Here is a 56,154-nt window from a genome sequence, read left to right as displayed (position 1 = left end):
GCCGCGTTGCAGCTGGCGAACCTGATCTTCGGTGGCTACTTCTCCTCCCGCTGGGTGGAGAACATCCGCGAGGACAAGGGCTACACCTACGGGCCGCACTCGCTGGTCGAGCACTCGGTGGCCGGGTCGGTGCTGGTCGCCGGCGCCGACGTGGCCACCGAGGTGACCGCGCCGGCGCTGGTGGAGACGCTGTACGAGCTGGGCCGGCTGGCCACCGTGCCGCCGAAGCCGGAGGAACTGGAGCAGGCCCGCCAGTACGCGCTCGGCACGCTCCAGCTCGGCATGTCCACCCAGGCCGGGCTCGCGTCGCTGACCAGCGCGTACGCCGGCAACGGGCTCCGGCTGGACTTCCTCGCCGAGCACGCCGCCCGGCTGGCCGCCGCGACGGTGGACGACGTGGCCGAGGCGGGGGCCCGCTATCTGGCCCCGGCCCGGGCGGTCACCGTGGTGCTCGGTGACGCCGCCCGGGTGGCGGACTCGCTGGCCGTGCTGGGGCCGGTGCGGACGGAAACACCGTGACGGCCGGTCGGACGTCCCGGTGGGCGGGCGGTGACCGATGACCGGCGAGTCCGCGCCGCCGCTGGCCCGGTCCACGCTGGACCGGGCCGCCCACCTGCGGACCGATCCGACCTGGCTGGCCGAGGCCTGGGAACGGGCGCGGGTGCTGGTGCTGGACTCGGCCGACGAGGGACGGGCGCTCGTCCGGGGCGTGGCCGCCCCGCCCGAGCTGGTCCTCGTCGGTCCCGGTGAGCTGCCCGAGGTGCCCCGCTCGGTACCGATGTTCCTCGGCGTCGAGCCGGACGGGGTGCCGGTCTTCGCGGTGGACGGGGCGCTGCCGGAGCTGCCCGGCACCCGTCGGGCCCACCTGCGCGAGGTCGGCCACCTCATGAGCGACCGCGACGCCGGCGTGTTCACTACCGCGTTGGCCCTGCTCAACTGGCACCTCCGGCACGAATACTCGGCCCGCACCGGGCACCCGACCCGGATCGACGAGGCGGGTTGGTCGCGGATCGATCCCGACGGCGACCGGGCCTGGCCGCGTACCGACCCCGCCATGATCGTGCTGGTGCACGACGGGGTGGACGGCCCGGACGGCCGGTGTCTGCTCGGCAACAACGCGGCCTGGCCGAGCACCCCCGGGCTGCGCCGCTACTCCTGCCTGGCCGGCTATGTCGAGCCCGGCGAGTCGGCCGAGGCCGCCGTTCTGCGCGAGGTCCGCGAGGAGGTCGGCGTCGAGGTCGCGGAGATCGGGTACGTGGCCAGCCAGTCCTGGCCGTTCCCCGGCTCGCTGATGCTCGGCTTCCTCGCCCGGGCCGACGCCGACGCGCCGATCCGGGTCGACCCGGCCGAGATCGCGCACGCCCGCTGGTTCAGCCGCCGGGAGATCGGCGCGGCGTTGGCCGACGAGCCGGTGACGGTGGACGGCGGGGACCGCCTGCTCCTGCCCCCGCCGTCGTCGATCGCGCTCTTCCTGGTGCACCGCTGGCTCGACGGCCACTGCTGACCCGCCCGGTCCGAGGTGCACGGTCCGTGACCGGCCCACCCGAAGAGTGGGGTTGAGTGCGATATACCGCTGGGTCATAAATATGACTCAGCGGTATATCGCACTCGGCGAGGGTGACTGGGGCGGCGAGCGCGACAGGGCGGACCCGCCGCCCGCGCGCCGCGGCGGTCCTTCCCGGGCCCTGCCGGGCCGAGTGGGGCCTGGCCGAGGCGGGTGGGGCCGGGCTGCGGGGGGTGGACACGGTCCCGGCCCGGACCGTCGTTGCCGCGGCGGTCGCGGGCCGGGAACACGGGCCGTCGTGGCCGGGTGAGGCGTGGAGCGCGGCGGGGGAGCCGGTCCGGCCACGACGGACGTCAGCGGCCGGTCATCCGCCGTCCCAGCGGTAGGGGTGGCCGGGCGCGGTCTCCTCGACGGGCAGCACCTTGACCCGGTGCCGGCCGGCGCGTACCGCACCGACGGCGGACAGGGCGCGGGCGAGCAGGAGGGCGGCGTCCCGGTCCTCCGCGTGCACGACCTGACGGCGGGCCTCCGGCGCGCTCGTCTCGTCCCGCAGGCGGCCCCCGCCCGCCCAGGCGGCGGCGATGTCGGCGTCGGCGGCGCTACGGATCTCGGTGCGGACGATCAGGAACCGCATGGTGTCCCCCGGAGAGCGGACGGACGCGCTGGAACTTCCACGTCACTCCCGCGTCATGTTACGCCCGCATGTCGTCCCAGCAAGTGAAACCGGCCGGCTCGACCGATCGGGGGACCCCAGGTCAGCACGGTTGTCGGGGATGGACACGCGAGGGGCCGCCGGCGTGCCGCCGACGGCCCCCGGGCACTCGCCGGATCAGTTCAGGTCGAACCGGCCGTTCTTCGCCCCGGCGATGAAGCCGAGCCAACCGGCCCGGTTGAACAGCAGCACCGGCCCGCTCGGGTCCTTGCTGTCCCGCAGCGCCACGGTGGCCGGCCCGGTGCCGAGCGGCGCGACCTCCACGCAGTTCGAGGTCTGGCTGCGGGTGCTCTTGCGCCAGGCGGCGCCGGCGAGCTGCCCCGAGAGGGAGGTCGTGCTGGTGCGGATCTCGTTCATGGTCCTGCTCCTGATGTGGTGCTCCGATGGGAACGAGCGACGCCGGAGCGCGGGCGGTGTCCGTGGGGGATCACCGCTCCGTGGTGAGGCGCCCCGAGTCCCGGCGACGCTGGGTCGGCGCCGTTGCCGGCCCGTACGCCACCGTGGACTCGACTGCCGTGCCGGTCAGCCGTCCCGTCGCCTCGATCAACCAGGAGAGGGTGTCCGATGCGGAGAGTGCCGACGTGCATAGCCACTCGAACACCACTTTATAGCGATTTAGGGTGTTTACCTCGGTCGACATGACGTCGGTGAACCCACCTTCGATGGCCAATGTCTCCGGATCGAGGGGATCGGCGAACCGGTAGACCGAGAAGGCGGTCGGCGGAAGGTACCAATCGCCCACCCGCGTGTCCCGCAGCAGCAGCCGCAGCGTCACGTTCGGCAGCAGGGCCATCTCGCACAGGTGGACGAGCTGCTCGTGCAGCACCTCGGGCGGCCCCGCCCGCCGGCCGAGCGCGGCCTCCTCCAGCACCGCCGTGTAGCGGGGCACGTCGGGGGAGCGGGTCAGCAACGACTGGCGGGACTGCCTGGCGCGTACCTCGGTCTCCGGGTCCTCGGTCTCCGGGTCGCCGGCCTCGGCGGCCACCTGGGCCGCGGACATGATCCGGTGCCGGGCGTAGCCCGGGGTCTGCAGCAGCCCCGGCACCAGCACCGGGTTGTACTCCGAGATCTCCGCACAGCCGGCCTCCAGCTCGGCGAAGGCGCGTTGCTGCTGGGTCATCACCGGGAAGTTGCGCAGCCAGCCCCGCATGTCGCCGGCCTCGTGGGTGATCCCGGTCAGCTCCGCGCGCAGCTCCTCGTCGGCGCCGTAGAGCGTCAGCAGGACGTCGACGTCGTCCGGGTCGGGCCGGCTCCGGCCGTTCTCCAGCCGGGACAACTTGGATGCGGAAGCCCAGCCGATCCGCTCGATGACCTGGTCACCGGTGAGACCGGCCTGTTCGCGGAGCCGACGCAGCTCGGTGCCGAGTCGTCGACGGCGCAGAATCGGGCCTGGTGCGGCAGGAGGCACGGCGTCCTCTTTCCCGTGGACCGTCGCAGGACGCGACGGTAACTGTATGAAATTCGCCCCCCACGGTCAGTATGGACGGCGCGACCGGTGTCGGAGGTTCCGGCGAGGGCGTGTCACGAGACAAAAAGAGGACCGTGGAGAGCGCCTTCACCGGCGCCCGCCCCCGACGCGCCCGAAGTGGCGCACCCCCGCCGGAGGGAACCGATGCGCACCGTCCTGCGCCGCCCCGACTTCCGCCTCCTGTTCGCCGCGCTGGTGGCGAGCATGGCGGCGGAGTCGATCCTGCTGCTCGCACTGGCCGTCTGGGTGAAGGACCTGACCGGTTCGGACAGCATGGCCGGAGCGACCATCTTCGCGGTCATCGCGCCGATGGCGCTGGCCCCGCTGGTCGGCTGGGTGGTCGACCGCTACCGCCGGCGGCCGTTCTTCATCGCCGCCAACCTGGTCGCCGCCGTGCTGCTCGGCCCGCTGCTCACCGTGCGGGACCGGACCGACGTCTGGGTGATCTACGTGGTCGCGGCGCTCTACGGCCTGTCCTACATCACCCTGACCGCCGTGCTCAACGCGCTGATCCGGCAGCTGGTGCCGGCCGAGTTGCTGCCCGACGCGAACGGCGCGTTGCAGACGGTCCGGCAGGGGCTGCGGTTGATCGGCCCGCTCGCCGGGGCCGGCGTGTACGCCGCCGTCGGTGGCTGGCTGCTGGTCACCCTGGCGATGACCGGGTTCCTGGTCGCCGCGGCGGTGGTCGTCCGGCTCCGGGTGGAGGAGAGCGGGCCGCCGCGACCGGTCCTTCGCGGCCCCGCCGAGCTGGGCGCGGGGCTGCGCCACCTGGCCGGCGAGGCCGCGCTGCGCCGGGCGCTGCTCGGGTACGGGCTGGGTTCGCTGGTGATGGGCTTCACCGAGTCGCTGATCTTCGCGTACGTCGACCTGGGTCTGGGCCGCGACGCCGCGTTCGTCGGCGTGCTGGTCATGGTGCAGGGCGTGGGCGGCCTGGTCGGCGGCCTGTTCTCGGCCGCGGTGGTGCGCCGGTTCGGCGAGGTCGGCGCGCTGGCCGCCGGGGTGACGTTCTTCGGCCCGGCCGCGCTGGCGCTCGCGTACCCCCGGCTCTGGCTCGGGGTGGTGGCGCTGCTGCTGGCCGGCGTCTCGCTGCCGCTGACCATGGTGGGGTTGCACACGCTGGTCCAGCGGCGGACGCCGCCGGCGCTGCTGGGCCGGGTGACCGCCGCCTCGGAGGCGCTGGTCAGCGGGCCGCAGGCGGCCTCCATCGGCACCGGCGCGTTGCTCGTCGGCGTGTTCGACTACCGGCTGCTGTTCGCCCTGGTGGGGGCGGTCACCACGGCCGCCGGCCTCTACCTGTGGCGGGGCCGCGGCCTCACCCCGCCGGCCGCGGGCGCGGCGCGTGTGCCGACCCCGCGCCGGCCGCTCGACGACGAGATGCTGGCCACCGCCCGCCGACGCCGGGCCCCCTGAACGGCGACGAGCGGCCGTACCCGGAACCGGGTACGGCCGCTCGCGCGGCGCGGGCAGGTCAGCCGGGCAGGCTGGCCAGGTGCTGCTTGACCTGGTTGATCGAGGGGTTGGTCAGGGCGCTGCCGTCGTCGAAGCGCAGGGTCGGCACGGTCTGGTTGCCGCCGTTGACGCCCATCACGAACTCCGCGGCCGCGGTGTCCTGCTCGATGTCGACCACCTCGTACGCGATGCCCTCCCGGTCGAGCTGCGACTTCAGCCGGTGGCAGTAGCCGCACCACGGGGTGGAATACATCGTCAACATGGTCTGGTCCTCCAAGGGGTGGCTCGCGCCCGGTCCGATCAGGCCAGGCTAACCGCTGCAACGTCACACGATGCTGGGATGATTCCCTGCTGTGGGCGTTCACTCAGCGGCGGAACGGGTGCTGGCCGGTCTGGATCCGGAGCAGCGGTCCGCGGTGACCGCCCCGGCCGGCCCGGTCTGCATCCTGGCCGGCGCCGGGACCGGCAAGACCCGGGCGGTGACCTCGCGGATCGCCCACCGGGCGCTGACCGGCGACATCGCCGGCCGGCACGTGCTGGCGGTCACGTTCACCGCCCGCGCCGCGGCCGAGATGCGCAGCCGTCTCACCGTGCTCGGGGTGCAGGGTGTGCAGGCGCGTACCTTCCACGCCGCGGCGCTGCGGCAGGTCCGCTACTTCGCGCCCCGGCTGCTCGCCGGCCGGGCCATGCCGGAGCTGCTGGACAGCAAGGTGCGGGTGGTCACCCTGGCCGCCGCCAAGGTGGGCCTGCGCGCCGACCGGGCCGCCGCGCGGGACCTCGCCGGCGAGATCGAGTGGGCGAAGTCGTCACTGGTCGAGCCCGGGGAGTACGTGGTGGCCGCGGCCAAGGCGCTGCGCGAGACGCCGTACGAGCCGGCCCGGGTGGCCGAGGTGTTCGACGCGTACGAGCGGCTCAAGCGCGGCAACGGGGTGATCGACTTCGAGGACATGCTGCGCGCCGCGGTGTGGGGCATCGAGGAGCACCCGGACGTCGCCGAGCAGGTGCGCAACCAGTACCGGCACTTCGTCGTCGACGAGTACCAGGACGTCAACCCGCTCCAGCAGCGGCTGCTGGAGGCCTGGCTCGGCGGTCGCGACGACCTGACCGTGGTCGGCGACGCCAGCCAGACCATCTACTCGTTCACCGGCGCGACCTCGTCGTACCTGGTCGACTTCCCGCGCCACCACCGGGGCGCGACGGTGGTCCGGCTGGTCCGCGACTACCGCTCGACCCCGCAGGTGGTGGGCCTGGCCAACGCGGTGATCTCGCAGGCCCGGGGCGCCGAGGCGCGGCTGCGGCTGGAGCTGCACGGCCAGCGCCCGCCCGGCCCGGAACCGGAGCTGCGGATCTTCACCGACGAGCCGGCCGAGGCCAACGCGGTGGCGGCCCGCTGCCGGGCGCTCGTCGCCGGTGGCACCCCGGCCCGGGAGATCGCGGTGCTGTTCCGCACCAACGCGCAGTCCGAGGCGTACGAGAAGGCGCTCACCGAGGCCGAGGTGCCCTACGTGCTCCAGGGCGCGGAGCGGTTCTTCGAGCGGCCCGAGGTGCGGCAGGCGATGATCGCGCTGCGCGCCGCCACCCGGTCGGTCCCCGGCGAGACGCCGCTGCGGGCGGCCGTCGTGGAAGGGCTCGCCGCGGTCGGCTGGGCGCCGGACGCGCCGCCGGCCGGCGGCGTCGCGCGGGAACGCTGGGAGGCGCTCGCCGCGCTGGTCCAGCTCGCCGAGGAGTACGCGGCCACGCCCGACCTGCTGCCGATCGGCGAGGCCGCGGCGGTGGAACGGCAGCGTGGCCTGGCCGACTTCACCGAGGAACTCGCCCGGCGGGCCGCCCAGCAGCACGTGCCCACCGTGGAGGGGGTCACGCTGGCCTCGCTGCACTCGGCCAAGGGCCTGGAGTGGGACGCCGTGTTCCTGGTCGGGCTCGCCGAGGGCACGCTGCCCACCACCTACGCGAAGACCCCGGAGCAGGTCGAGGAGGAGCGGCGGCTGCTCTACGTGGGGATCACCCGGGCCCGGGAGTGGCTCTGGCTGTCGTACGCGACGGCGCGCTCGCCCGGCGGCCGGGCGCGGCGTCCGTCCCGCTTCCTGCCCCAGCTGGACCGCTCGGGCGGCGGCGAGCGGGCCGGCGCCGTGCCGGCCCGGCGGGCCGAACGGCGGCGGCCCCAGGTGGTCTCGTGCCGGATCTGCGGCGCCACGCTGCTCGCCGGCGCGGACCGGAAGCTGGGGCGCTGCCCCACCTGCCCGTCCGACCTGGACGAGGAGCTGTACGAGCGGTTGCGCGAGTGGCGGCAGCGGGTGGCCGGCGCGCAGAAGGTGCCGGCGTACGTGGTGTTCACCGACGCCACGCTCACCGCGTTGGCGGAGCGGAAGCCGGCCCGCACCGAGGACCTGGTCGCGATCGCCGGGATCGGGCCCCGAAAAGTGGGCCTTTACGGGGATACGGTGCTGGCCCTGGTGGCCGGCGCGGCGGTCGACGACGTCTGCCCGCAGAAAACTTTCGAAATCTAGCCGTAAATCGTTTGCCCTCGCCCGCGGGCGAGGAATAGCCTCAGGACACACCTCGCGAGCAGCGCCGTTCTGGCTGCTCAAGGGGGATGAGTCCATGGTCGGCACGAGGAAAGTCAGGGAGGTGGCACCAATGGAGATCTACACCTACGAGCGTCCGGCGGCGATGCCAGCTGCCGGCGTTCCGCTGTCGGCCGTGCGGGTGGCCCTCGCCGCCCGACCGTCGGCTCCGCAGGTGCACCAGGTCCGGGTTCAGGCCGAGCTGAACCTGACCGTCGCGCCGATCACCGGAGTCGAGGGGACCAGTGGCTTCACGGGCATGGACATCGATGGCGGCAAGAAGCGCACGGATGTCCGCGGCGTTCCACCTCGAGGTAGACCGGTCTGATCCACAGACCACCGGCTCACCTCGAGGCCGCGGAACCCGCACACCGGGATCCGCGGCCTCAGTTTTTTGCCCGTCGACGTACGTCGGAAATGCGATCCACGAGATCGAAGTGAGAGAGAGGTGACCGGAGGATGAGTCTGGCGTTGGCCCCACTCGACGTGAGCGTCGAGGTGGAGGCGAACCTGCCCTGCCGGAAGTTCGACCCCGACCTGTGGTTCTCCGACTCGCCCGCCGAGCTCGAGCTGGCCAAGTCGCTCTGCGGGGACTGCCCGCTGCGCGTCGAGTGCCTGGCCGGGGCGGTGGAGCGGGCCGAGCCCTGGGGCGTCTGGGGCGGCGAGATCTTCGAGCGCGGCGCGGTCGTCCCGCGCAAGCGGCCCCGTGGCCGGCCGCGCAAGGAGGACCTCGCCCGTGACGCCCAGCTCCGGGTCGAGGCGGAGGCGCGACTGGCGGCCAGTGGGCTGACCGAGTCGCGTAGCGCCGTCCGACTGGCAGCCTGACACACCTGCGTTCCGAAACCGACCGATGCCGGTGTCCCTCCACCGGCCGACCTGAGAGAGAAAACCGATGCTGCACCTGCCGAACGGAACCGAGATGCAACTACTCCACGAAGCGTTGTCCCGGGCTCGAATGCGCCGGCCTCAGGCCGGTCGCACCACCACGAGCACTGAGGCAGCCCGTTCCGCCCGTACCGTCGCCATGCGGGGTCGTAGCCAGTCGGCACGCGACCTGGGCGTTCTCTAGTACCACCACGATGACGAAAGGGGCGGTGACCGCGATGGTCACCGCCCCTTCGGCGTGCCCGCGTCAGGCCACCGGCGCGAAGCCGGGCAGCCAACGCTCCAGGATCGACCGGTAGGACGCCTTCGCCTCCAGCTGGCACAGCACCCCGATCGAGCCCAGCGTGACCCGGTGGATCATCAGGTAGGACGGCGGCAGGTTGAGCTGCCGACTGAGCTGGTAGGCGGGGGAGCGAGGGCTGGCCAGCCGGGCCGCCTCGGCGCGCAGCCAGGCGCGGCTGAAGCGGAACTCGTCGGCGGCGATCGGCTCCAGCATCGGACGGAGGAAGTCGAGCACCCCCTGGGCGTCGATCGGCTCGGTCCGGCTGACGAAGCCCTCGGCGCGCAGCCCGTCCACCACGCCCTCGGCGTCGCCGCGCAGCGCGAGCGCGGCGATCCGGCCGATCGGCTCGGGCGTGCCCTCCGGCATCCGGGCCACCGCGCCGAAGTCGATCACGCCGAGCCGGCCGTCCGGCAGCAGCCGGAAGTTGCCCGGGTGCGGGTCGGCGTGCAGCAACCCGGCCCGCTCCGGCGCGGAGAGGTGCAGCTCGGCCATCAGCCGCCCGGCCTCGTCGCGCTGCTCCTCGGTGCCCTCCCGGATGATGTGGGACAGCGGGATGCCCTCGACCCACTCGGTGATCAGCACCCGGGGCGCGGCGTCGAGCACCTCCGGGATGTAGATGTCCGGGTCGTCCGCGTACGCGGCGGCGAAGGCGCGCTGCGACTCGGCCTCCAGCTCGTAGTCCAGCTCCTCGGTGATCCGCTCGCGCAACTCGGCCAGGAGCGGCTTGACGTCCAGCCCCGGCTGGATGGCCCGGAACATCCCGCCCAGTCGGGAGAGCTGCTTGAGGTCGGCGAGCAGGGCCTCGCCGGCGCCCGGGTACTGGATCTTCACGGCCACGTCCCGGTGTCGGGGGCCGCCGTTCGGCCCGTACCCCGGGTCGCGCCAGACCGCGCGGTGCACCTGGCCGATGCTGGCCGCGGCGGCCGGGGTGTCGTCGAAGGAGACGAACCGGTCCCGCCAGTCCGGCCCGAGCTGCTCGGCGAGCACCTTGTGCACGGTCGCCACGGGCAGCGGCGGGGCGGCCTCCTGGAGCTTGGTGAGCGCCTGTCGGTAGGGGGCGGCGACCTCCTCGGGCAGTGCGGCCTCGAAGACCGACAGGGCCTGGCCGAACTTCATCGCGCCGCCCTTGAGCTGTCCGAGGACGCTGAACAACTGCTCGGCCGTGCGCTGCTGGATCTCGGCGGAGATGACGTCGGACGCGAGCCCGGTGACCCGCTTGCCCATGCCCAGGACGGTTCGACCGGCGAATCCGAGCGGCAGGGCGGCGAGTTTGGCGGTGCGGGACACGGCCCGGCGCGGGATGTCGGTCACCCGGCCATTGTTACCGACGCGAGGGGCTCGCTGCTGCCGTGCGGCCGGGAGCGGACGCGGCCGACCGGATCGGGCGACGCCCGGAGCAACCGCAGGAGGGGTGCGGCGACCACCGGCGGTGTCGGAGACGGCCGGCCCCCCGGATCTCCACCGCGCCGCCGAGCGTCTCCGGCGTGCCCCCGTCGAGCTGGGCCAGTGCCTCGGCCGCCGCCACGGCCACCGCGGCGAGCCGGGTGGTCGCCGTGCAGGCCCGCTCGTCCCGGTCGGCCGCGAGCTGGGCGGCGAGCGCCGGCCAGTCCGGGTCGCGGTCGGCGCGGTGCAGGTCGAGGCAGCGCAGGCAGGGACCGGCCGGCGGCCGGATCAGGGGCCCGACCACGGGTACGCCGCCACGCAGGTCGAGCAGGAGGTGGGGTTGGCGGCGGCGGGCGTAACCGGTGGCGAGCGCGTCGGCCGGGCGGTCGACTCCGAGCTGCACCACCAGGTCGGCCCGGGCCGAGCGCAGCGGGTGGCAGTTCGTGCCCGGCGCGCAGCGCCCCAGCGCCGCGCGTAGCGCCGGGGCCAGCGGCCGACCCAGCTCCGCCGCGGTCAGGCCGGTCCCGACCAGGTCACCGGCGCGTACCGGGCCGGTCAGATCGGGTACGACGTGCCCGATCCCGGCCTGGGCCAGCGCGACGGCGACCGCCGCGCCGAGCCGGCCGGCGCCGGTGACCAGCACCCGGGCGGCGCGACGCCGGCGCAGCAGCGCGGCCGGTGTGCCGGGCAGGTCGGGCGTGGCCAGGGCGAGGGCGTCGGCCTCCGTGCCGAGCCGGGCCCGGACCGGCCCGGACAGGCCCCGTGGGACCAGGCTCTGCGCCGGTACGACGAGCCCGGCGGCCCGCAGCGCGTCGAGCAGAGCGCGTGCCTCGCCGGCCGGCACCCGGGCGGCGGTGGCGGCGACCAGCACCGCCCGCTCGCTGCGGGTGCCGTCGAGCAGGTCGAGCAGGTGCACGGTGGCCGGGGTGGTCACCTCCAGCAGCACCGCCGGGCCGGGCTCCACGCCGAGCTGGAGCGTGTGCCGGTCCCGCCAGAGGCGGGTCAGACCGGGCAGCAGGGTCGGGCGGCTGATCGGATTCGGTTCGGTCACGCCACGAACAGTGACCGCGTCCGCGCGCTCCGTCGTTCGTTGTCCACAGGTGCGGCACGCCCTGGCCAGCGTTGTCCACAAGAGGTCGCCGGTTTTCCACAACTGGCCGGTAACCGTGTCGGATAGGCGACGGGGGAGGGGCGGCCCGACGGCCACCCCTCCCCCGTGCGACCCGGACGGGTCAGACCTTGGCCTTGCCCAGGATGCGGTTCACTGTTGTGCCGCACACCGGGCACTTGCCCTTGGCCATGTTCATGCCGGTCTTCGAGACCTCCACGTGCCCCTCGAAGTCCCGCTTCTCCTTGCACTTCACGCAGTAACCGTTGTAGGTCTGGGCCTGGTCGGCCACGGTAGCCTCCTCGTCTCGTCCGCCGGAGGTGCCCGGCGGGTCTCCCTGCGGCGGGGCCACCTGTGGCTCCGGCGCCGGGGGTTCTCCGCGGTCAGTCACCTGACCGCTGGTTGGCGGACCCTACCCAGGTCTGGGCAGTTCCATGTCAGCTGCACGCCGACTCTGTGAGCAAGTCGACGGCAAGAGTGTGCACGCCGGGTAACGTCTGATAAGTCAGTTTCGCGGGGACACGCCGGTTAAATGCGCTCAGATCCCCTTCGCGTGGCCCCCACCGCCGACGACCCGTGGTAGACCACCTAACGTGGTGGACGGCCGTCAGGTGATGGTCAACTTCCCCCGCAAAGAATTTTTTCAGGACTCCTGACAATCAACCGCCATTTTCCGGGCGCGTGTCGTCGTGTTGACTCTTGCGGAGTCCTGGTCAGTACGCATTAGCTTTCCCTCGTGACAGTCAACCGAGGCTGCGCGGGTCGGTAATGGCCGGGACGCGGAAGCCCGTCGTCGAGGTGCGGCGCAGCCAGCGTCGGCGGCGCACGGTGTCCGCGTACCGGGACGGGGAGCGCGTCGTCGTGCTCATCCCGGACCAGTTCTCCCGGGCCGAGGAGAGCGAGTGGGTCGACCGGATGCTGGCCCGGCTCGCCGCCCGCGAGGGCCGGCTGGCCCGCTCGGACGCCGAACTGCTCGCCCGCGCCACCCGCCTGATCGGGCTCTACCTGCCGGAGCACATGTCGGCCGCCGCGCCGGCGAGCGTGCGGTGGGTGACCAACCAGAACGGCCGCTGGGGCTCCTGCACCCCCGCCGACCGCACCATCCGGATCTCCCACCGCATCCAGGACATGCCCGACTGGGTGATCGACTACGTGCTCCTGCACGAGTTGGCGCATCTGATCGTGCCGAGCCACAACGCCGAGTTCTGGTCCCTGGTCGCCCGCTATCCGCGCTCCGAGCGCGCCCGCGGCTACCTGGAGGGCGTAGCCGCCACCGCCGCCGTCCCCTGACCAGCCCCACCGCCTTTCCGTGGTCGATCATGAAGTTGGCGGCGACAATCGGTCCGATTTGTCGCGGCTAACTTCATGATCGACGCTGCCGGTCGGGGCTCGGGCGGGCTGGGGGTGGGCGCTAGGGTCGGCGGATGGTGCGACGTGTGGTGGTGGCGTTGCTCGGCCCGGTCAGTTGGTCGCCGCCGGGGATCGAGCCGGCGCGGTGGCGGACCGCCCTGGCCGAGGACGTGGTGGACCTGCTCGCCACGCTCAACGAGGTGGAGACCGCGGTGGCGGTGACCCCGGAGGACCGCTGGCTCGCCGCCGCCGTGGTGTGGCCCGGCACCCCCGTGTACGAGGTGCCCGAACCGACGCCGAACGCGGTGTTCGCGGCCCTCACCGGCGACGACTGGCCGGCCTTCGACCAGGTGGCCGTGGTGGCCGCCGACGCCCCGGACGTGCCCGGGCTGACGCTGGGCAAGCTGCTGCGGCCGCTGTCCTCCCGGCCGGTGGCGGTGGCCCCGGTGGACGGGGGCGGTCCGGGGCTGCTGGGGGTGGCGGCGCGGCTGCCCGTACCGGCGTGGTTGCCGGCGGTGCACCTCGACACGACCGCCCCGGCCGAGGTGCGACGGGCGGCCCCGAGCCCCGGGGACGTGGCGGTCGGTGCCGGTTGGCGCCGGCTGCGCGGACCCGCCGACCTGGCCACGCTCGACCTGGCCGTCGAGGGCTGGGAGGCCACCCGCGCCCTGCTGTCCGCCCGCCCCGCCTGACCCACCGCCTGCGCCGTCCCGCCCGTCGCACGCGTCGATCTTGGACTTGTGGCACCTGGCAAAAGGCGTTACCCGGGCATCTTGGCCGCCGCAACTCCAAGATCGATGGGCCAGGGCCAGGGCCAGGGCGGGCTGGGCGGCGGGGTGGGGACGCGGACGGGGCCCGCACGGTGATCCGTGCGGGCCCCGTCGCGTACGTGTCAGTGCTTGTCGTCGTCCTCGCCGGTGGGCTTCTCCTCCGGCGCGCCCGGCGCGGTGAAGTCGAAGTTTGCCAGCTCGTCGTCGAGATCGGTGCTCGTCCCGGCGAACGCCTCCGGGGCGGCGAAGTCGTCGTCCGAGGGGAGCAGGTCGGGGTGGCCCCAGACCGCGTCCCGGCCGGCGATGCCGCGGTGCTCGGTCAGCGCCGCCCAGAGCACCGTCGCCTCACGCAGCCGGCGCGGCCGCAGTTCGAGGCCGACCAGCGCAGCGAACGTCTGCTCGGCCGGACCACCGGCGGCGCGGCGGCGGCGGAACGCCTCGCCGAGGCGTACGACGTTGGGCAGGCGGTCACCGGCGGCACTGTCCACGACGTGGCACACCCAGCCCTCGACCAGGGCGAGCACGGTCTCCAGCCGGGCCAGCGACGCCTTCTGCGCCGGCGTGTCCTCCGGGGTGAAGATGCCCTCCAGCGCGATCGCCTGCATCGACTCCGGGTCGGTCGGGTCGACCCGGCCCATCGCCTCCTCGATTGCCTCCCGGTTGACCCGGATGCCGGCGGCGTAGTTCTCCACCGCCGTCAGCACGTGCCCGCGCAGCCACGGCACGTGCTGGAAGAGGCGCTGGTGGGCGGCCTCGCGCAGGGCCACGTAGAGGCGTACCTCGTCCTCGGGCAGCTCCAGGCCCTCGCCGTACGCCTTGATGTTGGCCGGGACGAGCGCGGCGGTGCCGGCGGGGCCCAGCGGCAGGCCGATGTCACCGGCGGAGAGCACCTCGGCGGCGAGCGAGCCGAGCGCCTGGCCGAGCTGACCGCCGAAGAGGGCGCCGCCGAGCGTGGCGACCATCGACTGCATCGGGCCGAGCTGCGCCCGCGCCTCCGGCGGCACCAGGTCGCCCATCGCGCCGACCATCCGGCTGGCCACCGGGTCGCAGAGCTTGCGCCACACGTCGAGCGTTTTGAAGATCCACTCGTTGCGGTTCCAGGCGACCGAGGTGCGGATGCCGGAGGGCCACGAGGCCGCCGGTTCCAGCCAGAGGTCGGCGATGCGCAGCGCCTCCTCCACCGCGTTGCGCTCGAACGGCGAGACCGCCGGGTCGCCGGCGGCGGCGAGCTGACTCGCGGCCACCTGCCGGGCCAGGTCCCAGTTGACCGGCCCGCTGCCCGGCGCGGACAGCAGGTGCTGCAACTGCGACATGAACTGCTGCATCTGCGCGGGATCGTTGGGGTCTGGTGGTTGACCACCCGGGAGCGCGAAACCGAACGGAATATCAGGCACGACGTCTACGGTACGCGGGCCGCGCCGCAGGTCGTGCCCGTCGGCGTTGCGCTGAGGGCGAAGTCCACCGGTCACCGCGCCGGACGGCGCGGGACGGATCGGTACGCTCTGGCGCATGAGACGTCGCGGCGTGACCGTCCTGCTCGGTGCCCTGCTCACCGCCCTGCTCAGCGTCGGCGTGCTGAGCGTCCCCCTGCCGTACGTGGTGCTCGGCCCCGGTCCGACGGTCAACACGCTCGGCAGTGAGAACGGCAAGGAGATCATCCAGGTCAGCGGCCGCGCGACGTCGACCTCGGCCGGCCAGCTCCGGCTCACCACGGTCGGCGTGCAGCCCACCGTGCGGCTCCGGTCGGCGCTGGCCGGCTGGTTCTCCTCCGACGAGGCGGTGGTGCCGCGCGAGCTGGTCTACCCGCCGGGCGAGTCGCAGGAGGAGGTCGAGAAGCGCAACGCGGAGGACTTCCAGAACTCGCAGACCAGCGCCGAGACGGCGGCCCTGCGGGAGCTGGGCTACCCGATCAAGGTGCTGGTCAAGGCGGTCACCCCGGGCGGGCCGTCGGTGGACGTGCTCCGGCCGGACGACGTGCTGACCTCGGTCGACGGCGCGCCGGTGACCAGCGCGGCCAAGCTCACCGAGCTGATCCGGGCCAAGCCGGCCGGCACCGCGTTGACGATCGGCTACACCCGCGACGGCGCGCCGGGGACGGCCAGGGTGACCAGTCGCGAGCAGGACGGCCGCCCGCGCATCGGGGTGGAGATCGACCAGCAGCAGCCGCACCCGTTCACCCTCAAGATCGACCTCGGGGACATCGGCGGCCCGAGCGCCGGGCTGATGTTCACCCTGGGCATCATCGACAAGCTGGAGCCGGCCGACCTGACCGGCGGCCAGGTCATCGCGGGCACCGGCACCATCGACGACGAGGGCCGGGTCGGCCCGATCGGTGGCATCGCCCAGAAGCTGGTCGGCGCCAAGGACGCCGGCGCGAAGGTATTCCTGGTGCCGGCCGACAACTGCGCCGAGGCGGTCCGCAACCCGCAGCCCGACCTGCCGCTGCTGAAGGTGGCGACGGTGGACGACGCGCTGACGGCACTGGAGAAGCTGCGCGCCGGAGGCCAGCCGACCCGCTGCTGAACCGGGCCGCCGACGGCCCCGGGCGATCGTGACGTGACCTTGACCCGACGTGTACAGGAACACCCCGTACTCTGGGGTGCCTGGTCGGAGCCGATCACATCGAGCGTGCGGAGCCAACAGTGGTCATGCGTAGCAGTCCCCTGCCGAGGATGAGCCGGCGCGGACGCGTCACCATCGGGGTCCTGGTCGGGGTGTTCGTGCTGTTCACCCTGCTCGGTTGGGGGGTCAACGCCTGGACCGACTGGCTGTGGTTCGACGAGGTCCGCTACACCCAGGTCTTCACCGGCGTGCTCGCCACCCGGCTGCTGCTGTTCCTGGTGGTCGGCGTCGGCATGGCGCTGCTCGTCGCCGGCAACCTCTGGCTGGCCTACCGGCTGCGGCCCCGGATGCGCCCGCACTCCGCCGAGCAGGCCACGCTGGAGCGCTACCGGATGCTGCTCAGTCCCCGGCTGGGCACCTGGATCGCGCTGGCCTCCGCCGTGATCGGGCTCTTCGCCGGGCTCTCCGCGCAGAGCCGGTGGACCCAGTGGCTGCTGTTCCGCAACGGTGGCGACTTCGGCGTGAAGGATCCGGAGTTCGGCGTCGACGTCGGCTTCTACGTCTTCCAGCTCCCGTTCTGGCGCTACCTGCTCGGCGTCGGCTTCACCGCGGTGGTGCTGGCCCTGCTCGGCGCGCTGGCCGTGCACTACGTGTTCGGCGGGGTGCGGCTGCAGGGTGTCGGCGACCGGATGACCAACGCCGCCCGCGCCCACCTCAGCTCGCTGGTCGCCGTCTTCGTCCTGCTCAAGGCCGTCGCGTACGTGCTGGACCGGCGGGCGATGCTGCTGGAGTACAACGAGGGCGCGAAGCTCTACGGCGCCGGCTACGCCGACGTGAACGCGTTGCTGCCGGCGAAGGAGATCCTCGCCTGGATCTCCGTCCTGGTGGCCGTCGCGATCATCGTGTTCTCCAACGCGGTGATGCGGAACCTGGTCTGGCCGGGCATCTCGCTGGCCCTGCTCGGGGTCTCCGCGGTGGCGATCGGCGGCATCTACCCGTGGGCGGTGCAGACGTTCGAGGTGAAGCCGAGCGCCCGCGACAAGGAGGCGCCGTACATCGAACGCAGCATCAAGGCGACCCGCGCCGCGTTCGGTCTCGAGGTCACGAAGACGACGCCGTACGCGGCGAGCAACCTCGTGCCACCCGCCAGCCTGGCCACCGACACCTCGGTCGTCCCGAACGTCCGGCTGCTCGACCCGCAGCTGGTCTCCGAGACCTACACCCAGCTCCAGCAGGTCCGTGGCTTCTACGACTTCGGCTCGAAGCTGGACATCGACCGCTACGCGGTGAAGGACAAGACCTCCGACTACGTGGTCGGCGTCCGCGAGATCAACTACGGCGAGCTGACCGACCAGCAGAACAACTGGATCAACCGGCACACCGTCTACACCCACGGGTACGGCCTGGTGGCCGCCCCGGCGAACCAGGTGGTCTGCGGCGGTCAGCCGTACTTCGTCTCCGGGTTCCTCGGCGAAAAGGCGCAGGAGGCGTGCTCCTCGCCGACCGAGGAGATCACGGCCCAGCAGCCGCGGATCTACTACGGCGAGCGGATGGAGGCCGACGACTACGCGATCGTCGGGCAGACCGGGGACCGCAACGTCGAGTTCGACCGGCCCACCTCCACCGGTGGCGAGCAGTACTACACCTACACCGGTGAGGGTGGCGTCAAGGTCGGCTCGTTCCCCCGGCGGCTGCTCTACGCGATCAAGGAGCAGGAGTCGAACTTCCTGCTCTCCGAGGCGGTCAACGAGAACTCGAAGCTGCTCTACGTGCGCAACCCGCGCGACCGGGTGGAGAAGGTCGCGCCGTTCCTCACGCTCGACGGCGACCCGTACCCGGCCTCGGTGAACGGCCGCGTCCTGTGGATCATCGACGGCTACACCACGGCGGCGACCTACCCGTATGCCGAGCGGGTCAACCTCCAGGCGGAGACCGCCGACGAGCTGACCGGCCGGGGCACGTTCCAGCTCGCCCGGGAGAACGTCAACTACATCCGCAACTCGGTGAAGGCGACGGTCGACGCGTACGACGGCACGGTCAAGCTCTACTCGTACGACGACACCGACCCGGTGCTGAAGGCGTGGAACAAGGCGTTCGGGGGTGACCTCGTGCTGCCCAAGGGCGACATCCCGCCGGAGCTGGCCGAGCACTTCCGCTACCCGGCCGACCTGTTCAAGGTGCAGCGCAACCTGCTCACCAAGTTCCACGTCACCGACCCCGGCGACTTCTACTCCGGCCAGGACTTCTGGCAGGTGCCGAACGTGCCGGACGCGCCGGACAGCGGGCAGAAGCAGCCGCCCTACTATCTGTTCACCCAGTTCCCCGGGCAGGACGGGCCCCGCTTCCAGTTGACCTCCGCGGTCACGCCGAACGGGCGGCAGAACCTCGCCGCGCTGGTCTCCGGCTCGTACGTGGACGGGCAGCCGCGCCTGGAGGTGCTGGAGCTGCCGGACCAGACCCGGATCTCCGGGCCGACGCAGGTCCACCAGCAGATGACCAACAACGGCGACATCCGGCAGCAGCTCAACCTGCTCTCCTCCAACCAGGCCCAGGTGCAGTACGGCAACCTGCTGTCGCTGCCGTTCGCCGACGGGATGCTCTACGTTGAGCCGGTCTATGTGAAGAGCAGCAGCCAGGACGCGTACCCGCTGTTGCAGAAGGTGCTGCTCTCCTACGGCGACGGCGGCTCCTACGTGGTGCTCGCCAACAACCTCGGCGACGGCATCAAGCAACTCGTCGAGCAGGGCAAACGCGCCCAGACCGGCACGCCGCCACCGCCGGGCGACGACGAGAACACGCCTCCGCCGCCGCCCGGGGGCACGAACACCCCGCCGCCGCTCACCGGTGAGCTGGCCCAGGCCGCCAGCCAGGTGCAGGCCGCGATCGCCGAGGTCAAGGCCGCGCAGACGTCCGGCGACTTCGAGCGGTACGGGCGGGCGCTCAAGGCGCTCGACGAGGCGATGGCCGCCTTCCAGCGGGCCCAGGCGGCGGCGAACGGGTCGGCCGGCCCGGCGCCCTCGGGTAGCGCCTCGCCGTCGGCCCCGGCCTCACCCGCCCCCTCACCCAGCGGCTGACGCCGAACGACACCACGAGCCCGTGGTCCGGGACCCGCAGCGGTCACCGGAGCACGGGCTCGTGTCGTACACCCGACGTTCCGGCCGCAACCCGGCACCCCGCTCCGCCGTCAACAGAGCAGGTGGACGTGAGGGGAGGCGGGAGGGCAGATGCGTGACGCGAACAGCTTCGACGACTTCTACCGCAGCACGTCGGGGCGGGCGCTCCGGTACGGCCACGCGGTGGCCGACGACCCCGCCGAGGCCCAGGACCTGGTGCAGGAGGCGTACGCCCGGGCCTGGCGGCAGTGGGCGAAGCTCGCCGGCCATCCCGCGCCGGAGGCGTGGCTGCGGCTGGTGATCAGCCGGCTCGCGACCGACCGGTTCCGGCGGTTGCGCGGTTGGCGACTGGCGGTCAGCCGCACCGGCCCGCCCGACGACGTCGGACCACCGGGCGAGGACACCGTCCTGCTGGTGGCGGCGCTGCGGCGGCTGCCCGTCCGGCACCGGCAGGCGCTCGCCCTGCACTACCTGTTCGACCTGCCGGTGGAGGAGATCGCCCGGGAGGCGGGCGTCCCCGCCGGCACCGTGAAGTCCTGGCTGTCCCGCGGACGGGCCCGGCTGGCCGAGCTGCTGCCCGGTGTCGCCGCCGAGGAGCTGGAGGTCAACGATGTCGCGTGAACTGCACCGCTACTACCGGGCCCTGGCCGACGACACCGACGAGCGGGTGCTGCCGTCGCCGGACCGGCTGCGCCGGGGCGCCGACCGTCGGGCCCGGCACCGGGCCGCGCTCGCGTCGCTGGCGGTCGCCGGTCTGGTCGCCGCCACGGTCGCCGGCAGCCAACTGGTACTCGCCGCCGGGCCGGAACCGGTCGTGCCGCCGCCCGCGGGGACGCCGGCGCCCACCCTGCCGCCCACCACCGCCGGGCTGGCCGAGAAGCCCTCGCCCGCCCCGCCGACCCCCTCCGGCACCCGTACCCCCGGTGGTCGGAGCCCGGCCGCACCGTCGAGCGCCGGACGTCCGACGGCGGGGGCCCCGACCACCATCCCCGACCGGGCGTTCTTCGCCCTGCCCGCCGCCAACGACGCCGGTACGGGCAACCAGTTCGGCCCGGGAGCGGTGCTGCCGGTGCTCTGCGGATCGAGCCCCGGCACCGAGTGGGTCGTCGCGTCGCGGGCCCGGACGCTGCCGTACCGCCGGGCCGGCGCGCCGACCGACGCCGTGCCCTCCGGCAGCTACCGGCACAGCATCACGATCTACCGGGCCGGGCGCGCCGGCGAGGCGCTGGCCGAACTGCGGGTGGCCGTCCGGGCCTGCCCCGCCCAGCCGGACCCCGACGCGCCGTCGACGACCGTGCGCCAGCGCCTGCTGCCCGACTCCGGGTACGGCGACGAGTCGGTGCTGTTCGAGACGCGCCGGCCCTACCTGGACGCCAACGGCGAGCCGAGCGGCGGCGACGAGGTGCACCTGGTGCGCGCGGTACGTTCCGGTGACGTGGTGACGGTGCTGTGGGAACAGGGCTGGGAGAGCACCTCGACCGAGCGTGCCCAGTTCGACGCGGACAGCCGGCGGGCGGTCGACGCGGTCCGGCGGTGGCTGGACTGAGCACCCGTTTTGCGCCTCCCCGGGTCGGTGCGCTACGGTTGTCGAGCCGACGCGGGGTGGAGCAGCTCGGTAGCTCGCTGGGCTCATAACCCAGAGGTCGCAGGTTCAAATCCTGTCCCCGCTACTCGTGACGAAGGGCCCCGGAATCCGTTCCGGGGCCCTTCGCCGTTTCCGCTGCCGCACCCCGGCGACGGGATCGGGGACCCGGCTGATCTCCACGATTCCCGTGCGATAAGCTGTACGAGCCGACGCGGGGTGGAGCAGCTCGGTAGCTCGCTGGGCTCATAACCCAGAGGTCGCAGGTTCAAATCCTGTCCCCGCTACTCGTGACGAAGGGCCCCGGAGTTCGCTCCGGGGCCCTTCGCCCTTTCCGGATCCCTCCGCCGCGTCCGACGTGCCCCGGTTGCGTACCTCGGCGAGGATGGGGGAATGGCTGGATGGAACAGATGGTGGGGCCGCCTCGGCGCGGTCCTCGGAACGGTCGCGCTCTCGGTCTTCGTACCGGTCGCGGCCTGGGCGTCGACCGGCACCGGTGAACTCGTGGTGGAGGCCGCACGACGGCGGTCCCGGGGCGGCTTCGGCTTCCTCGGCCTGCTCTGCTGCCTCGTGGTGGTCGGCGGGATCGTGCTGCTGGTGGTGCTGTTGACGCGGAACCGGCGGAACCGCCCGCCGCGCTGACGACCCCCGGGGCTCCGCCCGCCGCGCCGAAGCGCGGCGGGCGGCGGTCACTCGGCCAGGGCGGCGTTCGCCCGGGCCATGAACCGGGAGGTCGCGGAGCGGGCGCCGGTCCGCTTGCCCCGGATGCTCTCGGCCGCCTCGATGAGCAACGTCCGCACCTTGGCGTGCCCCTTCGGCGGCGGCGCGGGCGCCGGGCCGGCCAGCTCGTCCAGCTCCACGCCCAGGCTCGTCACCCGCTTCTCGGCCCGGTCGGTCACGCCCGCGGCCACGTACGTGCGGACCTGGGTGCTGGGGTTCACGCCCCGCTCCACGCCGAGGATCCGGCCGGCCGCCACGTTGGTGGTGAGGAAGTTGAGCACGTCCACCACCACACCCGGGTGCCGGGTGCCGCGGAAGCCGGCCCAGTACATCGACGCCCGGGGCCACTGCGCGGCCGGCGTGCCGGGGAAGGCGACCGCGCCCAGCTCGTCCTCGGTGAGGCGTTGCAACTCCGGTAGCTGGTGGGACCAGGCGAAAGAGGCCGCGGTGTGGCCGGTGACCACGAGCTGGCGGTTCAGCTCGCCGGTGTCCGCCTGCTCCACGAGCGCGGCGCTCGGGGTGGCCCGGTCGAAGCGGGCGACCTCCCAGAACTCGAACCAGGAGAGCAGCTCCGCCGAGCTGAAGCCGAGCTGCCGCCCCTGGTACAGCTCGCTGCCCTGGCCGCGCAGCCAGAGCCAGAGCGCCCGGTAGTCGCCGGAGGCGTCCATTGAGCCGGCCACCCGGTTGCCGGACGACCGGGTGACCCGGGCGGCCCAGCGGGCGTACTCCTTCCAGGACATGCCGGTGCGCGGCTCGGGCTGGTCCAGCGAGCGCAGCAGGTCGCGGTTGTAGACCAGCGCCGCGTTGGTCTGGGCGGCGGGCACCGCCACGGTCCGCTCGTCCACCCGGCCGTAGCGGGCCAACTGCTCCGGCAGGTCGCGCAGGTCGAGCCGGCCGTCGTCGGCGTACGCGGTGAGGTCGAGCAGAATGTCGCGGCGGGTGTACTCGGTGAGCAGCGTGTCGTCGATCTGGAACAGGTCCGGCACGTTGCCGCCGGTGCCCTGGGTGGCGAGCCGGTCGTAGTAGCCGGCCAGCCCCTGCCAGGTGATCCGGAAGCTGACCCGGGGGTTCTGCTGGGTGTAGAGGCGCAACGCCTGCTCGGTGGCCTGGGCCCGGCGGCTGCCGCCCCACCAGAACACCGACAGCTCGATCGGGCCGTCCTCGGCGGCCGCCTCCTCCTCCGGGGCGCATCCGGCCAGTCCGCCGGCGAGCAGCGGCAGCCCGGTGAGCGCGCCGAGGAACCGTCGCCGGTCGAGGCCGGGACGGGGGACGGACCGTTCAGCGCGCACGGTTCTCTCCGAAACTGGGGTGGACCGATCATTCCACCGGCCCCGGGCCGGGGTGTCAACGCCGGGCGGGACGGCCGGTGGGCGCGCCGGGCGGGCGGTCGGGCCCATGGTGTACTAGCGCCGTGGAACTTCTGCACTCGGGCAAGGTCCGGGACGTCTACGCCGACGGCGCGGACCTGATCCTGGTCGCCTCCGACCGCATCTCCATCTACGACGTGGCGCTGCCGACCCCCGTGCCGGACAAGGGCAGACTGCTCACCGCGCTCTCGCTGTGGTGGTTCGAGCAGTTGTCGGACCTGGTGCCGAACCACGTCATCTCGGCCACCGACGTGCCGGCGGAGTTCGCCGGCCGGGCGATCCGGTGCCGCCGGCTGGAGATGGTGCCGGTCGAGTGCGTGGCCCGGGGCTTCCTGACCGGCGGTGGCTTCGCCGAGTACCAGCGCACCGGCTCGGTCTCCGGCGTGGCGCTGCCCCGGGGCCTGGTGGAGGCGTCGATCCTGCCCGAGCCGATCTTCACCCCGTCGACCAAGGCACCCATGGGCGAGCACGACGAGCCGATCACCTACGACCAGGTGGTCGACAAGGTGGGGCCGGAGACCGCCGAGCGGCTGCGGCAGATCACCCTGGACGTCTACCGGCGGGGTGCGGAGATCGCCGCGGACCGGGGCATCCTGATCGCCGACACCAAGCTGGAGCTGGGCTGGGCGCCGGACGGCACGCTGATGCTCGCCGACGAGCTGCTCACCTCCGACTCGTCCCGGTTCTGGCCGGCCGAGTCCTACCAGCCGGGCCGGGCCCAGTTCTCCTTCGACAAGCAGTACGTGCGGGACTGGGCCACCGGCAGCGGCTGGGACAAGCAGCCGCCGGCGCCGGAGGTGCCGGCGGAGGTCGTCGAGGCGACCCGGGCCCGCTACGTCGAGGTGTACGAGAAGCTCACCGGAAACCGCTGGGAGTGACGTGGCGACGCGACTTGTACAGATCAACATGAAGGCCCGGGACGAGGTCGCGCTCGGCGCGTTCTGGGCGAAGGTTCTCGGCTGGGAGACCTCCAGCGAGGAACCTGGCGTGATCAACCTCGAACCGCCGGGCGTCCCGTACCCCGATCCCTCCGCCCTCTTCATCGACCTCGTGGTCTCCGCGGAACCCAAGACGGCGAAGAACCGGGTGCACGTCGACCTGGCCACCACCTCGCCGGACCACCAGGCGGAGCTGGTCGCGCGGCTGACGGGCCTCGGCGCGACAGCCGTCGACATCGGCCAGGGCGACGTCCCGTGGACGGTCATGGCCGACCCGGAGGGCAACGAGTTCTGCGTGCTGGAGCCGCGCGAGGTCTACCGGGACACCGGGCCGATCGCCGCGGTGGTGGTCGACTGCGCGGACCCACGGGAGATGGCGCGGTTCTGGGGCGAGGCGACGGACTGGACCCGGCACGAGGTCACCGACCGGTACGCCTCGCTGCGTTCCGCCGCCGGCGTCGGCCCCTACCTGGAGTTCGTCCGCAGCACCGACGCGAAGCCCGGATGGAACCGCGTCCACCTCGACGTCCGCCCGTACGCCGGAGACGACCTGGCGGCCGAGGCGGACCGGCTGCGCACGCTCGGCGCCACCGCCCCCGACCTGGGCGGCGTCGAGGTCCCCTGGCGGGTCATGGCCGACCCCGAGGGCAACGAATTCTGCATCCTCACCCCCCGCTGACCCGCCCCCGCTGACGCCCGCGATCTTGCACTTTCGGCCCGCATTCTGTCCGGAACGGCCCGAATGTCGGGGCAGCAAGTGCAAGATCGCGAAGGCTGGGGTCAGTCTTCCCAGTTCAGGGTGCGTTGGACGGCCTTGTGCCACTGGTGCAGCTCGTGGTCGCGGTGCGTCGGGTCCATGGTCGGTTCCCACTGGGCGTCGGAGCGCCACTTGTCCCGCAGCGTGGGCAGGTCGGGCCAGAAGCCGACCGCCAGGCCGGCGGCGTACGCGGCGCCGAGGCACGTCGTCTCGGTGATCCGGGACCGCACCACCGGCACGTCCAGCACGTCGGCGAGGAACTGCATCAGCAGTTCGTTGCCGGTCATCCCGCCGTCCACCCGCAGCCGGCGCAGCGCCACGTCGGAGTCGGCGTTCATCGCGTCGACCACCTCGCGGGTCTGGAAGGCGGACGCCTCCAGCACCGCGCGGGCCAGGTGCCCCTTGGTGATGTAGCCGGTCAGGCCGGCGATCACGCCCCGGGCGTCGCTGCGCCAGTGCGGGGCGAACAGGCCGGAGAACGCCGGCACCACGTAGCAGCCGCCGTTGTCGTCGACGGTTCGGGCCAGCTCCTCGACCTGCGGGGCGGTGGAGATCAGGCCGAGGTTGTCGCGCAGCCACTGCACCAGCGAGCCGGTGACCGCGATCGCGCCCTCCAGCGCGTACACGGCCGGCTGGCCCTCGATCCGGTAGGCCACGGTGGTGAGCAGGCCGTGCCGCGACGGCACCGGGCTGGCGCCGGTGTTGAGCAGCAGGAAACTGCCGGTGCCGTAGGTGCACTTGGCCTCGCCGGGCTGGAAGCAGGTCTGCCCGAACAGCGCGGCCTGCTGGTCGCCGAGCGCGCTGGCCACCGGCACCCCGGCGAGGACTCCGTCGGCGGTGCCGTAGACCTCGGCCGAGCAGCGGATCTCGGGCAGCATCGCGGCCGGGATGCGCAGCGCGTCGAGCAGCTCCGGGGCCCAGTCGAGGGTCTCCAGGTCCATCAGCAGGGTGCGGCTGGCGTTGGTGACGTCGGTGACGTGCCGCCCGGTCAGCTTCCAGATGATCCAGCTGTCCATCGTGCCGAACAGCACCTCGCCCCGCTCGGCCCGCTCGCGCAGCCCGTCGACGTGGTCGAGCAGCCACCGCAGCTTCGGGCCGGCGAAGTAGGTCGCCAGGGTCAGACCGGTGCGGGCGCGCAGTCGCTCCTCGTCGTACGCCTCGGCCAGCTCGCGCAGCAACGGGCCGGTGCGGGTGTCCTGCCAGACGATCGCGTTGGCCACCGGCCGACCGGTGGCCCGGTCCCAGACCACTGTGGTCTCGCGCTGGTTGGTGATGCCCACCGCGGCCAGATGCTCCGGACCGATGTCGGCGCTCGCGAGTGCCTCACGCACCACGTGCTCGACGTTGGTCCAGATCTCCTCCGCGTCGTGCTCGACCCAGCCGGGCCGCGGGAAGACCTGCCGGTGTTCGCGTTGGGCCACCGCGACGATCTCGCCGTCGGCGTCGAAGACGATGCACCGCGAGGAGGTGGTGCCCTGGTCGATGGCGGCGACGAACTCTCCGGTCACCGCAGCACCGTACCCGCCGGGAGTGTCCACCGTCTCCCCTCGATCGACCCGTACGATCAGCAGACGTGCGTGACATTGCCGTGTTCAGCGGGACCGCCCATCCGGACCTCGCCGCCGAGATCTGCGCCCACCTCGACGTTCCGCTGCACCCGGTGCGGGTGTCCCGGTTCGCCAACGACTGCCTCGAGGTGCAGTTGCAGGCCAACTGCCGGGAGCGCGACGTCTTCCTCATCCAGCCGCTGGTGCCGCCGGTGCAGGAGCACCTGGTCGAGCTGCTGCTCATGATCGACGCCGCCCGGGGCGCGTCGGCCGGCCGGATCACCGTGGTGCTGCCGCACTACGCGTACGCCCGGTCGGACAAGAAGGACGCCCCGCGCATCTCCATCGGCGGGCGGCTCGTGGCCGACCTGCTCACCTCCGCCGGCGCCCACCGGGTGCTGGCCATGACGCTGCACTCGCCCCAGGTGCACGGTTTCTTCAGCGTCCCGGTGGACCACCTGCACGCGCTGCGCGAGCTGGCCGCTCACTTCAAGGGGTACGACCTGAGCAACGCGGTGGTCGTCTCGCCGGACCTCGGCAACGCCAAGGAGGCCGCCGCGTTCGCCCGGATGCTGGGCACCCCGGTCGCGGCCGGCGCCAAGCAGCGCTTCAGCGACGACCGGGTGCAGATCAGCACGATCATCGGTGACGTGGCGGACCGGGACGTGATCGTGCTCGACGACGAGATCGCCAAGGGCAGCACGGTGATCGAGTTGATCTCGCACCTGCGTGAGCGGCAGGTCCGGTCGATCCGGCTGGCCTGCACGCACGGTCTGTTCTCCAGCGGGGCGCTGGAGCGGCTGAGCGCCCAGGACGGTGTGCTGGAGATCGTCTGCACCAACACGGTGCCGATCCCCGCGGAGAAGCGGGTGCCGAAGCTGGAGGTGCTCTCCGTGGCGCCGGCCCTGGCCGAGGCGATGCGTCGGATCCACAACGGCGAGTCGGTGAGCGCCCTCTTCGGCTGAGCGGGCGGCCCGGTGGCCGGTCAGCCGTCCAGCGGACGGTCGGCGGGCTGCCGGGCGGCCAGGGCCGCGGTGATCCGGACGACGGTGCCGGCCTCGCCGGTCTCCACCTCCATCGAGTCACTCAGCTCCCGGGCCAGCCACAGCCCCCATCCGCCGGCGGTGTCCGGCGCCGGCCGGTCGCGGTCGCGCAACCGTCGCTCGCTGATCCCCTGGCCGTGGTCGGCCACCTCGCAGACCAGGTCGCCGCCCCGGCGCCAGAGTCGCAGCCGGCCCTGCCCGCCGCCGTGCCGAACCGCGTTGGTGATCAGCTCGTTGACCGCCAGCACGAAGTCGTCGAGTCGCTGGCCGGCCAGCCCCGTCGCGTGCGCGCAGGAGGTGACCGAGTGCCGAAGCTCGGTCACCTGGGCCTGGTCGAAGGCCTCGGCGATGAGGAGGGAAGGTTCGATGGGCACAACCGTACGCTGTGCGGGGGATTCTCCGTCCGTCATGACCCCGTCCCAGCGCTGCTTCTCGACGACTTTCGCGGCATTTCCACCGTACGTCAGGGTTTCTCGGCCCGCACCAGGCGGCCCGCCGGTGACGGGCTGTGGCATGGTGACGCCCATGCCGTCGTCCTCCGGCCTGGAAGGCCCGTTCTGGCGGTCCATCGCGGTGTTCCGCTTCGCCTCGCTGGCGTACGTCGGCCTGCTCGTGCTGCGCGACGCCACCCGGTACGCGCACCCGGTCGCCGCGGGCGCCGTCCTGCTGGCGATGCTGGCCTGGACCGGTGTGACGGCGGCCGGTTACGGACGCCCGGGCGGACGGCGCTGGCCGCTGCTCCTGGCCGACCTCGGCGTGGTGTTCGCGATCATCCTGGCCACGCCCTGGGTGGTGGGCCGCGCGGCGCTCGCCGCCGGCGTGCCCACGCTGACCGTCGCCTGGCTGGCCGGTCCGGTGCTGGCCTGGGCGGTCTCCGGCGGCCGGCGGCGCGGGGTGGTGGCCGCGCTGGTGCTCGGCGGCGCTGACCTGGCCACCCGGGACCGGATCAGCCCGTCCGCGCTGACCGGCGCGATCCTGATGCTGTTGGCCGGTGTCGTGGTCGGGCACGTGGCCCGGCTGGCCGTCGAGGCGGAGGCCCGGTTGCAGCGGGCGGTGGAGCTGGAGGCGGCGACCCGCGAGCGGGAACGGCTGGCCCGGGACATCCACGACTCGGTGCTCCAGGTGCTCGCGCTGGTCCGGCGGCGCGGCGCGGACCTGGACGGCGAGGCGGCCGAGCTGGCCCGGCTGGCCGGTGAGCAGGAGGCCGCGTTGCGGGCGCTGATCGGCCGGGCGGGCGTCGCGCCGGACCGGGACACCGACGAGCGGGACCTGCGGGATCTGCTCGACCGGTACGCCTCGGCCACGGTCCAGGTGGCCGCCCCGGCGACCCCGGTGCCGCTGCCGGCGCGGACGGCCGGGGAGCTGGCCGCGGCGGTCGGCGCGGCGCTGGACAACGTGGCCCGGCACGCCGGCGGGCGGGCCTGGGTGCTGATCGAGGACGAGGAGGAGACGGTGACCGTCTCGGTACGCGACGAGGGGCCGGGCATCCCGGACGGACGGCTGGCGGAGGCCGCCACGCAGGGGCGGCTCGGGGTGGCCCAGTCCATCCGGGGCCGGGTGGCCGATCTGGGCGGTGAGGTGCGGATCGTCTCCGCGCCGGGCGCCGGGACCGAGTTCGAGCTGATCGTGCCGAGGAGCCGTCGGTGAGCATCCGGGTGATGGTGGTCGACGACCACCCGATGTGGCGGGAAGGGGTGGCCCGCGACCTCACCGAGGCCGGTCACCAGGTGGTGGCGACCAGCGGTGAGGGACGGCAGGCGGTCCGGGTGGCTGCGGCGGCCCGGCCCGACCTGGTCGTGCTCGACCTGCAACTGCCGGACGTCTCCGGCGTGGAGGTGATCCACGGGCTGCGCGCCGCCCTGCCCGACGTGCGGGTGCTCATGCTGTCGGCCAGCGGCGAGCCGCAGAGCGTGCTGGACGCGGTCAAGGCCGGGGCCACCGGCTACCTGGTGAAGTCGGCCGCCCCGGCCGAGTTCCTCGACGCGGTGCGCCGCGCCGCGGCCGGGGAGCCGGTGTTCACGCCCGGCCTGGCCGGGCTGGTGCTGGGGGAGTACCGGCGGCTCGCGGCCGCGCCGCCGACCCCGCACGACGACGCACCCCGGCTCACCGAACGGGAGACCGAGGTGCTGCGTCTGGTCGCCAAGGGGCTGTCCTACAAGCAGATCGCCGAGCGGCTCGGGGTGTCCCACCGAACGGTGCAGAACCACGTGCAGAACACCCTGGGCAAGCTCCAGCTGCACAACCGGGTCGAGCTGACCCGGTACGCCATCGAGCGGGGCCTGGACGGCTGAGAGCTCAGCGCGCCTCGGGCGGCCGGGTCTCGTGGATCGCCAGCTCCTCCGCGGTGGCGCCGCCGCCGGCCGCGCCGGCGTCGTAGGCGACGTTGTCGGTCTCCTGGTCGGTGCGCGCGCCCTCGTCCGGCTCGACCAGCCGGCCCACCTGGTGGTCGGCGACGGTGCCGAGCTGGCCGTGGTCGTAGACCGAGACCGGGGAGTTCGGGTCGGAGACCGGCCCCGGGTCGATCACGTCCGCGTCGAGCTGGGCCTGCGCCGCGGCCTCCTCGCTGTCCGCCTCGGCGGCGATGTCCGGGTCGACCGGGCCGGCGAGCGGGTCGTCGGCGGGCCGCTCGTACTGCTCGCGGTCGAGCTTGTAGTCCAGCGACTCGCCGTCGAGCTGCTCCTCCGCCGTGGTGCCGAACCGGTCCACCGCGACCGGCGTGCGGTCACCCGGGATCTGGGCCGGCTCGGGACCGTCCGCCTCGCGCCCGGTCAGGACGTCGTCGTTGGCGGTCGAGTCGTCGTCGGCGGTGTCGGGCAGGCCCTGCGCCTCGGGGTCGGACACGGGGGTGGGGTACTCGTCGTCGCGCATGGAGGTGAACTACCCACTGCGTTGACCGCATTAACCGCGACCGAGCGGGTGGATCGGGAGCAAGAGGGCGAAATCCCGCCTCAGTTGCGGAAGGCCGCCTCGTCCTCGGCGTGGAGCACGCACCACACCACCTTGCCGTCGGGCAGCGGGGTGCTGCCCCAGCGCCGGGCCACCACGTCGATCAGCAGCAGCCCCCGGCCGCCCACCGAGTCGACCGGGGCCGGCCCCGCGTACGTCGGACGCCCGGCGGCATGGTCCCGTACCGCCACGTGCAGGGCGCCGCCCCGGGGCGCCAGCCGGAGCGTCATCGGCGTCGCCGCGTGCGCCACCACGTTGTTGACCATCTCGGTGACCGCGATGCAGGCCGGCTCGGCCAGCTCCGGCAGTCCCCAGCGGGCACAGCCGTCGGTGACCAGCGCGCGGGCCTCGCGCGCGGCCTCCACCACCGGGAGCAGCTCGACGTCGAGCAGCGCGGGCGGCGCGTCCGCCGGTCGGGGCACCGGCCGGTCGCCGGAAACGAACAGCAGGTCGGTGGCGGGCCAGTCGGCAACCGCGCGGCCGACCTCGTCGAGCGCCTCGCGCGCCTGCGGGTCGGGGATCCGGACCCCGGACAGGTCGACCACCATCGGCCCCGGCCGGGCCCAGAGTCGGCCGAGCAGCGCGCCCCGCACGGCGTCGAACCCGGCCCGGTCGAGCACACCGGTCAGCCGGACCGTCGCGGAGGATTCGGCGGTCTCGACCAGGCAACGTGCGTCCGTCGGCATGATCGTCCCATTGTGCACGTCGGCCTCCCTCCGCGCATCGGTCCGGTCGACGGGACTCATGAGCGACCGCCCCGGGACCGTCGGCCGATCGCCGCGACGGTGCCGACCGCCGTGCCGGCCGCCGCCAGCCCGAACGCCGCGGTCAGCCGCAGGAGTTGGCCGCGCCGACCCGACCAGCCGTCGGTCCGCTCGGCCGCCGCGTCGGGGGTGAACACGTTGCCGGTGGCGTCCAGGCGTACGCCGGGACCGAACTGGGTGCGCGCGGTGTACCAGCCGAGCACCCGCTCGGCCACCGCCGGGGCGAGCCGCCACTGGAGCCCGATCAGCCGGGCCGCGCCCCCCGCGTACGCCTCCCGGCGGGGACGGCGCAGCAGCCGGACGATCGTCTCCGCCACCATCTCCGGCGGGTAGACCGGTGGCGGCGGGGTCAGCTCCCGGCCGGTGTGGTTCGCCGCGTGCCGGAAGAACGGCGTGTCGATGGTGGCCGGCAGCACGGTGCAGATCGAGATGGCGCCCCGGCCGGTCACCCGCAGCTCCTGCCGGACCGTGTCGGCCAGTCCCCGGATGGCGTGCTTGGTGGCGTTGTAGGCCGACTGGTACGGCATGGCCACCTCGGCCAGCACGGATGCGTTGTTGACCAGCACGCCGCCGCCGGCCGCCCCGAGCCAGGGCAGCGCGGCCCGCGTCCCGTGCACGGTGCCGAGCAGGTTCACCTCGACCACCCGGCGGAACTCGGCCACCGGGATCTCGTCGAACAGCCCCACCGTGCCGACGGCCGCGTTGTTGACCCAGGCGTCGATCCGGCCGAACTCGGCCGCCGCGCGCGCCGCCAGCCGCTCCACCGCGTCCGGATCGGTCACGTCGGTGGGCACCACCAGCGCGCGCCCGCCCAGATCCCGGCAGTGCGCGGCGGCCCGCTCCAACGCCGCCTCGGTCCGGGCGGCCAGCACCACGGCGGCACCCCGTCGGGCCAGCGCGTAGGCGGTGGCCGCGCCTATCCCGCTGGAGGCGCCGGTGATGACGACGGTGGCGTCGGCGAGGGTGCGGGTGAGCGGCATCCTTCGCCGGTACCCCCGCGCCGGCCGGTCATGCCGCCCGGGTCGGCCTGATCGGGACCGGTCCGCGCGGTGTCCCGCCCGCGCGACGCTGCGGCGCCACCGACGATCTGCCAGGTTTGGGCGCACCGGACCCGGGTTAATGGGACGCTCTGACCGGGAGACCCCGCTCGCGAGAACGCATGGAGGTGCACCATGCGCGTCGGCCTTGTATGCGCGCACGCCGGCTCGTCCACCGACGGTCCCACCGTCGGGACCCAGGAGCACATTGCGCGTGTGGCGGCGGAGCTCGCCGCCCGGGGCCACGAGGTCCGGGTGTACGAACGCCGCGACGCGGCGACCCAACCGGCGCTCACCGAACTGGACGGCTACCGCCTGGAACGGGTGCCGGTCGGCCCGGCCGACCCGCTGCCCACCGCCGAACTGGTGCCGTACGTGTCCGAGTTCGGCCGCTGGCTGGCGCAGGAGTGGACCGGTGAGTGGGCCCCCGATGTCGTGCACGGTCACTACTGGGTGGGCGGTCTCGCCGCCGCCCACGCGGTCCGGGCCACCGACATCCCGGTGGTGCAGACCTTCCACTCGCTCGGCGTCGAGCAGCTGCGTCACCTCGGCCGGAGCTACGGCGGGCCGGGCGAGCGCATCCCGCTGGAGCGGGCGCTGACCCGGGCCGTGGACGTGGCGGTCGCCCAGTGCAACGACGAGGTCGACGAGCTGACCCGGATGGGCCTCCAGCGCACCTCGGTGGCGATGGTGCCGACCGGCGTGGACCTCGGCCAGTTCCACCCGGACGGCGAGGCCGCCCCCCGGGACCAGCGCGCCCGGATCCTCTCCGTGGGTGGGCTCTCCGCCGGCCACGGCCAGGACGACCTGATCCGGGCGATGCGGCTGGTCGGCGACGCCGAGCTGGTGATCGCCGGCGGACCGCCGGCCGAACGGCTGGCCGGCCACGCCGAGGCGCGCCGGCTGCGCGAGCTGGCCGAGCGGGCCGGCGTGGCCGAGCAGGTGAAGCTGGTCGGCGCGGTCCCGCACGACCAGATGGCCACCTGGTACCGCTCCGCCGACGTGGTGGCCTGCACGCCGCACTACTCGTCCGCCGGCCGCGTCTCGCTGGAGGCGATGGCCTGCGGGGTGCCGGTGGTCGGCTACGCCATGGGCGGCATCGCCGACGCCGTGGTGGACGAGGTGACCGGCAAGTTGGTGCCGCCGGGCGACGTCCGCACCCTCGGGGTGACGCTGCGCCGGATGCTCACCGACAACGCCGGGCGGTTCGCGTACGGCCACGCCGCGGTGGACCGGGTGCGGTGCAGCTACACCTGGGAACGGACGGCGGCGGCGCTGGAACGTCTCTACGAGCGGGTGATCGGGCGCCGTCGACCGGCCACCCCGGTGGAGCCGACCCCGCCGGTCGAGGTGGTCGTCGAGGCCCGGGGACCGGTCGAGGCGGCCTGAGCGGGCACCACCCCGGCGCCGATCATCGCCGGCCCCCGGTCGCGGGCGGTCGCGTGGTGGTGCTGCGGCTCGGCGTACCGGGTCAGGCCCACCACGGCCGCCAGCGTGACCAGGAATCCGAGCCCGGCCAGCCACTCCCGCCCGGGCCAGATCTTGTCGTTGAGCAGCAGCAGGCCGACGATCGCCGCGGGCACCGCGCCGGCGGCGTCCATCGCGGCCACCGCGGCCGTGGTCGAGCCGCGCTGCATCGCCAGGCCGAGCAGCAGCTGGCCGACCACCGAGTGGGCGATCAGCAGGTAGAGCAGGGGGTCGCGGACGAACGCCTCCGCCGAGTCGGCCGAGGCGAGCGGCCGGGCCGCCACCGCGGCGGCGGAGAACGCCATCCCGGCCAGCGAGCCGAGCACCACCGAGCCGGGCGCGCCGTGCAGCCGGGCGGCGAAGAAGCCGGACGCGGCGATCGCGCCGAGCGCCACCACCAGACTGATCAACCCGGCCGTGCCCAGTTGCCGCGACGGCGCCGGCTCGGCGGAGAGCACCAGCGCGGTGATCCCACCGAAGAGCAGCACCAGCAGGGCCACCTCGGCGGCCGGCAGACGCCACTTCAGCACCAGCACACCGAGCACGGCGGTCACCCCGAGCCCGGCCGCCACACTGGCCTGGACCAGGAACAGCGGGAGGTCGCGGCGGGCCAGGAAGGCCAGCACGAAGCCGACGACCTGGCAGGCCAGCCCGATCAGGTACGTCCGGTGACCGGCCAGCCGCAGCAGCAGCCCCGGGTCGAACGTGTGGTGCACGGTGGTCCGCGCGGCGGCGACCGACTGGAGGAGGTTGGCGAAGCCGTACGCGACGATCATCGCCGCGAGGAAGCACCAGCCGGAGGAGACCACCTGGCGAGGATAGAGCTCGCGCCGGGTCAGCGCTCGGCCGGCCGGCCGAGCCGGCGCAGGATGTCGTCGTGCAGCGCGCTGTTGCTGGCGATGGCGCTGACGTCGCCCGAGTCCGCGCCGGCCGGCGCGGGCCGCCCGGCCAGGTCGGTGAACGTGCCGCCGGCCTCGGTGACGATCGGCACCAGCGCGGCGATGTCCCACAGCGACAGCTCCGGCTCCACCATCACCTCCAGCGCGCCCTCCGCCAGCAGCATGTACCCGTAGAAGTCGCCGTACGCCCGGCTGCGCCAGGTGTCCCGCATGAGCTGGAGCATCGCGTCCAGCCGACCGGCCCGCTCCCAGCCGGTGAGCGAGGAGTAGCAGACGCTGGCGTCGGCCAGCGCCGTGACGCCGGAGACCCGGATCGGCGTCGCCTCGGCCGGGCCGGGCCCGGCGAACGCGCCCGCGCCGACCGCGCCCCACCAGCGCCGTCCGAGCGCCGGCGCGGAGACCAGGCCGAGCACCGGCCGGTCGTGTTCCAGCAACGCGATCAGGGTGGCCCAGACGGGTACGCCCCGGACGAAGTTCTTCGTCCCGTCGATCGGGTCGACCACCCAGCGCCGCCCGTCCGGGCCGGCGGCGGGCTGCTCCCCGTACTCCTCGCCGAGCAGGCCGTCGGCCGGTCGGTGCGCGGCCAGCAGGGCCCGGATCTCCCGTTCCACGGCGGTGTCCGCGTCGGAGACCGGGGTCAGGTCCGGCTTCGACTCGACCCGCAGGTCGAGGGCGCGGAACCGGGCCGTGGAGACGGCGTCGGCGGTGTCGGCGAGCAGGTGGGCGAGGGCGAGGTCGTCGGCGTACCCGGTCATGGTCGACACGCTAGCGCCGGCCGCGCGGGCGGCACCGGCGGGTGCGGCGTCCGTCCGCCGGTCAGGACCCGGCGAGCGGATCGCCCGGGTTGCGCTCGGGCTCGCGCGGGTCGCCCTCGCCGCTGCGCGAGGCCAGCAACCGCCGGTACGAGGCCAGCCGGCGCGGGTCCGCCTTGCCGGCGGCCACCCAGGCGTCCAACGCGCAGTCCGCCTCGTCGGCGGTGTGCGGGCAGTTGGCCGGGCAGTCGACGGTCGCCTCGACCAGGTCGGGGAAGCCGTGCAGCAGGCTCTCCGCCGAGACGTGCGCCAGCCCGAAGCTGCGGACGCCGGGGGTGTCGACGATCCAACCCGGGTCACCGGCCGGATCGGGCGGCGGCGGCAGCCGCAACGCCACCGCGCTGGTCGAGGTGTGCCGGCCGCGGCCGATCGCGCTGACCGTGCCGACCGCCCGCTCCGCGTCCGGGCACAGGCGGTTGACCAGCGTCGACTTGCCCACCCCGGAGTGGCCCACCAGCACCGAGATCCGGCCGGCGAGCAGCGCCCGCAGCTCGGCCAGGTCGGACTGCGGTCGGATCAGCACGTACGGCAGCTCCAGCTCGGTGTAGTAGCCGAGCACCGCCTCCGGCCCGGCCAGGTCGGCCTTGGTGAGGCAGAGCAGCGGTTCGATGTCGGCGTCGTACGCGGCCACCAGGCAGCGGTCGATGAACCCGGTGCGCGGTGGCGGGTCGGCCAGCGCGCTGACGATCACCAACTGGTCGGCGTTCGCCACCACCACCCGCTCCAGCCGGCCCTCGGCGGTGGTCTCGTCGTCGTCGGCGGTGCGCCGCAGCACGGAGCGGCGCTCGGCGATGCGGACGATGCGGGCCAGCGCGCCGGCCGCGCCGGAGGTGTCGCCGACCAGCCCCACCCGGTCGCCCACCACCACCGACTTGCGTCCCAGCTCGCGGGCGCGCATGGCGGTGACGACCGGGGTTTCGGGACCGGCGTCGGGCAGCACGCATGTGTAGCGGCCCCGGTCCACGGCGATCACGAACCCGTCGACGGCGTCGGCGTGCCGGGGCCGGGTGCGCGTACGGGGCCGCGACGACCTGCCGGGGCGTACCCGGACGTCGTCCTCGTCGTACTCCCGCCGCTTGGTCGCCAGGACGTCCCCCCGCTGTCAGTTCTTGCCGGTCACCATCCCCGACCATAGTGCCGGGAACTCCGGCATGGTCTTGGAGGTGCACGTCACGTCGTCGACCTCGATTCCGGGGACGGCCAGGCCGGCCACGGCCGCGGCGTGCGCCATCCGGTGGTCGGCGTACGTCCGGAACGTCCCGCCGCGCAGCGGTCGGGGCCGGATCTCCAGGCCGTCGGGGGTCTCGGTGACGTCCGCGCCCAGCCCGGCGAACTCCTTGGCCAGCGCGGTCACCCGATCGGTCTCGTGGCCCCGGATGTGACCGATCCCGGTCAGCCGGGACGGGCCGTCGGCCAGCAGGGTGAGCGCGGTCAGCACCGGGGTCAGCTCGCCCACGTCGGAGAGGTCGGCGTCCAGCCCCCGGACCGTGCCGGTGCCCCGCACGGTCAGCCCGTCGGTGCCGAGCGTGACCTCGCCGCCCATCCGGTGCAGCAGCTCGCGCAGCTGCTCGACCGGCTGGAGGCTGCTGCGCGGCCAGCCCTGGAGGGTGACCTCTCCGCCGGTGACCAGCGCGGCGGCGAAGAACGGCGCGGCGCCGGAGAGGTCGGGCTCGATCTCCCAGCCGCGCCCGGTGAGCGGGCCGGGCTCGACCACCCAGACGTCGGGCGTGGTGTCGTCCACCGCCGCCCCGGCGGCCCGCAGCATCTGCACGGTCATCCGCAGGTGCGGCGCGGACGGCACCGGCGGGCCCTGGTGCCGGACCACCACGCCCCGGTCGAAGCGGGGGGCGGCCAGCAGCAGCCCGGAGACCAGCTGACTGGACGCGGAGGCGTCGATGACGACCTCGCCGCCGGTCACCCGGCCGGCGCCGAGGACGACCAGGGGCAGGCTGCCGGTCGGTGGAGTGTCGATGCGGACGCCGAGCGTGCGCAGCGCGCCGATCAGCGGGCCGAGCGGACGGGTGCGCGCGTGCGGGTCGCCGTCGAACGTGACCCGCCCGGCGGCCAGCCCGGCCACCGGCGGCAGGAAGCGCATCACGGTGCCGGCCAGCCCGACGTCGACGTGCGCCGGGCCGACCAGCGGGTGCGGCCGGACCAGCCAGCGGTCGTCGTCGGAGGCCGACATGTGGGCCCCCAGCTCGCGGAGGCCGCCGGCCATCAGCTCGGTGTCGCGGGCGCGCAGCGGCCGGGCGAGCGTCGACGGCCCGCTGGCCAGCGCGCCGAGCACCAGGGCCCGGGCGGTCATGGACTTGGAGCCGGGCAGGCGCAGCGTCGCGGCGACCGGGTCGCTCGCGGTCGGCGCGGTCCACGGCTGCGGCGGACGCGTCGCGGTCAGATTCCCCACGCTCACATTCTGCCAACCCCGGGGCCCGGTGGAACCGTCCCGGGATCCTGCTCCCGGTGGGCGGGACAGCCGAAACGCCCGGCTGGGGCTAGCGTGGGCGCCATGTGCGGGAGGTACGCGACGACCCGGAGCGCGGGGGACCTGAGCGCGCTGTTCGAGTCGGTCGACTCCACCGGCGGCGTCGGGCCCGACTTCAACGTCGCCCCGACCGATCCGGTGCCGCTGGTCCGGCTCGCGCCCGAGGGGCACCGGCTGCTCTCCCTCGGGCGTTGGGGCCTGCTCCCGCCCTGGTCCCGCAGTGCCGCCGGCGCCGCCCGCATGATCAACGCGCGGGCCGAGACGGTCGCCACCAGCCGCGCGTACGCCCCGTCCTTCGCCCGCCGGCGCTGCCTGGTCCCGGCCGACGGGTGGTACGAGTGGGTCCGTCGCCCCGACGGCCGCCGGCAGCCCTACTTCATGACCCCACGGGACGGCTCGGTGCTGGCGTTCGCGGGCATCTGGTCGCTCTGGGAGTCGGCCGGCCAGGCCCGGCTGACGTTCAGCGTGCTGACCACCGCGGCGCTCGGCGAGCTGGCCGAGGTGCACGACCGGATGCCGCTGCTGCTGTCGCCGGACCGCTGGGCGGCGTGGCTCGGCCCGACCGACCAGCCCGCCGCGTTGCTCGCCCCGCCCGACGACGGGCAGCTCGCCGGGTTGGAGATCCGGCCGGTCTCACCGGCCGTCGGCGACGTCCGCAACGACGGGCCGGAGCTGATCCGACGGGTCGGCCCGGCGGGAGCGGAGGCGGATTCCACACCGACGCTCTTCTGATCACGCTCGGCACATTGTCGTGTGCTGATTTGCCGGGGTTACGCCTGAAACGTCGCCCGGACGTTCAGCCATGTTTACCGGAGACCCTTGTCCCCGCGTGCGCGAGTGCGATAGAACACAGCGCCGGTGGTGGGTGTCCGTTCGCACGGGGCGGATGACACCCATCGATCTCTTCGAAGATCCTCGCCGGTCCCACGGGGGAGGTGGGTGTATTGACACGGGCACGCATGCCCCGCCCGCACGAGGTGGCCGCCGCACGGCGCGATCCACGACTGCTACGGGCTCTGCGCGAACGCCGACAGGACGACGCCTGGCGCACCAGAGGCACCTGCCAGAGCGTCGATCCGGAGACGTTCTTCCCGGCGCCCAACGAGCCGGCCGACGCGGCGGTGGCACTCTGCCGCACCTGCGACGTCCAGGGCTCCTGCCTGGCCTGGGCGCTGGAGGTCGGCGACTGTCACGGCGTCTGGGGCGGCACCACGCCGCGTGAGAGGCGGGCCATGCTCGTCGCCTGGCGCGGCGAGGTGCAGCCGGATCCGGACGCGATCGACGAGCCCGGCCCGCCGGTCCGGGACCGTCTGCTCACGCTGGTGCCGTTGAGCTGATCAAGGCCGTCGCCCGCGGTCCGGTTCGCCGGTCCGCGGGCGTCGGCATCGCCGATCTCGCGCCGATCATTGTTGCCGGCCGCGGGCGCCGGATTGCCGATCGCGCACCGATCGGTGCCGGCGGGGCTGTCCTGTCGCGATGATCAAGCGTCGGCGACGATGCCGATCTGACGCGGTGTCGACGGGCGTCGTCGTGCGCGGACGGCCCGGGGTGCCTGGCGCGCCTCGGTCCGGTCCCGGCCGTTCGCCGTGCTTGGCTCAGCCGTAGCCGTAGCCGTAGCCGTAGCCGTAGCCGTAGCCGTAGCCTCTTCTGTCGGTGACTTGCCACTGGGCGGGATTCTGCTTCCAAGTAATGAGACCCAGCGGAGATCTTGGCAGGAAAGGGCCCCTAAAGGGGCCATTCCGTACCAAGATCTCGCGTGCGGCGTGCGGCGTGCCGTCAGCCGTCAGCCGTGAGCGAGGGCCGTGCGCCGCCGCGAGCCGTGAGCCGTGAGCCGTGCGCTGCGCGTCGCCAGCGGGGGCCGTGCGCCGTGAGCGGCGAGCCGTGGGCCGCAGGCGGCCGAGGCCGTGGCCGGGTGGGATGTCCGCTCCCTCCGCGTCGCGCGTCGCGTCGCGTGATGTCGCGCGCAGAATGAGGCGGTGCGGCACGACGACGACATCGACACTCCGCGGGGGCCGGCCCGGATCCGGCTCGACCAGCCGGCGACGGCCGGTTCCACGGTCCTGGTGCTGGGCCACGGGGCGGGCGGGAGCGTGGACGCGCCGGACCTGGTCGCGGTCCGCGACGCGGTGTGCGACGCCGGGGCGGCAGTGGTGCTGGTGACCCAGCCCTACCGGGTCGCCGGCCGGCGCGCGCCGGCACCGGCCGGGCACCTCGACGAGGCCTGGACGGCGGTGCTGGCCGAGCTGCGCCGACGCCTGCCCGACGCCGGCCGCTGGGTGGTGGGCGGCCGGTCCAGCGGCGCCCGGGTGGCCTGCCGGACCGCCGGGACGGTCGGCGCGTCGGGGGTAGTGGCGCTGGCGTTCCCCCTGCACCCGCCGGGGCGGCCGGAACGCTCCCGGGCGGCGGAACTGGCCACCGGCCTGCCGACGCTGGTGGTCAACGGCGACCGGGACCCGTTCGGCGTACCCGCTGCGGGGCCCGGGGTCGAGGTGGTGGTCCGGCCGGGGGAGCGCCACGACCTGCGGGTCGATCCGACGGGTACGGCGGCGGCGGTCCGCGACTGGCTCGCCGCTCGCGGTTGGTTGACCTGAACCACGGTCCGGGAGGCGTGACCCTCCCCGGCGGTGGTCGTTGCACCGGGTGGCGCCGGCCGCCCGGTTCGGGCGCGCCGGGGTCACCTCCCAGGCCCTTCCTGGTCCCAGCGTCGGTCGCGGCCGAGGTTGGGGCCGGGAACGGGTGGACGGGTGGTCGAGCCGGTGCGATGGAATGCGACGGCCCGCGCTTCGCGTTGAAGCCCCTTGGATGACATTGTCAGCGCGAGGGGGGTGACCGGTGCCGATCGAGACACGGAACCGGGAGCGGGACGAACGGGACGAACGGCGGCTCCGGCGGCTGCTCGACGCGCCGGAGTGGCCCGCGTCGGGGTTGGCCGTGAGCACCGGCACACACTCGGGAAGTGAATCTGCTGGCTCCCGGGTACGCGTATCCTCGGCGGGAAAGCATCCGACGCGAGGGGATGTGCGGTTGACCACCGAGAAGACGGACGAGCGCAGGGCCCGCTTCGAGCGGGACGCGATGCCCTTCGTCGATCAGCTCTACGCTGCCGGGCTGCGGATGACCCGCAACCCGGCGGATGCCGAGGACCTGGTCCAGGAGACCTACCTGAAGGCGTACGCCGCCTTCCACCAGTTCGAGCAGGGCACCAACCTGAAGGCCTGGCTCTACCGGATCCTGACCAACACCTACATCAACTCCTACCGGAAGCGGCAGCGCCAGCCGGTCCAGGCGCCGACCGACGAGATCACCGACTGGCAGCTCGCCGAGGCGGAGTCGCACACGTCCAGCGGTCTGCGCTCGGCCGAGACCGAGGCGCTCGACCGGCTGCCGGACAGCGACGTCAAGGAGGCCCTCCAGCAGTTGCCGGAGGAGTTCCGTCTGGCCGTCTACCTGACCGATGTCGAGGGTTTCTCCTACAAGGAGGTCGCCGACATCATGGGCACGCCGATCGGCACCGTGATGTCCCGCCTGCACCGTGGCCGACGTAATCTGCGCAAGCTGCTCGAGGGGTACGCGTCGGAGCGAGGTTTCAGCGCCGCGTCGTCGAAGGGCTCGACCGCCACCGCCGGCCGGGAGGTGTGACCGTGAGCTGTGGAGAACCGCACGAGACGGACTGCCGCGAGGTGCTCGCCGAGGTCTACCTCTACCTCGACCTGGAGTGTGCCGAGGAGCGCCGGGTCCTGATCCGGCACCACCTCGACGAGTGCGGCCCCTGCCTGCGCGAGTACGGCATCGAGCAGGAGGTCAAGGCGCTGGTCGCCCGGTGCTGCGGAAACGAGGCCGCGCCGGAGAAGCTGCGCGAGCGGCTGCGACTGCGGCTGACCGAGCTGGTGGTCTTCGAGACGACCGAGTCGCGCGAGTTGGCTGACTGACTGGCACGTACACCGGTGGCCCGGGTCCGCACGGACCCGGGCCACCGGTCTGTCCGGCCTCGGGCCGGCGCGCTGATCGCGGACGATCAGGAGTTGGGGCGCTTGCCGTGGTTCGCGCCGCTCTTCTTCCGGGCCTTCTTCTTCCGGGCCTTCTTCGCCATGCTCTGCCTCCTTGTGCTGGTCACGGTCCGTCCGCGGCGGAGCGCGGCGGAGGTCGCGTGTGGTCCCGGCGCGCCGGGAGCCGACCCGCACGATGCTAGTGCCGCCCGGTCCGTCCCGTGGGCGGCGGGGCGGGTCCGCGCGCGGGTGGTCCGAGGGCCGGCGTGACCGGCGTCATGATTGGATACCGTCGCAGGACTGTCGGACAGAGGGAGGGCCGGGACATGGCCGAGGAGATCCGCGCCGAGATGGTGGCGAACGTCTGGAAGGTCGTCGCGTCGGCCGGGGACACCGTGTCCGAGGGCGACACGCTGGTGATCCTGGAGTCGATGAAGATGGAGATCCCGGTGGTCGCCGAGTCCGACGGCGTGGTGCAGCAGCTCGCGGTCAACGAGGGCGACGTGGTGCAGGACGGCGACCTGATCGCGGTGATCGGTTGAGCGGCCTGCTCGTCCGCCGCGCGGAACCGGCGGACTTCCCGGCGGTGGCCCGCCTGACGGTGGCCGCGTACGAGGCGGACGGCCAGCTCAAGGGTGAGAACGGGTACGCCGTGGTGCTGGCCGACGTGGCCGGCCGGGCGGAGACCGGCGAGGTGCTGGTGGCCGTGGACGAGTCCACCGGCGCGGTGCTCGGCGCGGTCACGTTCGTGCTGCCCGGGACCCCGTACGCGGAGCTGGCCGGGCCGGGCGAGGCGGAGTTCCGGATGCTCGCGGTGGACCCGGCCGCCCAGGGCCGGGGCGCCGGCGCGGCGTTGGCGCGGGCGTGCGTGGCGCGCGCCGTCGAGCTGGGCTGCACGGCGGTGGTGATCTGCGTACGCGACGGCATGGCGGCGGGCGCGCGGCGCCTCTACGACCGGCTCGGGTTCGTCCGGCTGCCGGAGAAGGACTGGTCGCCGCTGCCCGGCGTCGAGCTGCTCGGCCTGCGTCTGGCGCTGACCGCCGAGGGCTGAGCCGGCTCAGCCGCCGATCTTCGCCAGCAGCTCGTCGGCCACCTCCAGGGCGATCTTCTTCCGCTCGTCGTCGGAGATGCCCGGCGCGCGCACCGCGAACCAGCTGGTGTGCACCGCGAACAGGGTGAGCGCGGCCCGCAGCTGGGCGGCCGGTGACTCGTCGCCCCGGCACAGCTCGCCGGCCAGCCGCATCATCCGCTCGCGCATCTGCTGGCCGGCGGCGAGGCTCTTGAGCACGGTCTGGTTCTGCTCGAAGAAGCGCATCACCTTGGGCAGCTCGCCGGCGAACATGGCGTCGGCGTACCGGCCGATCAGCGCGCGCCGGGTCTCCAGCGTGGCGGGCTGCTCGGCGGCCCAGGCGATCAGCTCGTCCATCCGGCGGAGCCGGTCGTCGACGAAGCTGGTGACGATCTCGTCCTTGCTCTTGAAGTGGTAGTAGAGCGCGGCCTTGGTGACGTTGAGGCGTTCGGCGATCTCCCGGAGCGAGGTCTTCTCGTATCCCTGCTCGGTGAACAGCTCCAGCGCGACCGCCTGGATCCGCTGGCGCGTGCCGCCTGTGCCCTCGCTCACCGACCGACACCTTCCAATCCGCTTGACGCTCGTCCGTACCCAGCTTACCGTGCGGCTAGTAAGTCAACTAGCCGGGCGGCAAGTAAGTCGATCACCGATCTGCGGGGGAGCCTACCCATGAGTCAACCAGCCGAGGTCACCGCGAGACCCAACGTCCGCGTCGTCCTCTTCGGCCTGATGATCGCGATGATGCTCGCGATGCTCGACAACATGATCGTCAGCACCGCGCTGCCACGCATCGTGTTCGAGTTCGGCGGCGCCGACCACTTCACCTGGGTGGTCACCGCGTACGTGCTGGGCACCACGGTCTCCACCCCGATCTGGGGCAAGCTCGGCGATCTCTACGGCCGTAAGGCGGTCTTCCTCACCGCGGTGGTCGTCTTCCTGATCGGCTCCGCGCTCTGCGGCATGTCCGGCTCCGGCGTCTTCGGCGGCACCGACAACGGCATGGTCGAGCTGATCGCGTTCCGGGCGGTCCAGGGTCTCGGCGCCGGCGGTCTGATGGTCGGCGTCATGGCGATCATCGGCGACCTGGTCCCGCCCCGGGAGCGGGGCCGCTACCAGGGCATGATCGCCGGCATCATGGCCATCGCCATGGTGGCCGGCCCGCTGGTCGGCGGCTTCATCACCGACAACCTGTCCTGGCGTTGGGCGTTCTACGTCAACCTGCCGTTGGGCGGCGTGGCGCTGCTGGTCCTCGCCACCACCATGCACCTGCCGAAGTACCGCACCGAACACAAGATCGACTGGCTGGGCGCGGCGCTGCTCTCGGTCGGCATCACGGCGCTCGTGCTGGTCACCACGTGGGGCGGCAACGAGTACGACTGGGGTTCGCCGCAGATCCTCGGCCTCGCCGCGCTGGCCGTGGTCGCGCTGGTCGCCTTCGCCCTGGTCGAGCGGCGGGTGCCCGAGCCGATCCTGCCGCTGGGCCTGTTCGCCAACCGCAACTTCGCGCTCATCTCGGTGATCGGGTTCCTGCTCGGCTTCGCCATGTTCGGCGCGATGAACTTCCTCCCGCTCTACCAGCAGACCGTCCAGGGCGCGTCCGCCACGAACAGCGGGCTGCTGCTGCTCCCGCTGATGTTCGGCATGCTCGTGGTCTCGCTGGTGGTGGGCCGGACGATCACGAAGACCGGGCGCTACCGCGCCTTCCCGATCATCGGCGGCGTGGTGATGGCGCTCGGCATGGGGCTGCTCAGCCTGCTCGACCTCGACACCAGCAAGACACAGTCCTCGATCTACATGGTCGTGCTCGGCGTCGGCATGGGCTTCCTCATGCAGACCTCGATGCTGATCGCGCAGAACAGCGTCGAGCAGAAGGACCTGGGCGCGGCGAGCGGCGCGGCCACCTTCTTCCGGTCCATCGGCGGCTCGTTCGGAGTCTCGCTCTTCGGCGCCGTCTTCGCCAACCGGCTGGCCGACTCGGCGGCCGGCCCGGCGTTCGCCGGCAAGGGCGGCGGCGAGGGCGGAGCGCTGGACCTGGAGAAGCTCAAGCAGCTCACCGGCGCCACCCGGGAGGTGGTGCTCGGCGCGCTCGCCGACGCCATCTCGCACGTCTTCCTGTGGGCCGTCTTCTTCACCGTGGCGGTCCCGGTGCTCGCCTGGTTCATCAAGGAGGTGCCGCTGCGGGCGACGAACGACGCCCCGCCGGCCGGCGCCACGCCGGAGGACGAGGCCGAGATCGCGCTCGGCAAGGCCCCCGTCTGACGTGTGAGGAAGGGGCCCCGCTTAACGCCTGGCGTTGTACCGGGGTCCCTTCTTAACGCCGTGTACTGGCAGCACCGTCCCGGGGGGACCACCCCGGGCGTCGTCAGGCGCGACGGAACAGGGCGGTGAGGCGCCGCCACAGCCGGCGCAGCGGGCCGGCCCCGGCATCGGCGACCAACGACTCGGCGGTGGCGCGGGCGGCCGGGTCGAGGGCCGGAGTAGCCCGCGCCAGGTGCGCCAGCTGCACCGCAGCCGGGGTGCGGCGGACGCGCCCGCCGGCCACCTCGGCGAGCCGCCCGGCCACCAGGCCCGCCACGTCGGCGCGTACCTCGGGTTCCACCCAGGCGGCGGTGACCAGCGCGAACAGCGCCGCCTCGGCGACCGGGCCGGGACCGCCGGCGGCCAGTGCCCCCAGCACCCGGCGGCGGGTGGACTCCGCCCACGGCTCGTCGGTGCGGTGGTGCAGCAGGCCGAGGCAGGCCCAGACCTGGGCGCACCGCACCCAGAGCGCGGGATCCTGGCCGGCGAGCACCCGCCCCAGCGCGGTGGGCGGCGTCTCCGGCGGATGCGCCAGCAGGCCGAGCAGGTCGTCGAGGTCGACGGTGGCGAATCCGACCGCGGCGTCGTACGCGGCCGGGGGATGGGCCCAGGCCGGCTGGGCGAGCTGCTGGAGCCGTCGCGCCGCGCCGGCCGACGGGAGCGTGCTGTCGGCGAGACTCTCCGGCACCAGCGGGTCGTCCGCGCCCACCGGGGTCACCTGACCCAGCCAGGGGCGGCCCCGGCAGCACTCGGCGAGGTCGCCGTGCTCGTGCGAGTCGTCCGGGTGGTCGCGGACGAAGTCGGCCAGGGCCACCAGGTGGTCGACGTCGCCGTCGCGCTGGAAGCGCAGCCGGTGCGCGGTGTGCACGGCACAGTCGAAGGACGGGTCCTTCGCCAGCGCGCGGCCCACCCAGTCCAGCGCGGCGTCCAGCCGGCCGTGGTCGGCCAGCGTGCCGGCGATGTCCGCGTAGACCGCCAGGTCGTCCGGGTCGAGCGCGACGGCGCGCTCCAGCGCGGCCAGCGCGTCGGCGGTCCGGCCGGCGCTGCGGTACGCGTACCCGAGCCAGACCTCGCCGAGCTTGGTCTGCTCCGCGCGTACCCCCCGGGTGGCCCAGGCGACCGCCAGGGCGACCTCGCCCAGGCGTCGGGCCAGCGCGGACGCCGCGCCCAGCAGGAGCGGGTGCTCGGGGTGCACGGTGATCGCGTTGCGGGCCAGCGCCAGGTAGGGCTGGAGCGGTTCGCGCAGTCGGCGCGGCACCGGGTCGGGCACGGCCGCGCAGACCTGCATGAGAATTCGCGCGGTGCGCTCCGGGTCGAGGCGTTCCGGCAGGTCGGCGGCGGTCACCCAGGGCACGGCGGCCCACGGCGCGCCGGGCGCGTAGCCGGTGGCGGCGGCCAGCAGGTCGAGCCCTTCGGCGGGGCGGCCGGCGGCGGCGAGCAGGTGTGCCCGGGCCACCACGGCGCCGACGAACGCGTGCTGGCCCAGCGGGAAGAGGTCCAGGTCGCCGCCGCTGGCCGCGGCGAGCCGGGCGAGCGTCTCGTGCGCCTCGGGCAGGGTGGGGGAGCGGACCAGCGCCGCGGCCACGTGGTCGGCCGCGTGCCGCAGGTCGCCCTCGCCCAGCGCCAGGCGGGCCAGCGCGAGTTCCTCCTCCGCGGAGAGCGCGGCGTCGTCCTCGGGCACGTCGTCCTTCCGCCGGTCGGGTCGTCAGCCGGGCAAGCGTAGGGGATCTTGTCCAGCATTGGTGATCCACTGCGCACTACTGCTCGTTGCGTTGCCCGCGACGGCTCAAACGTGCAAGACTGAGCATCGAACGCGCGGCAATCGCGCAGAAGGGGGTGTGGGGTGACCCGTCCAGGGGTCGGCATGGCCGCCGACATCGACGAGCAGCCGGCCGGCTACGAGCGTCTGCTCTCCACCGAGCACGCCACCGCGATCGCCGAGGTCGCGGCCGTCGTCGCGGACCGGCGGCCCCGGCACGTGGTCTTCACCGCCCGGGGCACCTCCGACCACGCGGCGCTCTACGCCGCCTACCTCACCGAGATCCGCCTCGGGCTGCCCGCCGGGCTCGCCTCGCCGAGCGCGATCACCGTCTTCGGCGCCCGGCCCGACCTCTCCGACGCGCTGGTCGTCGGCGTCAGCCAGAGCGGCGGCTCGCCCGACCTGGCCGAGGTGCTGCGGGTCGCCCGGGCCTCCGGCGCGCTCACCCTCGCCGTCACCAACAACCCCGATTCGCCGCTGGTCGAGACCGCCGAGCTGAGCGTCGACATCGCCGCCGGCCACGAGCGGGCCGTCGCCGCCACCAAGACCTACACCGCCGAGCTGCTCGCGCTGCTCATGCTGGTCGAGGGGGTACGCGCCGGCGACGGCGCACTGCCCGCCGAGGAACAGGACGCCCTGGCCCGCCTGCCCGAGCTGGCCGCGCGCACCCTCGCCGACGACACCCCGGCCCGGCTCGCCCCGCGCTACCGGTTCGCCGCCCAGCTCGTCACCACCGGCCGGGGCTACGCGTACCCGACCGCCCGGGAGGCGGCGCTGAAGCTGATGGAGACGTCCTACCTGCCGGCGCTCGCCTTCTCCGGCGCCGACCTGCTGCACGGCCCGCTCGCCATGACCGACCCGGACGTCCCGGTGCTGGCCGTGGTCGGCTCCGGCCCCGGCGGCACGTCCATGCGCGAGGTGCTGCCCCGGCTCGGGGAGCGCCGCGCCGACGTGGTGGTGGTCGGCTCCGCCGACGTCGGGGAGACCCGGATGGCGGTGCCCGAGGTCGACGAGCGGTACGCGCCGCTGCTCGACATCCTGCCGCTGCAACGGCTCGCGCTGGCCCTGGCGCTGGCCCGCGGTGAGGACCCGGACGCACCACGCGGGTTGAAGAAGGTCACCGCGACGATGTGAGGTCCGGCGTGGCACGCTGTGGAGCGTGTCCACCCTCCGTGACCTCGCCGAGGAGCACACCGCGCTCCGTCCGGCGGACATCGACCACCTGCACCGGATCGCCGGCGACTGGCAGCTGCTGTCCGACCTCTCCTTCGCCGACCTGCTGCTCTGGGTGCCGGTGGACGGTGACGGCACCTTCCTCTGCGTGGCCCAGGTCCGCCCGACCACCGCGCCGACCGCCTACCTGGACGACCAGGTCGGCCGGATCGTCGGCGGGCCCGAGGTGGCGCACCTGGAGGTGGCCCACCGGCAGGGCCGGATCTGGCGCGAGGGCGACCCGGTCTGGTACGGCGACGTGCCCGCCCGGCACGAGGCCATCCCGGTGCGGCTGCGCACCGGCGACGGGGAGAACGGCGAGGTGATCGCCGTGGTGGGGCGCGACACCAACCTCTCCACCGCGCGCACCCCGAGCCAGCTCGAACTGAACTACCTGACCACCGCCGACGACCTGGCCCAGATGATCGCCGACGGCACGTTCCCGCCGCCCCGGCACCCGGGCGAGACCACCTCGGCGCCCCGCGTCGGCGACGGGCTGGTGCGGCTCGACGCCAACGGCAAGGTCACCTACGCCAGCCCGAACGCGCAGTCCGCGTACCGCCGGCTCGGCTACGCCTCCCACCTGGTCGGGGAGGACCTGGCCAAGCTGCACCGCCGGCTGGCCGGCGACCCGCTCGAGGGCACCGACGCGGGCAACGCGGTGCTCGCCGCGTTGCGCGGCGAGGCGCCGCCCCGCCGGGAGATCGACGCCCGCGGCGCCACCATGCTGACCCGGGCGCTGCCGCTGATGCCCGCCGGCGTGCCGATCGGCGCGCTGGTGCTGGTCCGCGACATCACCGAGGTACGCCGCCGCGACCGCGCCCTGATCACCAAGGACGCCACCATCCGGGAGATCCACCACCGGGTGAAGAACAACCTGCAGACCGTCGCCGCGCTGCTGCGCCTCCAGGCCCGCCGGGTGGCCATGCCCGAGGCCCGGGTCGCGCTGGAGGAGTCGGTACGCCGGGTCGCCTCGATCGCCCTGGTGCACGAGACGCTCTCCATGTCCAGCGACGAGGCGGTGGAGTTCGACGGCATCGTCGACCGGGTCGCCAGCGCCGCGACCGAGGTGGCCGCCACCGAGGTGACCGTCGGCATGCGCCGGAAGGGCAGCTTCGGCGTGCTGCCCGCCGAGATCGCCACCTCGCTGGTGATGGTCCTCAACGAGCTGCTGCTCAACGCCGTGGAGCACGGCTTCCCGCCGGCCGACGAGGACGGCGCTCCCGCCCCGGTCGACGGGCCGAAGCCGGAGGTGGTGGTGTCGGTGCACCGACTCCGCAAGGAGCTGCACGTCTCGGTCACCGACAACGGGCGCGGCCTGCCCGGGCAGTTCGACGCCGAACGGGGCGGCAACCTCGGGCTCCAGATCGTCCGGGCGCTGGTCACCGGCGAGCTGCGCGGCACCATCGAGCTGCGCAACGGCGCCGGCGGCGGCACCGAGGCGGCGCTTGTCGTCCCGCTGGCCCGGGGCACCACCGACCGCCTCACCGGGCGAGCAGGGCCACCGTGAGTCCCGAACGGGGCCAGACCTGACGCACCGTGAAGCCGTCGCGCAGCGCCGCGCCCTTCGCGCCGGGCACCGCCGCCAGCGGGTCCGCCCGGCGCCCGGTGACCACCAGCCAGACCCGGTCCACCCCGGCCAGGCACCGCGCCGGATCGTCGCACTCGGTGGCCCACAGGTCCGCGTCCTGCCGCTGGTCGCGGACCACCAGCACGTCGCGCGGCAGCCGCGACCGCAGGTGGTACGCCATGCCCAGATCCGGGAACAGCCAACTGTCCCGGGGTGAGTAGACGATCGCGTCGCCCGGCCGCTCCCCGGCGGCGATCACCCGTGCCGCACCCGCGTAGTCGACGGGCGCGCTCCGCGGCCACTCGTGGGTACGGCGCAACGCCGCCTGGTCGGGCAGTCCGAGCAACCCGGCCAGGGCCACCAGGGCCAGCGCCGCCCCGAGCCGCACCCCGGCCGGCGCGCTCCCCGTCGGTCCGGTCCCGCTGACCGCGGTCCCGACCGGCGCGGTCTCGGTCGGCGTGGTCCCGGCCGGCGTGGTCCCGGCCGGTGTCGTCCCGGCCAGGGCCGCGCCGGCGAGCAGGCAGGCGAACGGCACGGTGAAGACCAGGTAGCGGGTCACCCAGAGCGGCACCACCGTGCCGGCCACGAAGAGCAACAGCACCGGCAGCAGCACGGCGGCGGCGGGCAGCAGCGCCCGCCGGCCCAGCCGGACCGCGCCGAGCGCCGCGAGGGCCAGCAGGAACCCACCCACCACGCCGCTCTGCGCCAGCCCTCCGGGCAGCGCCGCCAGGTCGGGCAGGCGGGCCGGGTCCACCCAGTCGAGCTGCCGACCGCGCTGGCCCCGGGCGACAAGCGCCAGCGGGGTGACGAGCACGAAGGCCGGCAGCAGCGCCAGCAGCCACCGCACGAGTACCCGTCGGCCGGCCGCCGGTCCGCGTAATGCGGTCAGCAGCACCACCACTGCGTGCGCGGCGAGCAGGGTGAGCGCGATCAGGTGGACCAGGGCGAGCGCGGCGACGGCGAGCGCGTACCCGGCCCAACGTCGCCGGGTCGGCCGGCGCAGCGCGTCGACCAGCAGCAGCGTGGCGAGCACGGCGAACAGCGTCGCGAGGGCGTACGGGCGGGCCTCCTGGCCGTACCGCGAGGTGGCCGGCAGCACCGCGAACAGCAGGCCCGCCAGCAGCCCGGCCCGGTCGCCGACGAGGCGCGCGCCGAGCCGGGCGGTCAGCGCGGCGGCGGCGGCCATGGCCAGCGCGGAGGGCAGCCGCAACGCCGTCGGCGAGGTGCCGACAAGCGCCGTCCACCCGTGCATGAGCGCGTAGTAGGGCCCGGTGGCGGCGTCGATGACGCGGGTCAGTCGGACCAGGTCGGGCAGCGGGCGGGTGGCGGCGCTCCAGGTGGCCAGCTCGTCGCGCCACGGCTGCGCGTGTCCGATCCCGACCAGCGTGATCCCCAGCGTGAGCAGCCCCGGTACGACCCACACCGGCCAACCGAGGCGGGCTCGGGACGGCGCAGGCTCGGCGAACGCGCTCACATCCCGCAGCGTCACACGCCCGCCCACCCCCGCCACCCCGCTCCGCCGATTCCACCCCCAACCGGGCCCCACCTCACCCCCCAGCGGTCGATCATGAGGTTGACGGCATCCGCCGCCCCTTTTGTCGCCGCCAACTTCGTGATCGACGACGCTGGGGTGGGGTGATGCTGGTCACCGGGGGTGGGGGGTGGATGGGTGTCGATCTGGGCGGGGGTGCCCGTGATGTGGGATCACCGGGGCGGGCGGTGGTCGGTGGGGCGGTGGTGTGGCAGCATGAGGCGCATGACCGCCGCTGTCGTCCGCCGCTTCGTGGCCCGTCGCCACGTCGACTACGGCCGCGTGCGCAGCGCGATCTGTCCGGCCCACTGACGACGCCCGACCCTTCCGTCTCGGGCGCGTTCCGCGCCGGCCGTCATCGACACCGCCGTCCTCGGCCCTTCCCCGGGCCGGCCGCCGCGTCCGCGCTCCAGGCACCGCAGCAGACAAATCGGAGGACGCCGCGATGGCGGTCAGCAGCACCCCCACCCGCTCGGACCACCCGGCTCCCGCCGCACGGGCCCCCCGCCGGCCGCGTGGCGAGGGCCAGTGGGCGCTCGGGCACCGTGAGCCGCTCAACCCCAACGAGCGGATCAAGAAGGACGACGACCCGCTCAACGTGCGGGACCGGATCGAGAACATCTACGCCCACCGGGGCTTCGCCTCGATCGACCCGCAGGACCTGCGTGGCCGGTTCCGTTGGTGGGGGCTCTACACCCAGCGCAAGGCCGGCATCGACGGCGGGCGCACCGCCGTGCTGGAGCCGCACGAGCTGGAGGACGAGTTCTTCATGCTCCGGGTCCGGGTGGACGGCGGCCAGCTCAACCTGGCCCAGCTGCGTGTGGTCGCGGACATCTCCCGCGAGTTCGCCCGGGACACCGCCGACATCACCGACCGGCAGAACATCCAGTACCACTGGATCCGGGTCGAGGACATGCCGGAGATCTGGCGCCGGCTGGAGTCGGTCGGCCTGCAGACCACCGAGGCGTGCGGCGACTGCCCCCGGATCGTGCTCGGCAGCCCGGTCGCCGGGGTGGCCCGCGACGAGCTGCTCGACCCCACGCCGGCCATCGACGAGATCGTCCGCCGGTACGTCGGCGACAAGGCGTTCTCCAACCTGCCCCGCAAGTTCAAGACCTCCATCTCCTGGCTGGTCGACACCCCGTACGAGGCGAACGACATCGCGCTCCTCGGCGTCGACCACCCCGAGCACGGCCCCGGCTTCGACGTCTGGGTGGGCGGCGGGCTCTCCACCAACCCGATGCTGGCCAAGCGGCTCGGCGTCTGGGTGCCGCTGCACGAGGTGCCGGACGTGTGGGCCGGCGTGGTCGGCATCTTCCGCGACTACGGCTACCGGCGGCTGCGCAACCGGGCCCGACTGAAGTTCCTGGTCGCCGACTGGGGCGTGGAGCGCTTCCGCGAGGTGCTGGAGAAGGAATACCTGGGTCGCGCGCTGCTCGACGGGCCGGCCGCGGAGCTGCCGGCGAAGCCGGTGGACCACATCGGCGTGCACCCGCAGCGTGACGGCGCCAACTACGTGGGCGCGGCACCCGTGGTGGGCCGGGTCTCCGGCACCCAGCTGGCGCAGCTCGCCGACGTGGTCGAGGCGCACGGCAGCGACCGGGTACGGCTCACCCCGTACCAGAAGTTGCTGGTGTTGGACGTGGCGCCGGAGCGGACCGAGTCCCTGGTGACGGCGCTGCGCGGGATCGGCCTGGAGGCCCGGCCGTCGGCCTGGCGGCGCGGCACCATGGCCTGCACCGGCATCGAGTTCTGCAAGCTGGCCATCGTGGAGACCAAGCGGCGCGGCGAGGAGCTGGTGGCCCGGCTGGAGGAGCGGCTGCGCGACTTCGACGCGGACATCTCCATCCACCTCAACGGCTGCCCCAACGCCTGCGCCCGCACCCAGGTCGCGGACATCGGGCTCAAGGGCCAGCTCGTGGTCGGCCCGGACGGCCGGCAGGTCGAGGGCTTCCAGGTGCACCTCGGCGGCGGCCTCGGCATGGCCGCCGGCCAGACCGCCGGCTTCGGCCGCAAGCTGCGCGGCCTGAAGACCACCGCCGACGACCTTCCGGAGTACGTGGAACGGCTGGCCCGCCGCTACCTGGCCGGCCGGACCGAGGGCGAGACGTTCGCCCGCTGGGTGATCAGAGTCGACGAGGAGGAGCTCCGATGAGCGAGCGAAGCGAGCGAATCATCCGGCTCAGCGTGGCCGTGCCTCATCGTGCCGGCGAGCGAAGCGAGGCGGCACGATGAGCGACGCCCGATCCGCGCCTCTCTACTGCCCCTACTGCGGGGAGGAGGACCTGCGACCGCACGAGGCCGGGCACGGCGCCTGGGAGTGCCACGCCTGCGCGCGGGTCTTCTCGGTGCGGTTCACCGGTCTGCTGGGCCGGGCGGTGACCCGGTGAGCGGCCTGGTCTCCGCCACGGGCCTGGGCCTGGTCGGCGCGGGCGGGGCGGCCGACCCGGTCCGGCGCGACCCGGAGGAGCTGCGTCTGCTGGCCGAGGAGGCCGGGCGGGAACTGGCGGACGCGCCCGCGCTGGAGATCGCCCGCTGGGCGGTGGAGACGTTCGGCGAGCGGTTCTGCGTGACCAGTTCGATGGCCGACGGTGTGCTGGCGCACCTGGTCTCCCGGGTCGCCCCCGGCGTGGACGTGGTGTTCCTGGACACCGGGCTGCACTTCCCGGAGACGCTGCGGGTCCGCGACGAGGTGGCCCGGCGGATGCCGGTGCGGGTCCGCTCGATCCGGCCCCGGATGACCGTCGGGCAGCAGGACGGCCAGTACGGCCCGCGTCTGTTCAACCGGTCCCCGGACGACTGCTGCCAGTTGCGCAAGGTGGAACCGCTGGAGCGGGCGCTCGCCGGGTACGACGCCTGGGCCGCCGGGCTGCGCCGGGACGAGTCGCCGACCCGCGCGAACACGCCGGTGGTCGGCTTCGACCCGCGTCGCGGCAAGGTCAAGGTGAACCCGATCGCCGCCTGGACGCAGCGCGAGGTGGACGCGTACGTAGCCCGCCACGACATCCCGGTCAACGAGCTGTTCGCCCGGGGCTACGGCTCGATCGGCTGCTGGCCGTGCACCCGCCGGACGAAGGCGGGGGAGGACCCCCGGGCCGGCCGGTGGGCGATGTTCGAGAAGACCGAGTGCGGGCTGCACACCTGACGGCCGCGCCACCGGTGGTGCTGGTGGCGCACGGCAGCCGCGATCCCCGGGCGGCCGAGGCCACCCGGGCGTTGGCCCGGGCGGTGGCGGTCGCCTGTCCCGGCCGCCCGGTGCTGCCGAGCTGGCTCGACCACACCGACCCCGGTCCGACCGAGGTGCTGCGGGGACTGGCCGCCGACGGGCACTCCCGGGTGGTGCTGGTGCCGCTGCTGCTCACCGCCGCGTACCACCGGAAGGTGGACATCCCGGCGGCGGTGGCAGCGGCCGGCGCGGGCCTCGACGTGCGGGTGGCCGACGTGCTGGGGCCGACCGGCGGCACGGTGGACGGCCGGCTGCTGGCCGGGCTGCGACGCCGGCTGGCGGAGGCCGCCGGGGACGACCCGGGCGACCTGGACGCGGTGGTGCTGGCCGCGGCCGGGACCCGGGACCCGGCCGCGCGGGCGTCGGTGGGCCGGGTCGCCGCGGCGCTCGGCGCCGGCCTGGGCGTGCCCTGCCGCGTCTCCTACGCCTCGGCGGCGCCCCCGGAGGTGGGCGGCGCGGTGGCGCGGCTGCGCGCGGCGGGGGCCGGTCGGGTCGCGGTGGCGGCCTACTTCCTGGCCCCGGGCCGGTTCCACGACGGGGTACGCGCGGCGGCCCGCTCGGCGGGGGCGGTGGCGGTCGCCGACCCGCTCACCGATCTGCCGGAACTCGCCGACCTGGTGCGCCGGCGGGTGGACGCGGCGGCGCGTTGAGCGCCTCGGGACAGCAGAACGCCCCGGCCGGAATCCCGGCCGGGGCGTCTCGCGTGTGCGGGTCAGGCGGAGTGAGCGCGCAGCACCCGGAGACCGCCGCGGCGCTTCACCGCGCGGCGCTCCTCCTCGCTCATCCCACCCCAGACGCCGGCGTCCTGACCGGACTCCAGCGCCCACTGCAGGCACTGGTCGGTCACGGGGCAGCGCCGGCAGACGGCCTTCGCCTGCTCCACCTGCAGGAGAGCCGGACCGGACGTCCCGATCGGGAAGAACAGCTCCGGGTCCTCGTCGCGGCAGACCGAATCGTGGCGCCAGTCCATGGCGGCAACACTCCTCATTCTTAGTGGGTGGCCAGATAACGCTTCGTTGCTATTCCTATATGCATCCGCATTGCCGATAGGTGACGGTCAGCATCCATCAATTCGGCGCTGCGTGAGCAGGCTGCGGGCCCCTGGACCTGCTGGAACAGCTCAACCTGCCGAGCATATCCAGGCAATGTCCCGGTAACACGAGTTCGCTTGTGAATACTTTCACGAACTACAGCGATGTCAAGGGTGACGCTCGGAAAAACTCCGAACAGTGAGCGGGCTCACCACCCATTTGTCCGGGTTTCCGAGGTCTCTGGTTACCCGGCGTGCCACAGTCGAGGATCAATATAGTACGGTCTGCGTGACGTTGCTGACATTTCCGGCACCTTTCCTCGGCGTGGCGGCCACCGCGCCCGCGCGGCGGGGGGTCCGCGTCAACCGACTGGGATACCCGAGACCTAGCAGATTACTCTGAGTGCGGCCGGCACGGAGGTAAATCTGACTTTTTCCCGCTCGCCGAGGTAGTCGCCGTCCAGCTGGAACGGCAGCGGACGCGCCGCGAGCAGGGTGAACTCGGCCACGTCGTGCAGCCGGAGCACCTGCTTGCCGTGCGGATCGGGCTTACGGGAGAAGAACTGGGTCACCGTCCGTGCGGTGCTGGCCACCTTGAGCTGCCGGATGGCGAGCACGTCCAGCCCGAGGTCGAACGACGCCTCCGGGTTCGGGTTGATCTCCCGGTCGCCGAGGTACGTCCACGGCGCGGTGTTCTGGATGATGGCGGTGGCCAACTCCGTCGCCGGCGCCTCACCCGGCCGCTCCAGCGTGATCGGCGGGTGCCGGCGGTCCGAGCCGACGAAGTACTGGCTCGCGGTGGACCGGAAGTAGAGCGCCGGGGTGGAGACCCGACCCCGCTTGCGGGCCTGCTCCACCCGGCGGATGACCGCCGCGTCGAGCCCGAAGCCGGCGCAGAAGGTGAAGTAGCGGTCGTCCGCCCGACCCAGCCCGATGGTGCGGGAGCGGCCCAGCCGCAACC

56 protein-coding genes and 2 tRNA genes (2 of these 58 running past the window's edge) are annotated in these 56,154 nt (G+C 73.7%); 35 read left to right on the top strand and 23 right to left on the bottom strand.

The genetic code is table 11. The annotated features are described in order from the left end of the window. Together O7600_RS13985 and nudC are read left to right on the top strand one after the other, a co-directional pair. Positions 1-519, top strand: partial view of a pitrilysin family protein gene (locus O7600_RS13985; RefSeq protein WP_281593971.1) — the 3' end only. 813 nt of this gene lie to the left of the window's left edge; the window shows 519 of its 1,332 coding nt (coding positions 814-1,332); its start codon lies beyond the left edge, outside the window; its stop codon occupies positions 517-519. Between the two features lie 37 nt (positions 520-556). Next, entirely contained in the window at positions 557-1,504 is a 948-nt protein-coding gene (gene nudC / locus O7600_RS13980; RefSeq protein WP_281593970.1) for an NAD(+) diphosphatase, read from the top strand. A gap of 364 nt (positions 1,505-1,868) precedes the next feature. Here nudC and O7600_RS13975 read toward each other — a convergent pair whose 3' ends face one another. The 3 genes from O7600_RS13975 to O7600_RS13965 all read right to left on the bottom strand — a co-directional run bounded on the left by O7600_RS13975 (position 1,869) and on the right by O7600_RS13965 (position 3,624). After that, positions 1,869-2,138, bottom strand: a complete 270-nt coding sequence (locus O7600_RS13975; RefSeq protein WP_091570759.1) for a hypothetical protein — start codon at positions 2,136-2,138, stop codon at positions 1,869-1,871. 195 nt (positions 2,139-2,333) lie between these two features. Continuing rightward, positions 2,334-2,573, bottom strand: a complete 240-nt coding sequence (locus O7600_RS13970; protein WP_091570763.1) for a DUF397 domain-containing protein — start codon at positions 2,571-2,573, stop codon at positions 2,334-2,336. Positions 2,574-2,643: 70 nt separating this feature from the next. Beyond that, the gene (locus tag O7600_RS13965; RefSeq protein ID WP_281593969.1) at positions 2,644-3,624 is read right to left on the bottom strand and encodes a helix-turn-helix transcriptional regulator; all 981 of its coding nucleotides are present in this window, start codon (positions 3,622-3,624) and stop codon (positions 2,644-2,646) included. 204 nt (positions 3,625-3,828) lie between these two features. On the opposite strand from O7600_RS13965, the gene O7600_RS13960 reads away from it, so the two are divergent. Then, the gene (locus O7600_RS13960; protein WP_281593968.1) at positions 3,829-5,094 is read left to right on the top strand and encodes an MFS transporter; all 1,266 of its coding nucleotides are present in this window, start codon (positions 3,829-3,831) and stop codon (positions 5,092-5,094) included. A 58-nt stretch (positions 5,095-5,152) separates the two neighbouring features. Here the strand turns inward: O7600_RS13960 and O7600_RS13955 are convergent, their stop codons facing one another. After that, positions 5,153-5,395, bottom strand: a complete 243-nt coding sequence (locus O7600_RS13955) for a mycoredoxin (RefSeq protein ID WP_091570776.1) — start codon at positions 5,393-5,395, stop codon at positions 5,153-5,155. 91 nt (positions 5,396-5,486) lie between these two features. Between O7600_RS13955 and O7600_RS13950 the strand changes: the two genes are divergently transcribed. The 3 genes from O7600_RS13950 to O7600_RS13940 all read left to right on the top strand — a co-directional run bounded on the left by O7600_RS13950 (position 5,487) and on the right by O7600_RS13940 (position 8,522). Then, complete coding sequence (locus tag O7600_RS13950) at positions 5,487-7,640, top strand: ATP-dependent DNA helicase UvrD2 (RefSeq protein ID WP_281593967.1); 2,154 nt, start codon at positions 5,487-5,489, stop codon at positions 7,638-7,640. Between the two features lie 130 nt (positions 7,641-7,770). Next, positions 7,771-8,025, top strand: coding sequence for a hypothetical protein (locus O7600_RS13945; protein WP_281593966.1), 255 nt, complete (start codon positions 7,771-7,773; stop codon positions 8,023-8,025). A gap of 131 nt (positions 8,026-8,156) precedes the next feature. Then, positions 8,157-8,522, top strand: a complete 366-nt coding sequence (locus O7600_RS13940; protein WP_281593965.1) for a WhiB family transcriptional regulator — start codon at positions 8,157-8,159, stop codon at positions 8,520-8,522. Positions 8,523-8,829: 307 nt separating this feature from the next. Here O7600_RS13940 and O7600_RS13935 read toward each other — a convergent pair whose 3' ends face one another. The 3 genes from O7600_RS13935 to O7600_RS13925 form a co-directional block, all read right to left on the bottom strand. After that, positions 8,830-10,176, bottom strand: coding sequence for an AarF/ABC1/UbiB kinase family protein (locus O7600_RS13935; protein WP_281593964.1), 1,347 nt, complete (start codon positions 10,174-10,176; stop codon positions 8,830-8,832). A 10-nt stretch (positions 10,177-10,186) separates the two neighbouring features. Further along, positions 10,187-11,299 carry a TOMM precursor leader peptide-binding protein gene (locus O7600_RS13930; protein ID WP_281593963.1) on the bottom strand — a complete coding sequence of 371 codons (1,113 nt, stop codon included), beginning with the start codon at positions 11,297-11,299 and terminating at the stop codon, positions 10,187-10,189. A 181-nt stretch (positions 11,300-11,480) separates the two neighbouring features. Next, the gene (locus tag O7600_RS13925; RefSeq protein WP_007464795.1) at positions 11,481-11,648 is read right to left on the bottom strand and encodes a DUF5679 domain-containing protein; all 168 of its coding nucleotides are present in this window, start codon (positions 11,646-11,648) and stop codon (positions 11,481-11,483) included. A 476-nt stretch (positions 11,649-12,124) separates the two neighbouring features. Between O7600_RS13925 and O7600_RS13920 the strand changes: the two genes are divergently transcribed. Both O7600_RS13920 and O7600_RS13915 read left to right on the top strand, forming a co-directional pair. Then, complete coding sequence (locus tag O7600_RS13920) at positions 12,125-12,646, top strand: M48 family metallopeptidase (protein WP_091570795.1); 522 nt, start codon at positions 12,125-12,127, stop codon at positions 12,644-12,646. A 134-nt stretch (positions 12,647-12,780) separates the two neighbouring features. Then, on the top strand, positions 12,781-13,398 hold the full coding sequence (locus O7600_RS13915; protein WP_281593962.1) for a hypothetical protein: 618 nt from the start codon (positions 12,781-12,783) through the stop codon (positions 13,396-13,398). A 200-nt stretch (positions 13,399-13,598) separates the two neighbouring features. Here the strand turns inward: O7600_RS13915 and O7600_RS13910 are convergent, their stop codons facing one another. Further along, the gene (locus tag O7600_RS13910; protein WP_281593961.1) at positions 13,599-14,870 is read right to left on the bottom strand and encodes a zinc-dependent metalloprotease; all 1,272 of its coding nucleotides are present in this window, start codon (positions 14,868-14,870) and stop codon (positions 13,599-13,601) included. A 115-nt stretch (positions 14,871-14,985) separates the two neighbouring features. On the opposite strand from O7600_RS13910, the gene O7600_RS13905 reads away from it, so the two are divergent. The 7 genes from O7600_RS13905 to O7600_RS13875 all read left to right on the top strand — a co-directional run bounded on the left by O7600_RS13905 (position 14,986) and on the right by O7600_RS13875 (position 21,375). After that, a complete protein-coding gene (locus O7600_RS13905; RefSeq protein ID WP_172967925.1) occupies positions 14,986-15,999 on the top strand; it encodes a PDZ domain-containing protein in 1,014 nt (337 codons plus the stop codon). Positions 16,000-16,124: 125 nt separating this feature from the next. Then, positions 16,125-19,112, top strand: coding sequence for a UPF0182 family protein (locus O7600_RS13900; RefSeq protein ID WP_281593960.1), 2,988 nt, complete (start codon positions 16,125-16,127; stop codon positions 19,110-19,112). A 150-nt stretch (positions 19,113-19,262) separates the two neighbouring features. Further along, entirely contained in the window at positions 19,263-19,772 is a 510-nt protein-coding gene (locus tag O7600_RS13895) for a SigE family RNA polymerase sigma factor (protein WP_281593959.1), read from the top strand. After that, positions 19,762-20,697, top strand: a complete 936-nt coding sequence (locus O7600_RS13890) for a hypothetical protein (RefSeq protein ID WP_281593958.1) — start codon at positions 19,762-19,764, stop codon at positions 20,695-20,697. Before O7600_RS13895 ends, O7600_RS13890 begins: the two co-directional genes overlap by 11 nt. A gap of 50 nt (positions 20,698-20,747) precedes the next feature. After that, positions 20,748-20,821: transfer RNA gene (locus O7600_RS13885), tRNA-Met, on the top strand. A gap of 125 nt (positions 20,822-20,946) precedes the next feature. Continuing rightward, positions 20,947-21,020: transfer RNA gene (locus O7600_RS13880), tRNA-Met, on the top strand. Between the two features lie 106 nt (positions 21,021-21,126). Next, on the top strand, positions 21,127-21,375 hold the full coding sequence (locus O7600_RS13875; RefSeq protein WP_091570819.1) for a hypothetical protein: 249 nt from the start codon (positions 21,127-21,129) through the stop codon (positions 21,373-21,375). Between the two features lie 47 nt (positions 21,376-21,422). On the opposite strand, the gene O7600_RS13870 is transcribed toward O7600_RS13875, so the two are convergent. After that, positions 21,423-22,742 carry an extracellular solute-binding protein gene (locus O7600_RS13870; protein ID WP_281593957.1) on the bottom strand — a complete coding sequence of 440 codons (1,320 nt, stop codon included), beginning with the start codon at positions 22,740-22,742 and terminating at the stop codon, positions 21,423-21,425. A 122-nt stretch (positions 22,743-22,864) separates the two neighbouring features. On the opposite strand from O7600_RS13870, the gene O7600_RS13865 reads away from it, so the two are divergent. After that, positions 22,865-23,698, top strand: coding sequence for a phosphoribosylaminoimidazolesuccinocarboxamide synthase (locus O7600_RS13865; RefSeq protein ID WP_281593956.1), 834 nt, complete (start codon positions 22,865-22,867; stop codon positions 23,696-23,698). 1 nt (position 23,699) lies between these two features. Further along, the gene (locus tag O7600_RS13860; RefSeq protein WP_281593955.1) at positions 23,700-24,437 is read left to right on the top strand and encodes a VOC family protein; all 738 of its coding nucleotides are present in this window, start codon (positions 23,700-23,702) and stop codon (positions 24,435-24,437) included. 101 nt (positions 24,438-24,538) lie between these two features. Here the strand turns inward: O7600_RS13860 and glpK are convergent, their stop codons facing one another. Beyond that, positions 24,539-26,023, bottom strand: a complete 1,485-nt coding sequence (glpK, locus tag O7600_RS13855) for a glycerol kinase GlpK (protein ID WP_281593954.1) — start codon at positions 26,021-26,023, stop codon at positions 24,539-24,541. Between the two features lie 65 nt (positions 26,024-26,088). Between glpK and O7600_RS13850 the strand changes: the two genes are divergently transcribed. Further along, positions 26,089-27,027 carry a ribose-phosphate pyrophosphokinase gene (locus tag O7600_RS13850; RefSeq protein ID WP_099163780.1) on the top strand — a complete coding sequence of 313 codons (939 nt, stop codon included), beginning with the start codon at positions 26,089-26,091 and terminating at the stop codon, positions 27,025-27,027. Positions 27,028-27,047: 20 nt separating this feature from the next. Here O7600_RS13850 and O7600_RS13845 read toward each other — a convergent pair whose 3' ends face one another. Then, entirely contained in the window at positions 27,048-27,515 is a 468-nt protein-coding gene (locus O7600_RS13845) for an ATP-binding protein (RefSeq protein ID WP_281593953.1), read from the bottom strand. 115 nt (positions 27,516-27,630) lie between these two features. Between O7600_RS13845 and O7600_RS13840 the strand changes: the two genes are divergently transcribed. Continuing rightward, on the top strand, positions 27,631-28,752 hold the full coding sequence (locus O7600_RS13840; protein WP_281593952.1) for a DUF5931 domain-containing protein: 1,122 nt from the start codon (positions 27,631-27,633) through the stop codon (positions 28,750-28,752). A gap of 11 nt (positions 28,753-28,763) precedes the next feature. Beyond that, entirely contained in the window at positions 28,764-29,396 is a 633-nt protein-coding gene (locus O7600_RS13835) for a response regulator transcription factor (protein ID WP_281594158.1), read from the top strand. 4 nt (positions 29,397-29,400) lie between these two features. On the opposite strand, the gene O7600_RS13830 is transcribed toward O7600_RS13835, so the two are convergent. The 3 genes from O7600_RS13830 to O7600_RS13820 form a co-directional block, all read right to left on the bottom strand. Then, complete coding sequence (locus O7600_RS13830; RefSeq protein ID WP_281593951.1) at positions 29,401-29,973, bottom strand: DUF5709 domain-containing protein; 573 nt, start codon at positions 29,971-29,973, stop codon at positions 29,401-29,403. Positions 29,974-30,053: 80 nt separating this feature from the next. Beyond that, positions 30,054-30,737: an ATP-binding protein gene (locus tag O7600_RS13825; protein WP_281593950.1), complete on the bottom strand. Its 684-nt coding sequence runs from the start codon at positions 30,735-30,737 to the stop codon at positions 30,054-30,056. A gap of 56 nt (positions 30,738-30,793) precedes the next feature. Continuing rightward, on the bottom strand, positions 30,794-31,795 hold the full coding sequence (locus tag O7600_RS13820; protein WP_281593949.1) for an SDR family oxidoreductase: 1,002 nt from the start codon (positions 31,793-31,795) through the stop codon (positions 30,794-30,796). 192 nt (positions 31,796-31,987) lie between these two features. Here O7600_RS13820 and O7600_RS13815 point away from each other — a divergent pair, with 192 nt between their 5' ends. Continuing rightward, the gene (locus O7600_RS13815; protein ID WP_281593948.1) at positions 31,988-33,241 is read left to right on the top strand and encodes a glycosyltransferase; all 1,254 of its coding nucleotides are present in this window, start codon (positions 31,988-31,990) and stop codon (positions 33,239-33,241) included. On the opposite strand, the gene O7600_RS13810 is transcribed toward O7600_RS13815, so the two are convergent. From O7600_RS13810 to aroA, 4 genes are all read right to left on the bottom strand, one after another. Then, entirely contained in the window at positions 33,139-34,095 is a 957-nt protein-coding gene (locus O7600_RS13810) for a hypothetical protein (RefSeq protein ID WP_281594157.1), read from the bottom strand. The genes O7600_RS13815 and O7600_RS13810 overlap by 103 nt on opposite strands. A 59-nt stretch (positions 34,096-34,154) precedes the next feature. Beyond that, positions 34,155-34,973: a histidinol-phosphatase gene (gene hisN, locus O7600_RS13805; RefSeq protein WP_281593947.1), complete on the bottom strand. Its 819-nt coding sequence runs from the start codon at positions 34,971-34,973 to the stop codon at positions 34,155-34,157. Between the two features lie 61 nt (positions 34,974-35,034). After that, positions 35,035-35,970 (bottom strand): ribosome small subunit-dependent GTPase A, encoded by a 936-nt coding sequence (rsgA, locus tag O7600_RS13800; RefSeq protein WP_281594156.1) that lies wholly within the window; start codon positions 35,968-35,970, stop codon positions 35,035-35,037. A gap of 162 nt (positions 35,971-36,132) precedes the next feature. Then, positions 36,133-37,434: a 3-phosphoshikimate 1-carboxyvinyltransferase gene (aroA, locus tag O7600_RS13795; protein ID WP_281593946.1), complete on the bottom strand. Its 1,302-nt coding sequence runs from the start codon at positions 37,432-37,434 to the stop codon at positions 36,133-36,135. A 102-nt stretch (positions 37,435-37,536) separates the two neighbouring features. Here aroA and O7600_RS13790 point away from each other — a divergent pair, with 102 nt between their 5' ends. From O7600_RS13790 to O7600_RS13760, 7 genes are all read left to right on the top strand, one after another. Then, a complete protein-coding gene (locus O7600_RS13790) occupies positions 37,537-38,244 on the top strand; it encodes an SOS response-associated peptidase (protein WP_281593945.1) in 708 nt (235 codons plus the stop codon). Between the two features lie 212 nt (positions 38,245-38,456). Then, entirely contained in the window at positions 38,457-38,849 is a 393-nt protein-coding gene (locus tag O7600_RS13785) for a WhiB family transcriptional regulator (RefSeq protein WP_281593944.1), read from the top strand. Between the two features lie 639 nt (positions 38,850-39,488). After that, the gene (locus O7600_RS13780) at positions 39,489-40,103 is read left to right on the top strand and encodes an alpha/beta family hydrolase (RefSeq protein ID WP_281593943.1); all 615 of its coding nucleotides are present in this window, start codon (positions 39,489-39,491) and stop codon (positions 40,101-40,103) included. A gap of 241 nt (positions 40,104-40,344) precedes the next feature. Next, on the top strand, positions 40,345-41,151 hold the full coding sequence (locus O7600_RS13775; RefSeq protein WP_281593942.1) for a sigma-70 family RNA polymerase sigma factor: 807 nt from the start codon (positions 40,345-40,347) through the stop codon (positions 41,149-41,151). A 2-nt stretch (positions 41,152-41,153) separates the two neighbouring features. Next, positions 41,154-41,441, top strand: coding sequence for a mycothiol system anti-sigma-R factor (gene rsrA, locus O7600_RS13770; RefSeq protein ID WP_091576980.1), 288 nt, complete (start codon positions 41,154-41,156; stop codon positions 41,439-41,441). Positions 41,442-41,824: 383 nt separating this feature from the next. Further along, positions 41,825-42,040, top strand: a complete 216-nt coding sequence (locus O7600_RS13765) for a biotin/lipoyl-binding carrier protein (protein WP_091068708.1) — start codon at positions 41,825-41,827, stop codon at positions 42,038-42,040. Then, the gene (locus tag O7600_RS13760) at positions 42,037-42,549 is read left to right on the top strand and encodes a GNAT family N-acetyltransferase (protein ID WP_281593941.1); all 513 of its coding nucleotides are present in this window, start codon (positions 42,037-42,039) and stop codon (positions 42,547-42,549) included. The genes O7600_RS13765 and O7600_RS13760 overlap by 4 nt, the downstream gene beginning before the upstream one ends. Positions 42,550-42,555: 6 nt before the next feature. Here O7600_RS13760 and O7600_RS13755 read toward each other — a convergent pair whose 3' ends face one another. Beyond that, positions 42,556-43,119, bottom strand: a complete 564-nt coding sequence (locus O7600_RS13755) for a TetR/AcrR family transcriptional regulator (protein WP_091570899.1) — start codon at positions 43,117-43,119, stop codon at positions 42,556-42,558. A gap of 117 nt (positions 43,120-43,236) precedes the next feature. Here O7600_RS13755 and O7600_RS13750 point away from each other — a divergent pair, with 117 nt between their 5' ends. Then, entirely contained in the window at positions 43,237-44,826 is a 1,590-nt protein-coding gene (locus tag O7600_RS13750) for an MDR family MFS transporter (protein WP_099163792.1), read from the top strand. A 103-nt stretch (positions 44,827-44,929) separates the two neighbouring features. Here O7600_RS13750 and O7600_RS13745 read toward each other — a convergent pair whose 3' ends face one another. Continuing rightward, on the bottom strand, positions 44,930-46,546 hold the full coding sequence (locus O7600_RS13745; protein WP_281593940.1) for a tetratricopeptide repeat protein: 1,617 nt from the start codon (positions 46,544-46,546) through the stop codon (positions 44,930-44,932). Between the two features lie 183 nt (positions 46,547-46,729). On the opposite strand from O7600_RS13745, the gene O7600_RS13740 reads away from it, so the two are divergent. Further along, positions 46,730-47,758: an SIS domain-containing protein gene (locus O7600_RS13740; RefSeq protein ID WP_281594155.1), complete on the top strand. Its 1,029-nt coding sequence runs from the start codon at positions 46,730-46,732 to the stop codon at positions 47,756-47,758. Positions 47,759-47,783: 25 nt separating this feature from the next. After that, positions 47,784-49,346, top strand: a complete 1,563-nt coding sequence (locus O7600_RS13735) for a PAS domain-containing sensor histidine kinase (RefSeq protein ID WP_281593939.1) — start codon at positions 47,784-47,786, stop codon at positions 49,344-49,346. Here O7600_RS13735 and O7600_RS13730 read toward each other — a convergent pair. Beyond that, positions 49,321-50,880: a glycosyltransferase family 39 protein gene (locus O7600_RS13730; RefSeq protein ID WP_281594154.1), complete on the bottom strand. Its 1,560-nt coding sequence runs from the start codon at positions 50,878-50,880 to the stop codon at positions 49,321-49,323. The genes O7600_RS13735 and O7600_RS13730 overlap by 26 nt on opposite strands. 502 nt (positions 50,881-51,382) lie before the next feature. Between O7600_RS13730 and O7600_RS13725 the strand changes: the two genes are divergently transcribed. From O7600_RS13725 to O7600_RS13710, 4 genes are all read left to right on the top strand, one after another. Beyond that, a complete protein-coding gene (locus tag O7600_RS13725; protein ID WP_281593938.1) occupies positions 51,383-53,092 on the top strand; it encodes a nitrite/sulfite reductase in 1,710 nt (569 codons plus the stop codon). Positions 53,093-53,168: 76 nt separating this feature from the next. Then, positions 53,169-53,327, top strand: coding sequence for a hypothetical protein (locus O7600_RS13720; protein WP_172967928.1), 159 nt, complete (start codon positions 53,169-53,171; stop codon positions 53,325-53,327). Further along, positions 53,324-54,082: a phosphoadenylyl-sulfate reductase gene (locus O7600_RS13715; protein WP_281593937.1), complete on the top strand. Its 759-nt coding sequence runs from the start codon at positions 53,324-53,326 to the stop codon at positions 54,080-54,082. Before O7600_RS13720 ends, O7600_RS13715 begins: the two co-directional genes overlap by 4 nt. A 14-nt stretch (positions 54,083-54,096) precedes the next feature. Continuing rightward, complete coding sequence (locus O7600_RS13710; RefSeq protein ID WP_281594153.1) at positions 54,097-54,813, top strand: CbiX/SirB N-terminal domain-containing protein; 717 nt, start codon at positions 54,097-54,099, stop codon at positions 54,811-54,813. A gap of 62 nt (positions 54,814-54,875) precedes the next feature. Here O7600_RS13710 and O7600_RS13705 read toward each other — a convergent pair whose 3' ends face one another. Together O7600_RS13705 and O7600_RS13700 are read right to left on the bottom strand one after the other, a co-directional pair. Continuing rightward, complete coding sequence (locus O7600_RS13705) at positions 54,876-55,133, bottom strand: WhiB family transcriptional regulator (protein WP_013288358.1); 258 nt, start codon at positions 55,131-55,133, stop codon at positions 54,876-54,878. A gap of 446 nt (positions 55,134-55,579) precedes the next feature. Continuing rightward, positions 55,580-56,154 carry the 3' portion of a diacylglycerol kinase family protein gene (locus O7600_RS13700; RefSeq protein WP_281593936.1) on the bottom strand. Its footprint extends 376 nt past the window's final position, so only the last 575 of its 951 coding nucleotides appear in the window; its start codon lies off the right edge, out of view; it ends in the stop codon at positions 55,580-55,582.

This window comes from Micromonospora sp. WMMA1998, from assembly GCF_027497375.1.
GTDB lineage: Bacteria > Actinomycetota > Actinomycetes > Mycobacteriales > Micromonosporaceae > Micromonospora > Micromonospora sediminicola.
The sequence above is the reverse complement of the archived record's forward strand: the minus strand, read 5'-3'. Positions and strand labels throughout refer to the sequence as shown.

Coding starts and splice junctions, on each gene's coding strand:
- O7600_RS13720 (WP_172967928.1), top strand. CDS start 53,169: ATGAGCGACGCCCGATCCGCGCCTCTCTACTGCCCCTACTGCGGGGAG.
- hisN (WP_281593947.1), bottom strand. CDS start 34,973: ATGACCGGGTACGCCGACGACCTCGCCCTCGCCCACCTGCTCGCCGAC.
- O7600_RS13830 (WP_281593951.1), bottom strand. CDS start 29,973: ATGCGCGACGACGAGTACCCCACCCCCGTGTCCGACCCCGAGGCGCAG.
- O7600_RS13725 (WP_281593938.1), top strand. CDS start 51,383: ATGGCGGTCAGCAGCACCCCCACCCGCTCGGACCACCCGGCTCCCGCC.
- O7600_RS13875 (WP_091570819.1), top strand. CDS start 21,127: ATGGCTGGATGGAACAGATGGTGGGGCCGCCTCGGCGCGGTCCTCGGA.
- O7600_RS13890 (WP_281593958.1), top strand. CDS start 19,762: ATGTCGCGTGAACTGCACCGCTACTACCGGGCCCTGGCCGACGACACC.
- O7600_RS13825 (WP_281593950.1), bottom strand. CDS start 30,737: ATGCCGACGGACGCACGTTGCCTGGTCGAGACCGCCGAATCCTCCGCG.
- nudC (WP_281593970.1), top strand. CDS start 557: ATGACCGGCGAGTCCGCGCCGCCGCTGGCCCGGTCCACGCTGGACCGG.
- O7600_RS13835 (WP_281594158.1), top strand. CDS start 28,764: ATGGTGGTCGACGACCACCCGATGTGGCGGGAAGGGGTGGCCCGCGAC.
- O7600_RS13895 (WP_281593959.1), top strand. CDS start 19,263: ATGCGTGACGCGAACAGCTTCGACGACTTCTACCGCAGCACGTCGGGG.
- O7600_RS13970 (WP_091570763.1), bottom strand. CDS start 2,573: ATGAACGAGATCCGCACCAGCACGACCTCCCTCTCGGGGCAGCTCGCC.
- O7600_RS13810 (WP_281594157.1), bottom strand. CDS start 34,095: ATGATCGTCGCGTACGGCTTCGCCAACCTCCTCCAGTCGGTCGCCGCC.
- O7600_RS13945 (WP_281593966.1), top strand. CDS start 7,771: ATGGAGATCTACACCTACGAGCGTCCGGCGGCGATGCCAGCTGCCGGC.
- O7600_RS13955 (WP_091570776.1), bottom strand. CDS start 5,395: ATGTTGACGATGTATTCCACCCCGTGGTGCGGCTACTGCCACCGGCTG.
- O7600_RS13960 (WP_281593968.1), top strand. CDS start 3,829: ATGCGCACCGTCCTGCGCCGCCCCGACTTCCGCCTCCTGTTCGCCGCG.
- O7600_RS13905 (WP_172967925.1), top strand. CDS start 14,986: ATGAGACGTCGCGGCGTGACCGTCCTGCTCGGTGCCCTGCTCACCGCC.
- O7600_RS13915 (WP_281593962.1), top strand. CDS start 12,781: ATGGTGCGACGTGTGGTGGTGGCGTTGCTCGGCCCGGTCAGTTGGTCG.
- O7600_RS13840 (WP_281593952.1), top strand. CDS start 27,631: ATGCCGTCGTCCTCCGGCCTGGAAGGCCCGTTCTGGCGGTCCATCGCG.
- O7600_RS13705 (WP_013288358.1), bottom strand. CDS start 55,133: ATGGACTGGCGCCACGATTCGGTCTGCCGCGACGAGGACCCGGAGCTG.
- O7600_RS13820 (WP_281593949.1), bottom strand. CDS start 31,795: ATGCCGCTCACCCGCACCCTCGCCGACGCCACCGTCGTCATCACCGGC.
- O7600_RS13765 (WP_091068708.1), top strand. CDS start 41,825: ATGGCCGAGGAGATCCGCGCCGAGATGGTGGCGAACGTCTGGAAGGTC.
- O7600_RS13975 (WP_091570759.1), bottom strand. CDS start 2,138: ATGCGGTTCCTGATCGTCCGCACCGAGATCCGTAGCGCCGCCGACGCC.
- O7600_RS13750 (WP_099163792.1), top strand. CDS start 43,237: ATGAGTCAACCAGCCGAGGTCACCGCGAGACCCAACGTCCGCGTCGTC.
- O7600_RS13900 (WP_281593960.1), top strand. CDS start 16,125: ATGCGTAGCAGTCCCCTGCCGAGGATGAGCCGGCGCGGACGCGTCACC.
- O7600_RS13790 (WP_281593945.1), top strand. CDS start 37,537: ATGTGCGGGAGGTACGCGACGACCCGGAGCGCGGGGGACCTGAGCGCG.
- O7600_RS13815 (WP_281593948.1), top strand. CDS start 31,988: ATGCGCGTCGGCCTTGTATGCGCGCACGCCGGCTCGTCCACCGACGGT.
- O7600_RS13920 (WP_091570795.1), top strand. CDS start 12,125: ATGGCCGGGACGCGGAAGCCCGTCGTCGAGGTGCGGCGCAGCCAGCGT.
- O7600_RS13940 (WP_281593965.1), top strand. CDS start 8,157: ATGAGTCTGGCGTTGGCCCCACTCGACGTGAGCGTCGAGGTGGAGGCG.
- O7600_RS13845 (WP_281593953.1), bottom strand. CDS start 27,515: ATGACGGACGGAGAATCCCCCGCACAGCGTACGGTTGTGCCCATCGAA.
- O7600_RS13740 (WP_281594155.1), top strand. CDS start 46,730: ATGGCCGCCGACATCGACGAGCAGCCGGCCGGCTACGAGCGTCTGCTC.